This window comes from Salegentibacter sp. 24, assembly GCF_004362395.1.
Taxonomy (GTDB): Bacteria; Bacteroidota; Bacteroidia; order Flavobacteriales; family Flavobacteriaceae; genus Salegentibacter.
Genome location: NZ_SNWE01000016.1, coordinates 57672 through 101765 on the forward strand (window position 1 = coordinate 57672; position 44094 = coordinate 101765).

36 protein-coding genes and 1 tRNA gene are annotated in these 44094 nt (G+C 35.4%); 16 read left to right on the plus strand and 21 right to left on the minus strand.

Features of this window, described 5'->3' with window-relative positions; all coding sequences use genetic code 11:
• Positions 1-72: 72 nt before the first annotated feature.
• Both DET49_RS12305 and DET49_RS18490 read left to right on the plus strand, forming a co-directional pair.
• Positions 73-948: a hypothetical protein gene (locus DET49_RS12305; RefSeq protein ID WP_133548405.1), complete on the plus strand. Its 876-nt coding sequence runs from the start codon at positions 73-75 to the stop codon at positions 946-948.
• 62 nt (positions 949-1010) lie between these two features.
• Positions 1011-1166 carry a hypothetical protein gene (locus DET49_RS18490; RefSeq protein WP_166636575.1) on the plus strand — a complete coding sequence of 52 codons (156 nt, stop codon included), beginning with the start codon at positions 1011-1013 and terminating at the stop codon, positions 1164-1166.
• Positions 1167-1270: 104 nt separating this feature from the next.
• Here the strand turns inward: DET49_RS18490 and DET49_RS12310 are convergent, their stop codons facing one another.
• Complete coding sequence (locus tag DET49_RS12310; protein WP_079734003.1) at positions 1271-1915, minus strand: hypothetical protein; 645 nt, start codon at positions 1913-1915, stop codon at positions 1271-1273.
• Between the two features lie 151 nt (positions 1916-2066).
• On the opposite strand from DET49_RS12310, the gene DET49_RS12315 reads away from it, so the two are divergent.
• Complete coding sequence (locus DET49_RS12315) at positions 2067-3404, plus strand: aspartate kinase (RefSeq protein ID WP_133548406.1); 1338 nt, start codon at positions 2067-2069, stop codon at positions 3402-3404.
• A gap of 100 nt (positions 3405-3504) precedes the next feature.
• Here DET49_RS12315 and DET49_RS12320 read toward each other — a convergent pair whose 3' ends face one another.
• Together DET49_RS12320 and DET49_RS12325 are read right to left on the minus strand one after the other, a co-directional pair.
• Complete coding sequence (locus DET49_RS12320) at positions 3505-4755, minus strand: glycosyltransferase family 4 protein (protein WP_133548407.1); 1251 nt, start codon at positions 4753-4755, stop codon at positions 3505-3507.
• A 42-nt stretch (positions 4756-4797) separates the two neighbouring features.
• Positions 4798-6609: an SLC13 family permease gene (locus tag DET49_RS12325; RefSeq protein WP_133548408.1), complete on the minus strand. Its 1812-nt coding sequence runs from the start codon at positions 6607-6609 to the stop codon at positions 4798-4800.
• Positions 6610-6743: 134 nt separating this feature from the next.
• On the opposite strand from DET49_RS12325, the gene DET49_RS12330 reads away from it, so the two are divergent.
• Genes DET49_RS12330 through DET49_RS12340 form a run of 3 tightly spaced genes read left to right on the plus strand, consistent with a single transcriptional unit; the run spans position 6744 to position 10488 of the window.
• The gene (locus tag DET49_RS12330) at positions 6744-7238 is read left to right on the plus strand and encodes a GreA/GreB family elongation factor (protein WP_133548409.1); all 495 of its coding nucleotides are present in this window, start codon (positions 6744-6746) and stop codon (positions 7236-7238) included.
• Positions 7238-9142: an NADP-dependent phosphogluconate dehydrogenase gene (gene gndA, locus DET49_RS12335; RefSeq protein ID WP_133548410.1), complete on the plus strand. Its 1905-nt coding sequence runs from the start codon at positions 7238-7240 to the stop codon at positions 9140-9142. The genes DET49_RS12330 and gndA overlap by 1 nt, the downstream gene beginning before the upstream one ends.
• A complete protein-coding gene (locus tag DET49_RS12340; protein ID WP_133548411.1) occupies positions 9142-10488 on the plus strand; it encodes a GntP family permease in 1347 nt (448 codons plus the stop codon). The genes gndA and DET49_RS12340 overlap by 1 nt, the downstream gene beginning before the upstream one ends.
• A 1-nt stretch (position 10489) precedes the next feature.
• Here DET49_RS12340 and DET49_RS12345 read toward each other — a convergent pair whose 3' ends face one another.
• From DET49_RS12345 to DET49_RS12375, 7 genes are all read right to left on the minus strand, one after another.
• Positions 10490-13057: a hypothetical protein gene (locus DET49_RS12345; protein ID WP_133548412.1), complete on the minus strand. Its 2568-nt coding sequence runs from the start codon at positions 13055-13057 to the stop codon at positions 10490-10492.
• Positions 13058-13077: 20 nt separating this feature from the next.
• A complete protein-coding gene (locus DET49_RS12350; RefSeq protein ID WP_133548413.1) occupies positions 13078-13596 on the minus strand; it encodes a DUF4402 domain-containing protein in 519 nt (172 codons plus the stop codon).
• Between the two features lie 9 nt (positions 13597-13605).
• Positions 13606-17202, minus strand: a complete 3597-nt coding sequence (locus DET49_RS12355) for a hypothetical protein (RefSeq protein ID WP_133548414.1) — start codon at positions 17200-17202, stop codon at positions 13606-13608.
• A gap of 12 nt (positions 17203-17214) precedes the next feature.
• Positions 17215-18033: a molecular chaperone gene (locus DET49_RS12360; protein ID WP_133548415.1), complete on the minus strand. Its 819-nt coding sequence runs from the start codon at positions 18031-18033 to the stop codon at positions 17215-17217.
• Positions 18034-18113: 80 nt separating this feature from the next.
• On the minus strand, positions 18114-18608 hold the full coding sequence (locus DET49_RS12365) for a DUF4402 domain-containing protein (RefSeq protein ID WP_133548416.1): 495 nt from the start codon (positions 18606-18608) through the stop codon (positions 18114-18116).
• 91 nt (positions 18609-18699) lie between these two features.
• A complete protein-coding gene (locus tag DET49_RS12370; protein WP_133548417.1) occupies positions 18700-19206 on the minus strand; it encodes a DUF4402 domain-containing protein in 507 nt (168 codons plus the stop codon).
• Positions 19207-19381: 175 nt separating this feature from the next.
• Entirely contained in the window at positions 19382-19882 is a 501-nt protein-coding gene (locus DET49_RS12375) for a DUF4402 domain-containing protein (RefSeq protein ID WP_133548418.1), read from the minus strand.
• A gap of 261 nt (positions 19883-20143) precedes the next feature.
• Between DET49_RS12375 and DET49_RS12380 the strand changes: the two genes are divergently transcribed.
• Positions 20144-20563 (plus strand): DoxX family protein, encoded by a 420-nt coding sequence (locus DET49_RS12380; RefSeq protein WP_133548419.1) that lies wholly within the window; start codon positions 20144-20146, stop codon positions 20561-20563.
• A 68-nt stretch (positions 20564-20631) separates the two neighbouring features.
• Here DET49_RS12380 and DET49_RS12385 read toward each other — a convergent pair whose 3' ends face one another.
• Positions 20632-20928: a hypothetical protein gene (locus DET49_RS12385; RefSeq protein WP_133548420.1), complete on the minus strand. Its 297-nt coding sequence runs from the start codon at positions 20926-20928 to the stop codon at positions 20632-20634.
• A 128-nt stretch (positions 20929-21056) separates the two neighbouring features.
• Entirely contained in the window at positions 21057-21884 is an 828-nt protein-coding gene (locus DET49_RS12390; protein WP_133548421.1) for a flagellar motor protein MotB, read from the minus strand.
• A gap of 817 nt (positions 21885-22701) precedes the next feature.
• On the opposite strand from DET49_RS12390, the gene DET49_RS12395 reads away from it, so the two are divergent.
• From DET49_RS12395 to DET49_RS12410, 4 genes are all read left to right on the plus strand, one after another.
• Positions 22702-27690, plus strand: coding sequence for a translocation/assembly module TamB (locus tag DET49_RS12395; protein ID WP_133548422.1), 4989 nt, complete (start codon positions 22702-22704; stop codon positions 27688-27690).
• Complete coding sequence (locus DET49_RS12400; RefSeq protein WP_133548423.1) at positions 27691-29961, plus strand: BamA/TamA family outer membrane protein; 2271 nt, start codon at positions 27691-27693, stop codon at positions 29959-29961.
• 2 nt (positions 29962-29963) lie between these two features.
• Positions 29964-30536, plus strand: coding sequence for a Crp/Fnr family transcriptional regulator (locus DET49_RS12405; RefSeq protein ID WP_133548424.1), 573 nt, complete (start codon positions 29964-29966; stop codon positions 30534-30536).
• Positions 30537-30801: 265 nt separating this feature from the next.
• A complete protein-coding gene (locus DET49_RS12410; RefSeq protein WP_133548425.1) occupies positions 30802-31914 on the plus strand; it encodes an alkene reductase in 1113 nt (370 codons plus the stop codon).
• Between the two features lie 162 nt (positions 31915-32076).
• Here the strand turns inward: DET49_RS12410 and DET49_RS12415 are convergent, their stop codons facing one another.
• On the minus strand, positions 32077-33090 hold the full coding sequence (locus DET49_RS12415) for a zinc-binding alcohol dehydrogenase family protein (RefSeq protein ID WP_133548426.1): 1014 nt from the start codon (positions 33088-33090) through the stop codon (positions 32077-32079).
• A gap of 37 nt (positions 33091-33127) precedes the next feature.
• Positions 33128-33787, minus strand: coding sequence for a uracil phosphoribosyltransferase (upp, locus tag DET49_RS12420; protein ID WP_133548427.1), 660 nt, complete (start codon positions 33785-33787; stop codon positions 33128-33130).
• Positions 33788-33948: 161 nt separating this feature from the next.
• Between upp and DET49_RS12425 the strand changes: the two genes are divergently transcribed.
• A complete protein-coding gene (locus DET49_RS12425) occupies positions 33949-34563 on the plus strand; it encodes a hypothetical protein (protein ID WP_133548428.1) in 615 nt (204 codons plus the stop codon).
• Positions 34564-34665: 102 nt separating this feature from the next.
• A complete protein-coding gene (locus tag DET49_RS12430) occupies positions 34666-35127 on the plus strand; it encodes a universal stress protein (protein WP_133548429.1) in 462 nt (153 codons plus the stop codon).
• A gap of 54 nt (positions 35128-35181) precedes the next feature.
• On the opposite strand, the gene DET49_RS12435 is transcribed toward DET49_RS12430, so the two are convergent.
• Positions 35182-35255 (minus strand) — tRNA-Arg (locus DET49_RS12435).
• A gap of 464 nt (positions 35256-35719) precedes the next feature.
• On the opposite strand from DET49_RS12435, the gene DET49_RS12440 reads away from it, so the two are divergent.
• The 3 genes from DET49_RS12440 to DET49_RS12450 all read left to right on the plus strand — a co-directional run bounded on the left by DET49_RS12440 (position 35720) and on the right by DET49_RS12450 (position 39060).
• Positions 35720-36349 carry a lipid-A-disaccharide synthase N-terminal domain-containing protein gene (locus tag DET49_RS12440; protein ID WP_133548430.1) on the plus strand — a complete coding sequence of 210 codons (630 nt, stop codon included), beginning with the start codon at positions 35720-35722 and terminating at the stop codon, positions 36347-36349.
• Positions 36333-37958, plus strand: coding sequence for an ArnT family glycosyltransferase (locus tag DET49_RS12445; RefSeq protein WP_133548431.1), 1626 nt, complete (start codon positions 36333-36335; stop codon positions 37956-37958). The genes DET49_RS12440 and DET49_RS12445 overlap by 17 nt, the downstream gene beginning before the upstream one ends.
• A gap of 130 nt (positions 37959-38088) precedes the next feature.
• Complete coding sequence (locus tag DET49_RS12450) at positions 38089-39060, plus strand: type I phosphomannose isomerase catalytic subunit (RefSeq protein WP_133548432.1); 972 nt, start codon at positions 38089-38091, stop codon at positions 39058-39060.
• Positions 39061-39209: 149 nt separating this feature from the next.
• Here DET49_RS12450 and mgrA read toward each other — a convergent pair whose 3' ends face one another.
• From mgrA to DET49_RS12480, 6 genes are all read right to left on the minus strand, one after another.
• Complete coding sequence (gene mgrA, locus DET49_RS12455) at positions 39210-40208, minus strand: L-glyceraldehyde 3-phosphate reductase (protein WP_133548433.1); 999 nt, start codon at positions 40206-40208, stop codon at positions 39210-39212.
• 47 nt (positions 40209-40255) lie between these two features.
• Entirely contained in the window at positions 40256-41020 is a 765-nt protein-coding gene (locus DET49_RS12460; RefSeq protein WP_133548434.1) for a DUF1080 domain-containing protein, read from the minus strand.
• Between the two features lie 15 nt (positions 41021-41035).
• On the minus strand, positions 41036-41923 hold the full coding sequence (locus DET49_RS12465) for a serine hydrolase (protein WP_133548435.1): 888 nt from the start codon (positions 41921-41923) through the stop codon (positions 41036-41038).
• Between the two features lie 44 nt (positions 41924-41967).
• Positions 41968-42666 (minus strand): purine-nucleoside phosphorylase, encoded by a 699-nt coding sequence (gene deoD / locus DET49_RS12470; RefSeq protein WP_133548436.1) that lies wholly within the window; start codon positions 42664-42666, stop codon positions 41968-41970.
• Between the two features lie 10 nt (positions 42667-42676).
• Positions 42677-43318 carry a deoxyribose-phosphate aldolase gene (gene deoC / locus DET49_RS12475; protein ID WP_133548437.1) on the minus strand — a complete coding sequence of 214 codons (642 nt, stop codon included), beginning with the start codon at positions 43316-43318 and terminating at the stop codon, positions 42677-42679.
• A gap of 245 nt (positions 43319-43563) precedes the next feature.
• A partial coding sequence (locus tag DET49_RS12480; protein ID WP_133548438.1) for an IS3 family transposase occupies positions 43564-44094 on the minus strand: 531 nt, incomplete at its 5' end.

Below are 44094 nucleotides of genomic sequence, written 5' to 3' on the forward strand. Positions count from 1 at the left end.
CATTTCAGTAGAAAGCCTTAAAACAATACAACTTATGATTTTGTATCTTTATAAAAAACAAAATAAAATCTGATGAAAATATACACTCTCAAACTCGTTTTTATATGTTTAATTATTGGCAGCGGAGTTTATGCGCAAAGCACTTCAGCAACCTTAATTAAAAAAGTAGAAGGCTTTAGCCATCCAGAATCTGTAATTTTTAATGAAGATAAGAGCGAATATTATATCTCGAATATGGCAGATGGCGTAGAAGGAGATGGCTTTATTTCCAGGGTTTCTGCTGAAGGAGAAATTACCGAATTAAAGTGGATCGATGGTTTAAAAGACCCGAAGGGATTACTTATGGTTGGGGATAAACTGTATGTGACCAATAATACTGAACTTATTGAGATTAGTATTGAAGATTCTGAAATAACAAAGAGAATTGAAGTTGAGGATGCCAAGTCCTTAAACGATATTACCCTAGATGCTCATGGAAATATCTTTATTTCAGATTCAGGAAAAAGCGCTATTTATTTGATGCCCGGCGATAATCCCAATATGATGATTCCTGAAAATAAAAAAGGGGAGGTTTTTGAATATTTAAACAGTACCAATTTAGAATATGTAAACGGACTTTACGCACATAAAGATAATTTATATGTAGCGGCCTGGGGCGAAAATCAAGACGGGAATTTTATAAAAGTCAATATGGATACGCGCAAGATTGAAAAGCTATCAAAAGAAGGAATAGGGAACTTGGATGGCGTACAACCGGTTGGCGAAGATGCATTTTATCTTTCCGATTGGGCCACTGGTAAAATTTACTTGACAGGAAAAAACGGAAAGATAAAAGAAGTTTTAACTTCTGAAAAAAGCGCTGGAGATATTTTCTTTGACCCTGGAAAAAACCAGTTGGTTTTACCTATGAACCATCAAAATGCCGTTTGGTGGTATCAACTGAATTAAATTAGGATTAGTTTATTATTTTAATATTCTTTAAATCTTAAATTTAAAGAAAAATCAACCAAATGGAATTACAGGAAGACAAAAACGATAAAGAGTCGAAAGATTATATTTTAAAGGATAATAAGAAAACTAATTTTGGAATGGGATTTATCATCACTATCATAATAATTCTTATTATAGCAGTGGTGATTTCGGGTTTTTATTTTGAGTTTTGGTAAAATTTATACCAATATACTGAATGTATCTCTGGATCTTACTTAGTTGCAGGACAACTTAGGATGAATATATGCTTTTGATTAAATTGATTCAAAAGGAGATTACCCTACTTCTTAATCTCATTAATCAAAAGAAACGCCTGATTTACATATTCCTTTTCTAAAAAGAGCGCAAAATAGTTAGAGGTAGAGATCATTTCAAAAATAGGTATACCTTCGTAGGCAAGTAATTTAAAAAGATAGAAATACAACCCCACAAATTGCGAACTATTCTTAGGTAGAGCAATGGTTATAGAAGATAGTTCTTCTTTAATAGAGACCCGTCTTTCGTTTCTGAAGCAATCTTCCACAAGGTTGGTAAGACTGGAAGACACTAAAATATTGCTTTCCTGGTAATTACTAGAATAGTTAAGATAAACCCCGGTTTGATCCTTTACAGCATCAAGTAACCTTGCTTTATTGGCAATTATGGTATTCGAGTTTAGGAAGGTATATTCGGTAATTCCTGATCGAACTACAATATCGCCAAGTTCCCGGAGATGCTGCATATTTATTTTAGTCCGCCGGGGAGCGTATCTTCTTAAAGCCATTATTATAGAACCCTGTTTTACAGGTTTTCGCATTTCCTTTTCTACTTGAGGCTGAATATCTTCTGCCAACCCACTGAAATTTACAATATCTCGGGCAATGGCATCATCTAAAAAGGGTTGGTGTCTTATTATATCGTGAACGCAGGTAGTAATAGTTTTCATTGTTAAATATTGTACATTTTGTGCAAATGTATATAAATTGATAGATAATTTTTGTGACTGAATGCATAAATTCTAATTATGCATGTAATAATTCAGTGGACGAATTATATATTAAAAATTAAAACCTCAATTCGAGAGTAAATTATTAGCAATGAAAGTATTAAAGTTTGGCGGGACTTCTGTGGGATCTGTAGAAAGTATCCGAAATGTAAAAAATATTTTGGCTAAGGGGAGTGGAAAGAAAGTCCTGGTACTTTCGGCCATGGCCGGGGTAACCAATAAACTAGTTGAAATTACTGATTTTATTAAAGCTGAGAATTATTCCGCTATCAATTCTATTATTGCTGAGTTGAAAATTAAACACGAATCAACTATAGATGCGCTTATTGATCAACCTGTGTTAAATTCACAAGCTAAAGATTTTATAAATAATGTACTTCAAAACATACAAGACCTGAGCCATACAAAATATTCTGAAAGCCTGTATGCAGAGGTTGTGACAACTGGCGAAACCATGCTCACTTATATTTTCTCTAATTTTCTTACAAATTCCGGGTTCCAGAATAATTTTCTCAACGCGAAGGAATTTATGAAGGTTTCTAACCTGGAGAATCCCGATACAGATTTGGTAGGGAAGTTATTTGAAAAAAATATAGCTCATCTTGAACCGGCGGATATTTACATCACTCAGGGTTTTGTTAGAATAGATGGTCAAAATTCTATCAGTACCCTCAAGCGCGGTGGAAGTGATTATAGCGCCACCATTTTGGCAGCGGCAGTTCAGGCTGAAGAAGTACAAATATGGACCGATATTGATGGTTTCCATAATAATGATCCACGTTATGTTGAAAATACGCATGCTATTGCTGAATTAAGCTTTGAGGAAGCTGCTGAGCTAGCATATTTTGGAGCGAAGATCTTGCATCCGCAAACTATTTCCCCGGTCATAAAAAGACAAATTCCTTTATTTTTAAAAAACACTTTTACTCCTGAGCTTCCCGGAACTAAAATCTCAGCTGAAATACATTCTCGGGGGCTTAAAGCAATTTCTGCAAAAGATGGGATTACTGCCATTAAAATCAAATCTAACCGAATGTTGATGGCTCATGGTTTTCTCAAAAAAATCTTTGAAGTTTTCGATAAGTATGAGACCGCCATAGATATGATTACCACTTCAGAGATTGCGATATCTTTAACTATTGATGATGACCGTAATTTAAAAGAAATCCTGGAGGAATTGATCGCTTATGGGGAAATTACCGTTGAGAAAGAACATAGTATTATTTGTATTGTGGGCGAAGGCCTTATTGAGGATAAAAGCACTAGCCGATTATTTGAATTATTAAACGAAATTCCTGTACGAATGATTTCCTATGGAGGGAGTGATAACAACATTTCTTTATTAGTCGACACCAAAAACAAAATACAAACCCTACAGGGTTTAAACCGAAAATTGTTTGAAGACCGAGCAATACCTCAATTTGTTTGATTTCTGTTTGTGAACAGGTAAAACTGTTCCTTTTGTGTAGTGAAAACCGCTGGTAGGCTAATTTAAACCAGCGGTTTTCTATTTAAAAGCCTTCGATATTTTAATTTTGAAAATTAGATTTCTCTTTTTCTTCAATGAATTTGGCCATAAAATAGGTACTTCTATGCTGATGATGTCTTAGCATTTTTCCAACAAAATTCTGCTGTCTGTAAGTATATATGTTTTCTTTAAGATCAGATAATCTTTGCGATAACTTCCTCTGATGTTTTTGTCTACTGAACCTTGATTCAATAATTTTAAATCCATTTTCTACAGAAATATTCCAAAGTTCTTTTTCAGAATATAATTGAACAGCTTTATTTGCAAATTCCTTTGGATCGTTTGTGATAAATCTTTCCCAATGGACGTCCCCAGCTTCGGCAATTCCCTCGGCTCCAACTGAGGTGGTCACACAGGGCGTGCCACATTGCATTGCCTGTATGAGTTTTCCTTTTAATCCCGCTCCAAATCGTATCGGTGCCAGGCAAACTTTTGACTTGCGCATTACACTTTCAGCATCCTCAGCTCGCCCTTTTATCTTAAAACCTTCCTTTTCATCGTGTAGGTTCCAGACTTTCTGAGATGGATAGGCTCCATAAATATGAATTTCTGCCTCAGGAAGCTTCCGTTTTATTAAGGGCCAGATTTGTTCCTTTAAATATAAAACCGCATTCCAATTAGGCTCATGTAAAAAATTACCAATACTTATAAAATTTTCGCGTTGATCAAATTTAGGCAGCTTTGTCTTATTTTTCTCAGAAACAGCATCGAGGAGAAAGGGGAGATAATGTAAAAGGTTTCTGCTTATATTGAATTTCTTTTGAAGTATTTCCATTTCAACTTCAGAAATTATAAGGCTCAGGTCACAGCGGTATATACTCGCGATTTCCCTTTTTGTAATCTCGCTATCAAAATAAATATTTTCCGCGTGAATATTTTTTTTGAAAGCTTCGGTTCTTGTTTTTCTTAAGAAATGAAGATCTTCTGTATCTAAAATCTTTATTGCTCCCGGACAGGCTTCCTCTACTCTCCATCCAAATTGCTCTTCCGTTATAAACCGGTCAAAAAGAACCAGGTTTGGTTGAATTTTTTTTAGGATTTCATCAAAAGAAGCATGGTTCATTTTAACAACTTCCGAAGCGATATTTATCACTTTTAAATCTATAGCAAATTTGCTACGAGCAGCTGTGGTCACAAAATTTATTTCATAATTTTCAGAAAGAAAGAACTTTAATAATTGCAGCATTCGACTGCCGGCGGCAGAAGATTCAGGTTCTGGCCAAACACATCCAATAACAAGTAAGCGCTGCATATTTTTTTTTCAAAAATACCTGAAATTATAGCAGATTCCTAATTAAAAACTAGCTGAAAGTAGGAGAGAACCCGTTACCCAAAGTACCAGAGAGAGAATACCTCCAATGATAAAAAAATGCCTGAATCGGTAAATACCCATTCCGTAAATAATAGTGTTTGTTTGATAACCAACAGGGGTGAAAAAACTGAAGTTGGAAGCAAATAAAACCGATAGTATAAAAGGTTTGGGATCCATTTGCATACTTGCTGCAATACTTATGGCAATAGGAGTGATAATAATAGCAGTAGCATTATTAGAAATAAATCCGCTAAGGATCATTGTGACCAAAAACAAGATTCCGATAACAATCGTATCGGTCTGATTTTGAAAAATTAACATTAATTGATCTGAGATCCATTGATCGGCCCCGGTATTGCTCATCGCTACACCTAGGGGAATCATTCCGGCCAAAAGAAAAATAATTTGCCAGTTTACCTGGGAATAAATTTTTCCTAAATCTATACACTTGGTAAAAATCATTAAAAAGCAGCCAATAATAGCACTTTTTAAAATAGGAAAAATTGAAAATGCCGACAGTCCAATAACAACTAACAAAATAGCTAAAGAAAGATATCTCTTAGTTTTTGTAGTGACTTCAATATTTTTATGCTGCTGTAAAATAGTAACATTTTCAATCTTTTGAAGCTCGTCAAGGGCGCTTTGGCTAACCTCCACAAGCAGTCGGTCCCCAACCCTTAATTCAATTTCATCTGTACCTCGATTAAAAATTCGTCTTCTTGGATTTCTAAAATTTCTACGCTTTCTTATCGCTAATGGAACAGCGCCGTGAAGGTCATACCACCCCACGGTTTTAATACTTTTTCCAATTAAGGGAGAGTTTGGCAACATTAATATTTCCACTACCTGTATATTTTCTTCCAGGTCATCAGAATCAGTGATAGGATCAGTAAGTTTTTTATTGTCATTTTCCTTGATGACAGTAAAACCTTCAGCATCTTTTAGTTTTATTAAATTTTTAAGATTGCAACGTAACAGAAGTTGATCTCCTTCTTTGAGCGTTGTGAATTTACCCGGACGATCATTTATAATGCCGTTACGCTTTAGTCTTAAAACCTCAATATCCTGATTATCATATAAAAGGCTTTCACTAATGCTTTGTCCAATTACACTTGAATTTTTGGTTATGATAACCTTAGTGATATATTCATCGAGATTATAATCTTCACTGATTTGAGTTTTTTTAGTCCTGGGTAGCAATTTTACCATGGAACTTACTATTACTATGGTAATAACCATAAAAATTATACCATACCATGTAAATTCAAAAAAGCTAAAGCGTTCTATACCGCGTTCTACAGCAACGGCATTTACAATAAGGTTAGTTGAGGTTCCCATAAGGGTACAACTTCCCCCAATAATACCAGCAAAGGAGATAGGTAATAGTAATTTCGAATTAGGGATATCGTACTTGGCAGATAATTCTGTTATAATCTTGATAAAAACAATTACCACGGCAGTAGTATTGATAAATGCCGAGATGCTCCCGGCAATAAACATAAAAGCAGGAACCATAAGAAATACCGGGAGCACTCGTAAACTTTTGAGTCCGCTGGCAAGCCAGTCTATTACTCCATTTGTTTCTAAGCCAATGGCAATTATCATTAAAGCGAGAACCGTAATAGTTGCCGGACTTGAAAATCCAGAAATAGCTTCTTCCGGGCTAACAACATTCGTTAATAATAAAGATGCGAGAATAAAAAAGGCAATTTTATCTACCGGAAAAACTTCCAGTGCAAAAAGAACAATTACCACAATTATGATAAAAAACAATATGGCTATCTCCAGACTCATTATTTAAATTTATAAAATAAAAATAAGGGAATACACCTTTGCAAAATTCTTCTTCTGAAAGATTTATGATTTATTATTTCCTTATAATTTTCATCAAGCCATATTAATTCCTATTTTCAAAGTTAAAAAGAATTATGAGCAGAGGATTTGTAAAAGAGGACGATCAGGAAGAGGCGCCTATGATTCCGCCAAGAGCGGCTCTGCCTGCAGGAGAAACTAATTATGTAACTCCAATGGGTTTAAAGGAATTAAAGGAGGAAGAAGAAGAACTTATTAAAGAGAGAGCCGATCTCGATAAAGAAAATGATACCGAACGCAGAAGATCACAAGCTGTTATTGATGGTAACCTGAAATTATTAAGGGATCGAATTAATACCGCCAGAATCTTAAATCCTAAAGATCAGCCCACAGATGAAGTGAGATTTGGGGCTCTAGTTGAGTTGAAACAAGATGGGAATATTCAAAAATTTCAAATTGTAGGTGTGGATGAAGCCGATGTGAAAAAGCAAAAGATCGCCTTTGTAGCACCGATTGCAAAAGCCGTGACCGGGAAAAAACTCGGTGAGAAGGTCGACTTTAAATTAGGTGAGGAAACCCGAAAGCTGGAAATCCTTAAAATATCTTATTAATGGGCGTATACGTTGTGATGGGCGTTTCTGGTTCAGGTAAAACTACCATCGGAAAATTACTTTCTAAAGAATTAAACTTGCCATTTTATGATGCCGATGATTTCCATCCTGGCGAAAATGTGGTAAAGATGAAAAATGGGATTCCCCTGCAGGATGCCGACCGAGAGGGCTGGTTATCGGTTTTAGCTGATAATATTCAAGGGTGGGATAAAAGTGGTGGTGCTGTTTTAGCCTGTTCTGCTTTAAAAGAAAAATATAGAAAACAGTTGACTTCAATACCGGAAGATGATTTAAAATGGATTTTCCTTTGGGCTGATTTTGATGTGATTTTAAACAGGCTAAAAGTTCGAAAAGACCATTATTTCAAACCTGAGATGCTTGCTTCACAATTCGAAACATTGGAAGAGCCAAATTATGGATTACCAATAAATGTAAATACTTCTGAAGAAAATATTTTAAAGAATATTATGGCAAAAATCAAAACTCCTGAAGCTGAAATCGGACTTATTGGACTTGGTGTAATGGGAAAGAGTTTGGCTTTAAATATGCTTTCCAATAAAGTTAACCTTTCTGTCTTTAACCGGCATGTTCCCCGAAAGGAAGAAAATATTGCCAAAAGTTTTGTTGAAGAAAATTCTAAAAAATATTTTTTTAATGGTTTTGATGATGTCAAGGAATTTATTTCCTCATTAAAACGACCACGGAAAATTTTATTAATGGTAAATGCCGGTGCTGCTGTTGATGCTGTGATCGAAAGCATTATTCCTTTTTTAGAAAAAGGAGATACTATTACCGACGGTGGAAATTCACATTATAAAGACACTTTTCGAAGGGAGCAGCTATTAAAAAAAAAAGGGATTCATTTTATTGGTTCCGGAATTTCTGGAGGGGAAGAAGGAGCCTTATATGGACCTTCTATAATGCCCGGTGGTTCTGAAGAGGCCTATAAACAAATGGGACCGATATTGGAAAAAATCGCTGCTAAGGATAAAAATGGAAATCCTTGTTGTACACATATAGGTCCAGATGGGGCTGGCCATTTTGTGAAAATGTTGCATAATGGTATTGAATATGGTGAAATGCAACTAATAGCTGAAATTTATCATTTCCTTCGATTTTACACTAAGACAGCGCCAGGAACAATTGCAGATCTTTTTGATTCCTGGAATAAGGAATTAAAAAGTTATCTTCTGGAAATCTCCGTAAACATTCTTCGGAAAAAGGAAAATGAAGGGTTTCTTATCGATAAAATACTGGATACGGCAAAACAAAAAGGGACCGGAGGCTGGTCTACCTATGCGGCTTTGGAATTGGGTGTTTCATTAGATACAATTACCGCAGCGGTCTGGGCCAGAAATATTTCAGGAATGAAAGAAATTCGGGTAGACGCTTCAAATCTGTATGGGAACACGTATAGTCAGAAGGGAAATTTTAATGAACTAAAAAAGGAATTATTCCGCGCGTATAAAACAGCAAGTATTATTAATCATGCCATAGGTTATGATCTACTTCGGGCTGCTTCCTTGGAATTCAACTGGAATCTTAATTTATCTGAAATTTCTCGTATTTGGACCAATGGTTGTATTATTAGATCGCAGTTTATGGAAGATCTTGTGCGCATTTTTAAAGTTTCGGATAATCATTTATTAATGAATAATAACATTATTCCAGAAATAAAGAAAAATCATGCGGCATTAGCAAAAACGGTAGGAATTTCTATAGAAGCTGGCTATGCTGTTCCGGTTTTATCGGCCTCGATAAATTATTTGCTGAATTTTACATCTAGTCAAAATTCGGCAAATATGGTACAGGCCCAGCGAGATTATTTTGGGTCCCATACTTATGAAAGAACCGATAAACCCCGCGGAGAATTCTTTCACACGCTATGGAAAAACAATAGTTAATGGATTTACAATTACTCTTTGCCGTTTTCGCCGGAATTGCGCTTTTGCTTTTTCTTATTTTAAAATTGAAAATTCAGGCTTTTCTGGCCTTATTAATCGTTTGTATTGCTGTTGGAATTCTTGCCGGGATGCCTGCTGGGGAGATCCTGGAAACTGTAAAAGTTGGGATGGGCAGTACCCTAGGTTTTGTCGCTACAGTCGTGGGATTAGGGGCTTTATTTGGTGGAGTGCTGGAGCAATCTGGCGGAGCGCAACGCCTGGCTTCCTTCTTACTGAAAAAAACAGGCGATGAAAAAGCATCCTGGGCAATGATGGTTACCGGTTTTGTAGTGGCTATCCCTGTATTTTTTGATGTTGCTTTCATTATACTGGTACCAGTAACCTATGCTTTGAGCAAGCGTACTGGAAAATCACTTTTGCTTTATGCGTTGCCTTTGCTTGCCGGTTTGGCTATTACTCACGCATTTATTCCTCCTACTCCAGGACCCATTGCGGTTGCTGATATCCTGGGAGCAGATCTGGGGTGGGTCATTGTTTTTGGATTTTTAGCCGGAATTCCCGCAGCAATCATCAGTGGACCTATTTTTGCCAGATATATTTCAAAAAAAATACAGATTGAACCTAAAACTTTTACCGAGGAAATTGAATATGATGAAGCTAAAGCGCCTTCTCCTGCTCTTATAATTTCCATAATTTTAATCCCTATTTTTCTCATTGTAGCCAATACTTTAGTGGAAAGTCCTTTATTGGATGGGGTTTCAATACCTGAAGGTGTGTTATACGCAATAGAATTAGTGGGACATCCTTTTTCAGCACTGATCATTGCAAATCTTGTTGCCTGGTATTTCCTAGGAGTTAAGCGGGGAATGCAAAAAGAATTTTTATTGAAAGTAGCTACAAAATCCTTTCAAGCAGCAGGGATAATTATCTTGCTTACCGGCGCCGGAGGCGCTTTTAAACAGATCCTGATCAATACGGGTGCCGGAGAAATGATTGCTGATGCATTGAATAATGCCTGGTTCAATCCCTTGGTTTTTGGGTTTATTATTGCGGCCTTGGTTAGAATTTTACAAGGATCTTCTACCGTAGCCATGATAACCGCAGCCGGAATTACCGCCCCTGTCTTAACCGGGGGTGACTATTCTATGCCGCAAACTTCGCTAATAGTAATCGCTATTGCTTCTGGGGCATCAATTTTATCCCACGTCAACGATAGTGGGTTTTGGTTGGTAGGCCAATATTTGGGTTTAACCGAAAAACAAACTTTTAAATCCTGGACGGTAATGACCACTATTATTGCGATAGTTGGTCTTGCTGTCTCATTAGTTATATGGTATCTAATATAACCTATTGCCTTTCAATGGTGAATTCCAGTGTATCCACAATATCGCCATATTTATCAACCTGAATCTCAAATTCTATGGCTTGGCTAGCAGTATAATCAAGTTTCTGCATTTGTAAGGGGTCGATTTCGGCAATATAATTTCCGGGTTCTAAGCCGAGATAAGTAAAGTAACCATCGCTTTCAGTCAAAATTTGTTTTACAAGATTGTTATTCTCATCTAAAATATTTACTGTAATTCTTCCCTGGCCGCGCAGGCTGTTCCCACTTTTTAAGTAAACCATTCCGCCAGCTTCGCCCAAAACTTCTACCGGAACTTCTATTTCCTGAAACTGATTTGGAAGGGTGTGCACTTTTATTTTTTCGTTTTTCACCTTCCAGGCAATATTATCCAGGCTAGTAGGATCAATTTCAAGCAAAATATCTATATAGGGCTGAAGTTCAGAAATTCGTAAAACGGTTTCCTCTTCATTATAAGAAAATTGGCCATTAGTGTTTTTTAATTCCATTCCCTTTACAGCCGGCTCCATTGCATCCCGTTTACCATTAGTATTGTAATCTAAGAACGGAATAATACTTATCGCCGCCTTAGACATCGCAGTACGGTTATTTGCCATTACATAACCGGTGTTATCATCGAGGAATAAACTACCACGTGCCGATTGTACAAAAGAGTTATTGCGATTCCCTAATCTTGAAATCGCCGAAGTTTGGGCGAAATTTAAGGCATATCTTAAACCAACTTCAAAAATATGGGCATTCCTAAGTAAATTATTTTCATAGGCAATGTTAAGAAAGCCTTGATCAAAAACTGGGCGTTCTATTTCCAAAATAATATTATTGAATTGATGTCGGCTAAAATCATACTGCAGCTGAGGTGAAAAAAGAAACTTATACGGTAGGCGGTAATTTTGGGAAAGCGAGGTGTAAATAGTAGGTTGTTTTACACGATCGTTATAAATTCCATAGGTAGTTATGTTAGTACTAATGCCCATAATTGCCCCGGAAAGTAATAATTGCGCCGTTGTAAATTCTGTAGTCGGCATAATGATCTGGTTTACACTAAATCTACTGAATATCGAGAATTTATTTGTACGAATAGGAGCTGAAAAGCTTATTTTTCTTTCTTCCAGGTAATTAAAATTGATTGCCGCTTGATCCTTATCGTATTTAATGTAGTTAAGATCAACCTGTAAATTTCCAGGCGTGCGGTAACTTAAAAGTCCTTCCCCTTTTACACCGTGTATATATTCTCCTGAAAACAAAAAATTTGAAGCAAACCTGACAGAAGAATTAACAAACGGCATCACCTTTTTATCGATAACTCCACTGAAATATTCCGCACCAGCACCAATGGTTACTGAATTACTCAGACCGTAATTCAAATTAATCCGGGAAAAACGATGCATACTTTCATCTTCTACAACTCCTGCGCTAAGGGTATATTCCAATTCATTCTTCGGGACAAAATTGTAAGGAATATTAATGATTCGTTCTTCAATACGCTCCTGCCCATAAGGACCGTAATATTTCAACCTCACTGCGGTGTTACCGTACATCAGCGGTACATCAAAAGCAAAAAATCCTGAGGCATCAGCCTGGGTAAATTCAACCAGAACGTTATTTACATAGAGTTCCACCGTCCACCGTGGATTGGTGTAATCGCTTAACAGGTAGGTCCCAAAAGAACGCCTGTTTTGAAACGGACTGTTACTAATTTGTACTCCACTTACGGGCGCGAATAGGGAAGAGGTAGCTCTTGTGAAAATTCTACCCACGGTTATCTGTTTAAACAATCGGCTTTCACTATTTATGTGACGCCACTGATAAAATTGGTTGCGGGAATCGAATGCAACCCGCGTGGAATAATTTAGCATTAAATTGGTTTCTCCACCAAGAAACATCGTTCCCAATCCAAGCGTTAAACGATTATCGTCATCAAATTCACTCTGCTGGGTAGTGACAACTCCCCAATCTAGAGTTCCGCCCTTAAAGAATGGGTAGTTTCGGGTTATTGTGGTATCGGTTTGAATTACTCCTTTAATACGGTTCAAATTTTCGCGTAGTTTTGCTAAACGCATCTCCTTAATTACTGGTAACTCCTTATCTGTTTCTAAATTTACCGATAGGCTTCTGAAGGAAAAATTGGTGTTTAAATTAAATATCTCACCAAATAGATTTGATTTAAGGTAAAAAGTAGTGGGAGACTGGAGGTAATCATTTTCACTTAATTCAAACTCTTCATTTCTATACAGTATTTTATTTTCTGAGGAATTTATAACATAAGAAGAATCTGGGTTTATTATAAAGCCTTCTGTGCCCCAGCTTGTTTTTTGATTCTTAATCTTTAAGAAATCAAAAAGCTCCTTTACCGGAAGGTAAGCATCCTGTCCTTTGATCGCGATAGGAATATCAATCGTACCAAGGTTTGGAACGTTCATTTCTACGCTTAATTCATCGTAGTCAGGTAAATCTTCCTGAGTCATCGCTGAAAAGGAAGTAAGTACTAAAAGAATTACAAGGAAGAGTTTTTTATAAACCTCAATAGAAAAAGCGCGAAGTAGGGTTTGCATTAAGCTTAGCGTTCTTACTATTATTGATGAATAAAATTGATGGTAAAAGTACCATTGTATCTACCCGGAAGCGTTCCGGAATTATCTGGGGGAATTTGTAAAGTACCACCTACAAAAACTTCATTGGGGATTTGAGTGTTTGGTGCCTGGGTCACAAAAACACGTTGACCCGTACTAAAATTATTTATCAGAAGCTGAATCTGTAATCCCGTCTCCTGATTTTCTAAAATAAATGGGCCTACAGATTGAATCTGAATTATGGTTCCTGGATTGGCATAGACATCAAAAAGAGCAGCTGAAACAGGCTCTCCAAAATTAAGTTCATAAATATCCCCATCTACTGTGCGCTGACCATCATAACCAACCGTGACATTTCCTCCGGAATTACCAGCAGTAAATGATCCGAAATTAAGATTTCTGGAAGTTCTTACTTCTACGGCTATCGGAACTGGTGGATTTTCTTGAGCTCTAATTTCAATTATTGAAAACATAAGCAGAAAAAACCAAAAAGCAGTTTTATAAAAGCGTCTATTTTGCATAGTTTTCGTTTATTTTTTAATTAATACCTTTTTTGCGTATTCTGCTTTTCCCCGCTGTAGATTGATGATATAAACACCGTCACTGGTAATTCCATCAAAAATCACCTTTTCTTTTCCGCTGGCTTCTTTTATTTGAATGATTTGTCCAGTTATTGTGCTTGCTCTTAAAATTCCTTTCTGATGTTCTTCCAGATTAAGACTTATTACCACATCACCATCTTGAACCTTAACATCAAAGGGTTCATTAAAGGCAATTGCCGGATTTGTAATTTCCTCTTCTGAAAACATCAATTCAAACCTCGAATTTTGTTTACCTGATTTGATATTAAAAAAATATTCAGCATTTTTTCTTAAGTTTTGACCTATTCCTTTTTCGTGATCTATTAGATAAATTTTTAAACTAGGACTTAAATTTTTTACTGAAGCCAGGTTTATCATCATTTTCCCTCCTTGGTCAGATTTTATACCCAACGGAATCTTTATATAACCTCGGTTTTGTGGATAATCAATAGCATTAATAGCCAATTCCTTATTACTTTCGGTGATATTATAAAAATTAGGAACGGCCGGGTCGGTATTCATAAGTTTATGCGCATCCATTTCTTTTTCAAAATTTTGTGTGGCATAAGGAGAAAAATAGATTACTAAAGCATCTCTTGTACTAGCATCATAACCAGCTTCTAAACGGATTAAAGATTTTAAATCTGCAACCTGAGATCTGAAGAAGTTCTGCTCAAAATTGTTAACCCGTACCTTATTATTCATTCCAAAACTTCCTGATACTACATCTTCAGTATCAGAATCGCTCACTTTAATGAAAAAGCCCTGCATAGAAGGAATTATGTTGGATGACCTACTATCGGCTAATGGCTCTGCTGTAGAAATATCATTTACATACGCAGTATAAGTGCCTGTATACTGGTTAGTCTCACTGGCTGTAAAAAAATAAATACTGTTATCAATATTATTTCTAGTCCAGCCAGATTCAGCCTCCCAGTCAATTGGGGATGGGTAAGGATTGCCTACCAAATGAAAACCTTTGGTATATGCACGATGATGGTTTAATAATTCCTGTGTTGGAATTGGACCGTTAGTAACCGTACCTGTTATTTCTATGGTTTCTGGTGTGGTAGAGGTGCCAAAATTTAACGCATAACCTTTCGCAATATCCAAACTATTTCCAGCATCGGTATAAACTTCCCAACCTGTAGCGTCTAGGTTAAGGCTATCTACTCTTCTGTTTTCGTTGTAGCGGTAAAAATGCGGAAAACCGGTGGCGGGATCCACAAAATTCAGATATGGATCAAAATCATTTACAACCGAATTCTGAAAGGGTGAACTAAAATATTTATACCCAAAAGTATTATCAAGATAACGCTGCATCGTTACTAAGCCAATAATTTCGCCGTTCCCGCTGCCATCGATAAGTGCAGTTTGAATTTCATTTGAAACTAAACTTAGTTTATTTCCAGTATTAAAATCTCCGTTTTCTACATTTAAAGTTCCGGTAATTTCAATTGTTGACTGGGAAGCTACTCCAAAAACATTGTTAATTCTTAGATTTTCAATTCGATTATTTTCAAAAGCATTATTAGGAATGCTTTGGGCTTCAGTTCCTTGAAAAGAAATACTGCCATTTACAGTATTTAGAATTCCGTTATTAGTAAGATTTCCCGCAATACGTAGCCAATTATTGTTCACTTCAACTGAAGCATTATTTTCAATAACAAGATTTTTAGTATAGGCATTAACTCCGCTGCTTATCTCAGGATAATTCCCTGAATTTAAATCTTCTGGAATTAAAACATCGGTTTCCACCGTAGGTAAAGTATTACAATTCCAGTTTGCTATATTGTTCCAGTTGGTATTTTCGATTCCTGTCCAGGTAATCTGGTTTTCACATTGATTTTGTACCACATTTAAAAAAGCTACTTCCGAAATAGAGACACAACCATTTTCATTGGTTACTAACAGTCTATAGCGAGAACCATCTACTGGCCAGTATCCCACTGTTATAAGCTCTAATTGTTTGGTTTTTGTACCACTATAATTTTCATCATTATTGATATCATACCAGTTTGAACTATAAGTCTGCCATTGATAGGTTAAATTGTTTCCAGTAACCTCAGCTTCCATCATGGCATTTTCTCCAAAGGCGACAAAGGCATCATGAGGTTGTCGGGTAATGGGGTCCGGATCTACCCTTAGCAAGGCGGGATCAGAATATATAGCGCAATTTTCATTATATATTTTTGCTCGGTAAAGATTATCATTAAAAATTATAGGAGCTTCTATAATCTTTAAATTACTACCTGATACATTATTATAATTATCATTATTTTGCAAATCATTCCAATTCTCCCCTTCATCTAAACTCACCTGCCACTGAATACTTTCTCCAGAGGAATTAACCGAAAAATTAGAATTGGCGCCCTCGCACACAACAGCATCAATAGGAGAACTCCAAATTCCTCCAGGAGTTTGATTTACCTGAAAATTAACAATATTAGAAAATGTTTTATTTCCTTGCGAATTTGTGATTTCAACCCTAAAATCCTGATTGTCCATCCAACTTTTAGAAGCAACGGTTATTATTGCTGTATTTGTACCTGAATAACTTCCGTTTTCATTGATCGGAAAAAAATTGCCCCCGCCATCCCTTCTGTACCAAGCATACTCATAATCATCTTTTTCTTCTACTGAAAACTGAATAGTTTCTCCTGCACATACTATTTCTGGACTCTCATTTTCTATTTGTGGAATTGGATTTACCTCAAGCATGGCACCTCTGGAAATCGAGATTTTGCAATCGCTACTATTTCCCCGGACAATAACACGATATTGTTTACCAGAATCTTCTAATTGCGGGCTAAAAATTTCAAGTTCAAATTGATTTTCCTCGTCAATATTTGTCCATTTTCCTCCTTCATTTTTAGTTTGCCATTGATAAGAATCTACATTTTCAAGCCTGGCATCTGAAGCAGTAAATATTGCATTATTTCCTAAGAAAATTCTTTGATCACTTACCTTTAGATCATAGCAATTAAGTTGTTCTAATAAATCACTAGGAAATTGATTTTCGTTCTCTTCAAAATCATCTTCAGTTCCATATTCACAATCTTGATTATTAATTTCATTGGTATTTCCGGTATAATCCCCACAGGTAGTAAATTCGTCTCCCCAATTTTCTACCTCCCCATATATATATATATTACCACTTTCTACATTTAGATCCCCTTGATTAGAGGAACCTCCCTTTTTAAAATCCCCCTGAATAATTAAATAACTTGAAATTGATAATTCAACTTTATTAGAAGCCTGGAAATTGCCAAAAACTATAAGCCTTGCATTAGCACCCATTATTAATTGAGATGTGTTTCCATTCATAATAAGATCACCATCAATGACTAAAGTGCCGTTCACAGTCAAAATGGAACTATTTGAGGTTAAGGTCACATTATCGTATCTCTCGAAACCATTAATCGTATATGAATTGGTTATGTTTAAATTATCTTGGGCAAAATTTGAAGTGGAGAAAAATAGAAAAACTAGCAGCAATAATCCCGGTTTAAAGCATGAAGAAATTTTAGGGTAGTTTTTTTTCATACTGGTTAAAACCTATAGGTTTATTTTGGTAGTAGCTAGAAGTTCTCCTTGATCTTTTGAATAGCTTAATTCTAAAACACCTTTACTTAGATCTACTTCAGCAGAATTTCTTAGTTCAAAACTGAAAAGCCTTTTGGAATTAGGTGTATAGACGGAAATGCCTTTTACCAAACCTACTTGATTTTCTGTACCATCAGGAGCAATATGAGTTGCAGTTAAATTTCCGTAGACAGACATATTTCCAGTGCGATTAATTACTAATGAAAGTTTGGCTACTTCATCTACAGTATTTAAAACCAGATCCGAAAGGTTTATATCTGTAGTGGAAGTTCCTTCTCTGATTATAATAGGTATACTAATTCCAAAAACAGTTTTTATATTTATGGAAATACGTTCGGTTTGTTCGGTATCTTCTTGCCCAAGAGCAGTTTGTTCTTCTACCGCTCTGAAATACATATGCGAACGATATTCGCCCTGCTGAAGATCCCCTGTTTTGGTCAATTGTACTCGAATAGTTTGAGATTCATTTGGGGCTAGTGTCACTCTTCTTGGGAAATATCTTAAGAAACCGGTTGCAAAGCGCTGACCCTCTTTGGGCTCATCGATCTGTTCAAAATTACCTTCTTCAGTCATACTATAATTCATAAAAGAAATTGCATACACGGCAGTATCGCTACCGGTATTGGCAAGGTTTATCTCTTGTGAACGTTCAGAACCATCGAATACCAAACGTTTGGGCATGATCATAAGATCACCCTGGGCATAGGTTACAATTCCGGAAAAAATAAAAATATAAAATAGGAGTAGGGGGTGAAGTAATTTTTTTATCATATCCGTGGGGCGGGATTTAGGTTATTTCGTTGGTTTCAAAGATAATAAATATGAATCTACCTGTTAAGGAAATCTAAAATTTAATTGTAGGAAACCGTTACATTGAATCCTGAGGAATTGGTATAAAATCCAGAACCCTGGTTTGCCTCTAAATTTAGGGTAGCACCAATTTTTATAATATCGGTTATATTGCCTTCCTGGGGCTCAAGCGTAAACCTATCAATTATTAAAACCTGGTTGGGGTTTTCCTGATTGTATAATGTGAAGTGTTCTGGCAAAGTGATAGCATAATTGTTATTACCATGGGTAACTACTGCTTCTGCAGGATTTACCGTCCCAGGAATAGAGTTTGAAATTTGGACACCGTATGCAACTCGGGATCCATCAGGTGACAAGATTACTTGACCAGGATTGTAAGCACTTATTATATTGCCAAAATCCAGATCTACCGTTTTATCAATTCTGATTGGATCAATAACCGTTGCCCTGCTATTTACAGTAGCTGAAGCTGAATTTTGCGCCGAAACGCATAAACCAAAAAAACTTAAAAATAAGATGGAAATAAAATTTTTCATTGGTTTTCAAAAACGGTTTAAATAAAACTGATGTTAATTGAAAAACGCCGCCAATAAGGGCGGCGTTTTAATCTATTTTAAAATATTTTTTTTATTCGTAAGCTACAGTTACGGTAACCTCTCCTTCATAAGAACCAGCACTTTGCCCTGAAGCTACGGTAAGAAGACCTCCGACTTTTAAGGTTTGTTCGATTCCCGTACCAGTTGCTGTCCCGTCAGTTTGTCCTTCTAAATCCTGAGTGAAACTAACAGGCATATCTGTTCCAGTTGTTCCAGTAAGTACAGTTGAAGGAATAGCAATATTATAAGAATAATCCGTTGCTGCTATCACTTTAAAAGAAGCAGCGGTTACTGCCTCAGCGGAAATCACTTCCATATTAGTATTTGAGAAAGTTCTAGTACCTTCAGTGTTCACTCTAACCTTACCACCTTCAGCAGCTACAATACTTCCAAAATTCATTGCTGTTCCATTATCGATTGATATCGGTGTAACTATTTCTGCGAAAACATCAGCTGTACCTTTAGCTTCATTTGCACTTTGTGCAAAACCGGATGCTGAAATAAGGCTTAAAAGTAGGATAAACGTAATTTTTTTCATGATGTGTATTTTAATTTTTGATTTGGGTTCAAAAGTTTAATACTGCAAATATGGGGGTAAACCCTTATACGAATGAAACTTATTCGATAACCAAAATAAAATACTCGTTGAAACGCACGTTTGGATAAACTTATATTAGAATAAATACGATATAGTGGAATTTATTGAAGATTTTTTAATTATAGTTAACAGTAACTTGTAGTTCAGAAGTCGTTTTATAATCTCCAGGTTGTTGATTTGGATTTACTATTAAACTAGCCCCTATTCGAACGGTTTTCTTATCTCTTGCTAAGTTACCCCCTTTGTAATCTGTGGTAAAATCCTGAAGAAGCAAACTTTCACTACCGTTTGTCAACCGATGGCTTCCATTGGGTAAGCTTATTCCGAAGGTGTAGCCTTTTTGTCCGGTAATCTCAAAAGAAGCTGCGGAAACAGTTCCCCCTTCAACCAAATGCAAATCACCATTAGAAATCCTGGTATTTTCTGGAGTTAAAATAACAACGCCTCCATTTTTAGCGTCAATGTTGGCGAATTGCATATTGGTCGTGGTGGTAATTCCAATAGGTTGGATGATAGTGGCAGAAGCAGTAAAAGTAGCTGTGGCAGAAGCCTGGGAAAAAATTGGGCTAATTCCTAATAGAAAAGTAAAACATAATAGGGTTAATTTTTTTTTCATTGTTTAACTACTTCTGCGATGTTATCATACTATAAATGTACAAAAAATGATTCGATAAAAAGCATATAAAATCGACGAAATGCATATTTAATTTTAATGTTATTTTTTTATGATTTGTAGTATCTTCTATTACCAACATAGTAACCAACTTAAATTTAAGAGGATATAAAGAATATATTTTATTTCACCCCTTATTAATAGGATGAATTCAAAAGAATAAACTTAATTTGGAAACTGAACTTATTAAATGAAATTGTATTTATGAAAAATTCCTACACTACCAGCCTGAACCTTCAGAATACCGACTTTGGCCTTCTACTGTTTCGATTATTTATAGCTAGCTTAATGCTTACCCATGGGATACCAAAACTCATAACTTTCTTTGGAAGTGAAGAAATAGTCTTTGCAGATCCAGTAGGATTTGGGGAAACCGTTACTTTTACATTCGCAGTTTTTGCGGAATTTGTTTGTGCAATACTTATTTTACTAGGTTGGGGTACAAGGTTTGCAGCAATTCCATTAGTTATTACAATGGCGGTAGCCGCAATTATTGTGCACTGGACCGATGGTTTTGCTCGCCAGGAATTACCATTATTATATATGGGTGGTTTTTTGCTGCTTTTCTTTACCGGTGCTGGTAAGTTTTCTCTTGACTATTATCTATTGAAGAAGGAAAAATAAATTCAATATAAAATCCTCCTGAGATTTTTAATAATTTCAGGAGGATTGAAAGCTGTAGTTTATGTAATCTAGTTGTCTTTTTTAGTATCAGGATCAGGTAGGTCCTCTAAATTCCTGTTTTCTTTGGAAATTCCTTTCCTATTGAATCGATAATTCTCTTCATCTACAAGTTTTTCTTTATCGTCTTTTGAGGTTTGATTACTTCCTGGGATATCCAGATTTTCAGCGGTAAAGTCAACTGGATTTTCCCTATCTAAATCTTTATCCTGACCTTTGTTCATACTCCTGCCTTTTTGATTTAAGGCTTCCTTGTCTTCTTTAGTAATATCAGAGTTGTACTTTTTCTTATTTTCTTGTGTATTCATAATTTTAATTTTCTTTAAAATATGAAATAGCTTATTACTCAAAGAAAAATTGGGGTTAAATTCGGGTTAAAAAAAAGGCCTAAGAAGAAATTAATCTTTTAGGCCTACATATGATTTTAATTCCATTGTTATTCCGATTCTAACATCGCAAAGAATTTATCCAGGTTAGGAATAATTACAATTCTGGTTCTTCTGTTTTTTGCACGATTTTCTTTACTGGTATTGTCTACTAAAGGTTGGTAACTGCTTCTACCTGCAGCGATAAGTTTTTCTGGTGCAACATCATATTTATTTTGAAGTAAGCGAACAATTGCAGTCGCCCTTCTTACACTAAGATCCCAGTTATCTTTTAGGTAAGATTCTTCAACCATAGTGCGATCATCGGTGTGACCTTCTATCATCACTTCCATAGCAGGCTCGGAATTAATTACCTCAGCAAGCTTCTTTAGTAATGGCTGAGCATCCTTACTTACTCTATAGCTTCCGCTACCAAATAATAATTTATCAGATACATTGATCATTACAACAGTTTCGTCCACTGTAATATCGATATCTTCATCATCTGCTCCTTCAGAAATATTATTTTTAAGGTTATAGGAAATTGCAAGATTAATTGAATCTTCTAAAGTTTTTGCGCCTGCCACTTTTTCCTGATCCATTTTTGAGATGGTAGCCCGCATTTTCTCTTTATTGTTATTAGACATTACCGTAAGATCGTTCATTTCCATCTTACTATCATTTTCAGCGCGAAGGGAATTGATCTTTGCGTTGTAGTCTGCTACACGCTCTTCAATACGCGCATATTTGGCTTCAATTTCTTCTTTTTCTACCTGTGTTTTTTGCAGGGTACTTCTCGTATCGCTTAGTTCGTCTTCTAATGCCACATATTTTTTCTTTGAAACACATGAACTTAGCATTGTTGCTGCTAAAACAGTTACGGCGATTGTTCTTTTCATATTTAAATCTTTTAAGTTAGGCCTTTCTAATTTTTCGATTCAGGATTTAAAAGGCTCTTTCTAAATTGGCGAGAATTATACCAAATGCATACAGGAGACAGTTCCTTAAATCAATTTGTATTCAGATTTAAATATTAACCTCTCATATTGTGTTATTTACCGCAATTTCCCAAGCCAGGAAACAATTTTATAAGTTAATTATTCAAAATAATGCTTATTGCGATTATTGTGGATATCAATAAATAACTGTGGTAATATTGCACACTTTTATAAAATTAAGAAGAATTGGATTTAATAGAGGTAAAAGAATTACAAATTAGATTCATAATTAGCTATTCTTAATTATTTAAAAAGTGGTTTGGAAGATGTTTTAACGCTCTTTCCGGAATGTTGTTTTTCATTTAAAACATTAAAATAATATTGATAAGGGTAATGACCCCCAACCATTTCTAGAATATCCAATGAAAACGATAAAATTTCTGAAACTGGTCATTCCTCTTTGCAATGTGCAATTTGGTGGTGCAGGCTGGTTTGTCTTAAAAAAAATCCAAACTAATGGAATGAAACTGATTTTTCATCAAATGGTGCCCGAATTTTCTTGAATTCGCATTCGAAAATTTTGGAAGTTGAAGCAATGGAGCTTAATCTCTTAGGAACCTGAAATTTCTTCAGGTACTGAGGTTACGGTTTCACATGCAGGTATTCCGGATATTTATAGAGGTCCAGTACAGTAAGCTTAATTAACTAAATCTTAGGTTTAAAAACTTTATATTATTCTAAGAATGCAATAAATTTGAAAATCTAGCGATAAAAGGATTTGGAGAAGAAAGAAAAGAAAGAGAAAAGTAGATACCGCATTTTAAAGATCCTCGCAAAATTCTTTGCGGGGCTCTTTATTTTTATAATTCTATTGCTGCTTTTTATAAGAAGTCCGTGGGGGCAGGAAATTATAAAAAACCAGATTATCCAAAATATTTCCAGTAAAACCAATACCGAAATTGATCTTGATAAACTCTTTATTACTTTCACGGGGAACATTCAAATGAATGGTCTTTATCTCGAAGATAAACAAGGAGACACATTATTGTACTCAAAATCCCTTGAAGCCGATATTCCAATTTGGCCAATTATTCAAGGAAATGCTATTAGTATAGAAGAATTGGATTGGAAAGGGGTTAAGGCTAATATCATAAGAAAGGATTCTATTTCAGGTTTTAATTATGAATTTCTAATGGAAACCTTGACAACACAAACTGCTCCCTCAACCACTAGTCAAGATACTGCTACTGCCCAACAAATTACGATTGGAAATCTTAACTTTAAAAATTTCAATGTCACCTATAAAGATGAAGTGATGGGTATTAACACACAACTTTCCCTGGGTGAATTTAAGCTTGAAATGAAAAATACTGATTTGGAAAAAATGATTTTTCAAGCAGATAATGGAAGTTTGATGAATACCGAAATAAATTACGTCCAAACTAAGCCTTTTCCAGAAGTACAAAATGAGGAACCTGTTCCATTGCCATATCTCGCGGTAGATAATCTAAATTTAGATGATGTGAATATGTCTTATAACTCGATTCCTGACGGAATTAAAATTAATGCCGATATCAAGACATTTTTAGCAGAAGTTCCTTTATTGGACCTTAAAAAACAGAGAGTAAAAATAAATAGACTGGTCCTCAAAAACTCGGAGGTAATTGTTAAAACGGAAACTTTAAACAAAATACCTGACAGTAGTACAACAACTTCTGCACCTTTTACCTGGCCAAGGTGGGATATTGTTGTAGATAAAATTAAATTTTCTGAAAATCAGTTCAGCTATTTAGCAGATGGCGCAGAACCAGTTGAAGGTGTATTTAAGGCCAAGGCCTTGGTAATTGATTCTCTTAATTTTCAAGCGAATAATTTATTTTTAAAAAATAAAAAAGCAGGGGCAGAGGTGACAACCTTAAATTTCGAGGAAGCTTCAGGACTTGATTTAAACCGATTTAATTTTAATTTCAGTCTGGATGAAAACCAGATGAAGCTTTCAGATCTGTCGGTGGCTTTTGACGGGAATACATTGGCAGGTAAAGCCAGTTTGAAATATAATTCAGTTCAGGAGTTAATTAATGATTATGAAGGCGTTGAATTTTCCTTAAGCCTCCCACAAATTTTGCTTGATGTAAATGATATATTTAAATTTCAGCCAGGTTTAAAATCCAATCCTTATTTGGCAGAATTAAGTGAAGATAAGATTTCAGGGAATCTTGAAGCCTCGGGTAAACTTTCAGAAATCGCTATTAATAAAGCTAATTTTAATTGGAGAAACACTTCCGTTTCTGCAAATGGAAATATATACAACGCTACAGATCCAGAAAATATTCGATTTTCCATTCCAAGATTTTTCACAGAATCCCATAAAACTGACATTACTAATTTTATCAGCGAAAAAGAACTCGGGATTAGTCTTCCAAAGAATATCAAGCTTAGCGGAAGCTTCTCAGGAAGTCCCCAGGATTTCTCTACTAAAGCCTTATTGACCACCTCTGAAGGTAAGATTAGGGTAGATGGTAGCTTTGCCAATCGGCAACAGCTTGCCTTTAAAGGTAAAATTACTTCTGAAAAACTGCAGGTAGGTAGTATATTACAAAATAAAAGTTTTGGCGCTTTAGACCTTAAACTTGAAACGTCAGGACACGGAAGTACCGTGAATTCTCTAGATGCTACGCTGGATGCGACGGTGAATTCATTTTCCTATAATAATTATATAATAGAGGACCTTAATATTTCAGGTGAATTTGAAAATGGAAGAGGGACTATCGTTTCCAATTACAAGGATGATAATTTAGAATTTGTGCTGAATTCTAAAGTTGAATTAGATTCAGTTAAACCAGAAGCCAGTCTTAATTTAGATTTAAAAGGGGCCAGGTTACAGGAACTGGGTCTTGCAGCTCGGGACATCCGTTTAGCCTTTAATTTGGATGCCCAATTTGAGGGAAACGCTGAAACTTATGAAACCTTTGCTGATTTTACCCAAGCCGTTGTAATTTATGATAATAACACTTATCTTCCTGGGGATCTGAACGCACACGCTTTCGTGAGAACCGATTCTACATCTTTGCAGATTAAAAATAAAATTTTGGATCTGGATTTAAAATCGAACGCCGATCCTAACGATTTTATAAAAGCTTTAAACCGGCATTACGAATCTTACTTTACCGAAGTAGACGCATTGGATTCTTTACATAAGCCTGTAAATTTAAAGCTTCGGGGGACTATACTTGATGCTCCGGTATTAAATGAAGTTTTTCTACCCAATCTTGTGCAGTTAGACACCATAAATTTAAAAGCCGATTTCAACGAAAAAGAACGAAAACTTGATGCTTTAGTAAGTTTGCCATATATAAATTATGCAGGGAACAAAATTGACAGCCTAGAATTCAGGTTAAATTCAGATCCTGATAACTTTGATTTCAATCTTGGTTTTAATGAAATAAATTCTGGACCAATTGCTATCCAACAAACGGATTTTAAAGGTAGTCTTACAGCCGATAAACTTTTTCTTGATTTCACTTCTATGCATGAGGGAGAACGATTATACCACGTGGCTTCTGAAATTGCAAAACCTGGGGATAGCCTTGAATTTCATATAAATCCGCAGGATTTAGTTCTAAATAAAGATTCCTGGAATATACCTGCCGAAAATGAAATTATAGTGTACGATCAGGAAATAACGGCGAATAATTTTAGGCTAAGTCATAATAACCAGGAAATGCTGGTAAGCAGCGAGCTTTCCTTTTCAGATAAAGATCATATTGGCTTAAAATTCAGCAATTTTAATTTAAAAGCGCTTTTAAATTATATAAACCCAAATAAAAAATTAGCTACAGGGGAGGTTAACGGTCAGTTAATTTTTGAAGATCCATTGCAAAAAATTGGGATACTGGCTGATGTAAAGATTAATCAGTTAAGCATTTTGGAGGTAGAGCTGGGGACCTTAAGTTTACAATCTACACCGAAAGAAGATTTCTTATATGATGTTGGATTTGCGATAAATGGGGAAAATGTTGATTTAAATATGACCGGAGATTTCCAGGCAAAAGATACAGCAACCGTACTAGATTTTAAAATGGATATTAACAAAATTAGTATGGAAACTATTGCTGGACTTTCGGCTGGTGGCATTACCAATGGAGACGGAAGCCTCTCTGGGACTTTGAACCTGGAAGGTACTATAGCTGATCCTGAATACAGCGGAAATATTAAATTCAATCAGGCACAATTTAGTGTGGCATTACTGGATGCACCTTTTATAATCCCTTCTGAAACTTTAGAGTTTGACAATCAGGGGATATATTTTGATGAATTTCAGGTAGAAGACAAAGATTCTAATTCTTTTGTGATTAATGGAGAAGTTATTACTGAGGAAATTCTAAATCCGGCATTCGACCTAACCTTTAGGGCGAGGAATTTCCAGGTTTTAAGTGCTCCCAAAGAAGATAATAAACTTTTTTATGGTACCGCCACTTTTGATGCCGATGCAAGTCTCACTGGTAATCTTAACATCCCCGTACTGGATGCAGAGATAACAATAGGCTCAAATACCGATTTCACTTATGTTTTGCCGGAAGAAGAATTGATTATGCAGGAACGAGAAGGGATAGTGGTATTTACAAATCGGGAAAATCCCAATGATATTTTAACCGGAAACATTGAAGAGGAGAAATCGGCTACACTAACCGGATTTAATATTGACGCCTTAATAAATATCAATGAAAACGCTGCCTTTAATATTTTAATTGATGAAGAAACGGGTGATAACCTTAGAGTAAAAGGGGAAGGAGAATTAGATTTTAGTATTTCACCAAACGGAAGAATGGCACTTGCCGGTCGTTATGTTATGAGTGGTGGCCATTACGAGATGAGCTTGTATAATTTGGTTAAACGGAGGTTTGAAATAGTTGAAGGTAGTCGTATTACGTGGGCAGGGGACCCTTTTGACGCTACCTTAGACGTAAGCGCCATTTATAAGGTGGAAGCTTCACCATCTGCTCTTATGGCCACTACACCTGGTACAGGGGATGAATTTAGAAGGGATTTACCATTTTTAGTTTACCTTCATGTTGATGGAGAACTTATGGAGCCTGAATTATCTTTTGGCCTGCAAATGCCCGAAGATGCCCAGGGCACCTTTGGTGGTCAGGTATATGGTAGGTTGCAACAACTTAACAGTCAGGAAGCCGAGCTAAATAAGCAGGTTTTTTCTTTACTGGTCCTGAACCGGTTTTATCCAACTTCGGTTAGTTCGGGAGACAGTGGTGGTAACCTCTCGATTGCAAGGGATAATTTAACCGATGCACTATCGGATCAGCTGAATATGTTTTCAGATAAATTATTAGGAGATACTGGGATTGATCTTAATTTTGGAGTAGACAGTTATACTGATTATCAAGGTAATACGGCTACTCAGCGTACACAGGTAGATATTGAAGCTCAGAAAAGCTTACTAAACGATCGTTTAATTGTAAGTGTGGGGAGCGAAGTAGCGGTTCAAGGTGGCAATCGCCCGGGAGAGGAAGCAAGTCCTGTAATTGGCAACGTAAGTATAGAATATTTACTTACCGAAAATGGTCGTTTCCGATTAAAAGGCTTCCGAAGAAATGAATTTGAAAATGTAATAGACGGTCAGCTTATTATTAGTGGAATAGCATTTATTTTTACCAGGGAGTTTAATGAATTTCAGGAATTATGGGATAACTTTTTTCTAAAAGAGGAAGAAGAAGGATCTACTGAAAATAAAACCGAAGAAAAGAAATAAATGAAAATTTACTTAAAAAATATTATCCTTTACTGTTTGATAGTTATTCTATTACAGGCTTGTAATGTGAAAAAATTTATTCCTGAAGGAAAATTACTTTATACAGGTTCCAGTGTTTCTTTAAATACTGACACTACTATTAAAAGACGGGCTCAGTTAAAGAATGAATTACAGGCTGTTTTACTGCCTGAGCCCAATAATAAAATTCTGGGGATGCGCCCATCTTTATATTTTTATTATAAAGCTCAGCGAGAAAATCCAGGTTTCATAAATAAATTTCTTAATAAAAAAATAGGAGAGGAGCCGGTATATGGAAGTGATGTAGATCCTTTGCGCGTAGAAGATTTAATTAAAAATAGGCTTGAAAATCGTGGTTTTTTTTATAGTACAGTGATTTCTACAGTTAACCGAAATGAAAAAAATAAAACGATGAATGTTGACTATACGGCAGAAATTCCAGAACCATATATTTTAGAAAAATATATGTTAGATACAGATACCCTTCAAATTTATAAAGAAATAAATACTAATTTAAAGAACTCTCCTCTTAGTGAAGGAATGCGTTTTGATCTTTCTGCGTTGAAACTGGAAAGGGAAAGAATTGATCAGAACCTAAAGGCGAAAGGATATTATAATTTTAACCCTGGGTATTTAATTTTCGAGGCGGATACCAATCAATATCAAAAAAAGAAATTTGGTCTTTATCTAAGATTGAAAAAGGATATTCCCAGGAAAAGTATAATTCCTTATAAAATAGGTAGTGTTAATGTTTATCCCAATTATGAAGTTGGGAGCGATAGCGCTACAACAAAAACGCGTTATGCTGAAAAGAATGTTTTTCAAAATGAGATATTTTTTAAACCCAAACGATTAGATCCTTACATCCTTATTGAAGAAGGAAAATTATACGAACCTGAAACTTCCCGAAATACAGCCAGAAGATTGAGTAATATTGGAGCCTATAAATATGTAAATATTAATTATAGAGTAGTAGATAGTATTACTACGGATAGTTTAGGTGTTTTGGAAGCAAATATTTATCTTTCGCCATTAAGTAAACGCTCTTTAAGTGCAGAAATACGAGCAGTCACAAAATCTAATGGTTTTGCAGGACCTAGTTTAGCTTTGGGGTATACCAATAGAAACCTTTTTCATGGTGGTGAAATTCTAAATCTTACTGGGAAATTTGGATACGAAGTGCAAATGGGCGGTGGGGCCCAAGCGGGTTTAAATAGTATACAGCTAGGTGTCGAAGGGGATATTATTTTTCCAAGACTTTTATTTCCCATAAATTTTGATAAAAACTTTTTTTCGTACGCTATACCTAAAACTAAAGCGAGTTTAGGCTTAGATTACCTAAGTCGAAGTAAATTGTTTACTTTGGGTTCTATTTCTACAAGATTTGGATATTTATGGAATGCAAATCGATTTGTAACCCACGAATTTAACCCTATTTCTTTAAATTATGTAAACCTCTCAAATACGAGCCAGGAATTTCAGGATATTTTGGATGATAATCCGTTTTTGCAAAGTAGTTTTAATCAAGAATTTATTGCTGGTTTAACATATTCATTCACCTATAATGGACTTGTAGACCAAAGTACCAGGCATCAGTTTTTTGTGAACACGACCTTAGATCTTGCAGGTAATTTAATTGATGCTATTAGTGGAAACAGCCAGGAAGATCCACAAACTTTTTTAAACCTTAGATATGCACAATACGCAAAGGCCGATGTAGATTTCAGATATCATTTTAAAACAGGGGAAGATTCAAAAATAGCAAGTAGACTTTTTGCTGGTTATGGTAAACCTTATGGAAATTCTGATGTTTTGGCGTTTACTAAGCAATATTACACTGGAGGCCCTTATAGTGTTAGAGCTTTTAATACAAGGTCTTTAGGCCCTGGTACCTACACTCCTCCAAGTCAAGACGATGCTTATTTTGATCAAGCTGGAAATATTAGATTAGAAGCCAACGTGGAATATCGTTTTCCACTCTTTCCATATCTGTACGGGGCTGTTTTTGCTGATGCAGGAAATGTTTGGAATACAGAAGAAAATGGGAACCTGGAGGGAGGGGAGTTTAGTTCAAATTTCATCAATGAACTTGGGATTGGCACTGGATTTGGTCTAAGGATAGATGTTCAGAGCTTTGTGATTCGGATAGATCTGGCGGCACCAATTCACGATCCGGCTTTGCCCGAGGGTCAAAGATGGGAATTTGATTATGCTAATCCCGTATTGAACTTTGCCATTGGATATCCTTTCTAATTATGTATAAGGAAATTCTAAAACATGTCACTTCAAAGATCGAACTCACTGAAGATGAGCAACTAGAATTCATTGGAATTCTTTCTGAACAACGCATTGCAAAAAGGCAATTTTTGATTGAACCCGGACAAACTGTAGATTGTGAATATTATGTAGTGAAGGGTTGTTTGAAAGCCTATTATTTAGATGAGGGTGGTAATAAACATATTATTCAGTTTGCGGTAGAAGATTGGTGGATAAGTGACTTTGAAGCTTTCTTCGGAAATTTGCCCGCTCAATTATATGTTGAAGCTATAGAAGATTCAGTGCTTCTGGGGATTAATCGCGATACGCTCGAAACTTTATATAAGCGAATTTCTAAATTTGAACGTTTCTTTAGGATCAAAACTACCAATGCTTTCGTGGCCCTTAGAGGTCGAATTCTTTCTTCTCTACAAAAGAGTAATAAAGAGAGATATTTGGAGTTTTGCCAAACTTATCCAGAAATTGAAAAACGTGTACCGAATTATCATATAGCCAATTACCTGGGCATAAAACCAGAGAGTTTAAGCCGACTTAGAAAAGAGATGTTTTAGCTTAACATTTTTTAACAGCCACAACTAACATATATCAAGTAATTCCGGGTATGTATATCCTAATTTTGAAACATCTTAAGAGAAACTCGAGATCAATTAAGAAGCACGAATAATTTTTTATATCTGGTCGTTTTTTTAGCCAGCAATTGGGTGGATGAAATGAAGTCACATAGACCAAACTTGAATTTTTACTTATTGGTTAGATTTCTTAAATGATCTTAGAGATTGATAAGCATCATCAAATTAAATTAAATCAAATTACATTATGAGTAGCGAACAAAATTTATTAAAACCATACAATTTAAATGGACTTTCACTTCTAAATAGAGTGGTGATGGCACCAATGACCAGAAGTAGAGCCGATAATCCTGAAAATAAACCAACCGAAGGTTTACATGATGTTTATTATACTCAACGGGCATCAGCAGGACTTATTATTACCGAAGGCTCACAGGTTTCTAAACAGGCCGTGGGTTATGTTAATACACCTGGTATTTACAGCAAAGAACAGGTTGAGGCATGGAAATTGGTAAATAAAAAGGTCCATAATAACAATGGAAAAATATTCATTCAGCTTTGGCATGTGGGAAGAATGTCCCATCCTGATTTTCATAATGGGGAATTACCTTTGTCATCTTCAGCAATTAATCCTGAAGCGCAATCGTATACTCCGGAAGGTTTTAAAGATACGGTAACGCCAAAAGAAATGACCATTGAAGATATTGAAAGAACTATTCAGGATTTTAAAAAAGCGGCTAAAAATTCTATGGAAGCTGATTTTGATGGAATTGAAATTCATTCTTCCAATGGTTATTTGTTTCATCAGTTTTTTAATGGAACTTCCAATAAAAGAAAAGACCAGTATGGTGGAAGCATAGAAAATCGTGCAAGAATTTTATTCGAAACTATAGATGCGATTAAAGAAGTAATGCCGGAGCAAAAAATTGGATTAAGATTGAATCCTTCACTTCATGGTATTTTTGGAATGACTCTGGACAAGGAAACAATACCAACTTTTGATTATATCATTAAGAAGCTAAACGATTATGATCTTGCTTACTTGCATTTATCTGAACCCTTCAATGATGTTTCCAACATACCACACGCTGTAACTGAAATTGCAAAAAGATACCGACCTATTTATCATGGTACTCTAATGATTAATGCAGGTTTTGATAAGGAATCAGGAAATAAAGTAATTAGAGATGGCCAGGCTGATTTGGTGGCATTTGGTAAGCCTTATATTTCTAATCCAGATTTGGTGGAACGTTTTGCAGAGAATATTCCGCTTTCAGACTGGGATACAGCTACATTTTATACCCAAGGAAAGGAGGGTTATATTGATTATGAAGCTAAAGCCAGAAAACAGGAAGCATAAAGATTCTGTTTAAATTTAATTTTTAAAAGGTTGTCGGGAATAATTTTAATTATCATTCTGAACTGGTTTGGATATAAATAGGTTTCACTCATCAACAATTTAATCTGAAATAAATACCAGATTGACGAATTGATTTAATTCCAAACAACCTTTTATTTTAGCTTAAAATAAAATCACATTTTTACCTATAGATTTTCCTGATTCCTGTAAACTATGAACTTCTTTAAAGGTTTCTGGCATAAGTCCTATGAAGGTTCTATAGTGTGTAGTTTGTATTATTTCTTCCTCTAGAAGTTCGGAAATCCTTTCTAGTATTTCATGCTGTTTGTGCATATCCGGTGTTTGGTATTTTGCCCGCGTAAACATCAGTTCCCAATGAAAAGATGCACTTTTATTTTTAAGTTTATTAAGATCCACAGGATTTTTGGTCTCCACAATAGAGCAAATATTTCCCTGCGGCTTTATGAGTTCCGCCATGGAATCCCAGTGCAAATCAGTATCAGAAAAATTTAGAATATAATCTACCTCTTCGTAACCTTTAGACTTCATTTCATCTTGCAAGTTTTTATGGTTTACAATGACATCGGCACCCATATTTCTACACCATTCCTCAGTTTCATTTCTTGAGGCCGTGGCTATCACGTTAAATCTGGTAAGCTTCTTTAAAAGCTGTGTCCCAATAGAACCAACGCCACCTGCACCACCAATGACAAGAATATTTTGATTTTCACCTGAATTTTCTTCGATCTTTAAACGTTCAAAAATACATTCCCAGGCAGTCAGCGATGTTAAGGGCATTGCAGCAGCTTCTGCAAAGGAAAGATTTTTAGGTTTGTGGCCTACAATATTTTCATTTACCAACTGAAATTCCGCATTACTACCGGGACGGTCTATTTCTCCGGAATAATATACTTTTTCCCCTTGCTTGAATTTTGTCACTTGATTTCCAACTTGTTCGACAATTCCGGCAGCATCCCATCCCAGAATTTTAGGTTCGTCGAGCTCCTTATCAATTGCAGCCTGCTGTCTTACTTTATAATCTACAGGGTTTACGGAAATAGCCTTAATACGAACCAAAAGATCTGAACTGCCGGGTTTAGGCTCCGTGGTATTGAATTCAATAAAACTTTCTGAATGATTTATTGGGAGTGATTTTTTTATTCCAACCGCTTTCATAATTTGATTTTTAGTATTTATAGGATATTTAGAAAAATTAATGTTGAAGTTTACCTCCATAACAAAGATCACCGGCATCTCCAAGGCCGGGTAAAATATAACCACGACTGTCTAATTCTTTATCTATGGTTGCAATCCATAGTGTAGTGTCTTCTGGAAATTCTTCTTTTAGATGAACAATTCCTTCTTCTGCACCGATAACGGCTACCAAATGAATTTCTTTGGGTTCCCCCATTTGCTTTAAAGCTTTCATTACATTTACAAAGGAACCACCGGTGGCCAACATAGGATCGGCCAGGATAAGTGTTTTACCTTCCAGCGAGGGAGAGGCCAGGTATTCTACAATAATTTCAAAATTTTCATTATTGTCAGGATGGTGACGATAGGCAGATATAAAAGAATTTTCGGCATCGTCGAAGTAATTCAGTAAGCCGTTATGTAATGGAAGTCCAGCACGTAAAATAGAGCAAACAACAATTTCGTTATCAGGTAATTGAACCTTAGCATGTCCTAAAGGGGTGATAATTTTTTTCTCTGAAAATTTTAGTTTCTTACTCAGTTCATAGCCTAAAATTTCACCTAAACGCTCAATATTTCTGCGAAAACGCATTCTGTCTTTTTGGATTTCAGTATCCCTTAGTTGCGCCACAAATTTTCCGGCGATTGAATTGACTTCTAGGAGATGATTTACCTGCATATTAGTTTTTAAATTTTAAACTCACTTATTGAGTAAATATAAGTAAATGTTTTGCCAATGCCATGGGAGTTAAAACGACATTTAGGTTTTGTCCATATAAGATTTTTCTATATGATAATTTGGCTGTATTTTTGATATAAATGGCTTAAAGAATTCAGCTTATGAAGTTTATATATACTTTTCTGTTCCTTAGTTTTTCGTGCTTAGGATATGGACAAATAGATCTACCTGCTACAAGTAATACCGGTGGGATTCTCAAAGCAGAACCCCAAGCAGGATCTTCTGGTTTTCCTATTCTTCGTGCTGAAACTAAAGATGAAAGCAAATACCTGCGCGAAGAACCAAAGAAGATAGATTACAGGGAGACACCTCACAATATGAAAACGGCAGGAGATGTGGTAAAAGAAAATTGGACCAAAGATAAAGAAGCACTGGATATATACAGTGAAGATCAATATTTAGGAGATTTTAAAACTACCGGAAAATTTGTTGAGCTTTTTAGTCGCGATCATCAATTCGTTGATGGCGATCAGGTAAATATTTATGTAAATGGCAAGTTCTTGCAGCGTGTAGTACTTGGGGGTGGTTATCGCCCCGTCTTGGTTACCCTTGAAAGCGGGTTTAATAATATCGAATTTGAAGCTATAAATCAAGGTTCTTCTGGCCCGAACACTGCTCAGTTAAAAGTTTTAGAAGAGAATGGCAATTTAGTAGCTTCCAAAGAGTGGAACTTACTGACAGGTGCCAAAGCCAGTTTAATAGTGGTTAAAGAATAAAAATCTATCTTTTAAGCGATAAAGATCCTTTTTATGGCGATTCATACTTAAAAATTCTACATTTTAAATTTCATTTAATAACTTTATAAGAAATCTTATCTTATGAAGCGTATATTAATTGCTATAGATTATCATCCAGTTTCAGAAAAAGTGGCTGAAGCCGGCTACAACCTGGCTAAACAATTAGATGCTAAAGTTTGTTTACTTCATGTAATGGCCAATGTTAGTTATTATGGAATAGATTACCCAACTTTTATGGGGTATTCCGGCTATGATGAGATGGCCGTTAACCTTGATATTGCCCAGGAAATGCGAGAAGTAGTGGGAGATTTTCTAAACACAGCGGCTAAACATCTTAATGATGAAAAAGTTGAGACACATTTAGCTGATGGTGATGCGGCCAGAGCAATTTTGGAATATTCTAAAACCTGGAACGCAGATTTAGTTGTAATGGGAACGCATAGCCATTCAGTTCTGGAAAAATTGTTAATGGGAACGGTAGCTTCAAATGTTTTGGAAAAGACTGATGTTCCGGTATTTATGGTTCCAATAAAGAAGGAATAATCATACCTTAAAAAGGTATAAACGAAAAAGTCTTCCGTAGTGGAAGACTTTTTGTGATCGCGCCAGGATTCGAACCTGGGACCGCCTGCTTAGAAGGCAGGTGCTCTATCCAGCTGAGCTACGCGACCGTTTTTGCGGTTGCAAATATAAGCCTCTTTGGAAATAAAACAACCTTTTTTACTGAAAAATATATTTTTTATTTGCGTATTTCTTCTTCTTTTTTCGGTAAGAATTTAACTTAGTTTATGATTTGATTTTTTTTCTCAATTATATCCTTAGTTTTGTTGCGCAATTTCTTAAGAAATTCCATTGATTAATGATCATGATATTATACTTGAGACTTTCATTGTTATACGCCAAGAGGTTGATATAGTATCCCGAAATCTTAATAAGACACTTTTTTATGGTTGTTTATTTCATTTTTTTCTAGTGATGATCTTAGCCCTGAGAGAATTAATTAGAGGTAATCACCATAGACTTGAAATTGCATTAAAATATTATCTTAAGAATAGGCTTTTTAATACTGTTCCTGGTGGTCTTGTCTTCTTATGGAATAAAAAATCAGTTATAAAACCTAAGGTAAAAGCTATACATGGATAATTCTCTGATTATTTATGTGATTGGATTTACCGCCCAAATTCTGTTTTCTTCCAGAATGGTTATGCAGTGGTTACTTTCTGAAAAAAGAAAAAAAGTTCTAACACCCATTCTTTTTTGGGAATTGAGTTTTTTGGGTTCCTTTTTACTATTTATCTATGGATATGCTCGAGATGATTTTGCCATTATGCTGGGACAAAGCCTTACTTATTTTATCTATATAAGAAACTTATACTGGCAGGGGCAGTGGAGTAAACTTCCTTATTTAATTCGAATTTTAATTCTTGCTTTTCCAATAATTGTAGTTGTGTACAGCTTTTTTAATAATGAATATAACCTTGTTCAACTATTCCACAACGAAGCAATTCCGTTCTGGTTACTTTTTTTTGGCATTACAGGGCAGGTAATTTTCACGTTCCGATTTTTATATCAATGGCTTTATTCTGAAAAAAAGAATAAATCTACCTTACCAATTGGATTTTGGTGGTTAAGCCTTATTGGTTCCGTTTTAATTTTATGCTATGCAATTATCCGGAAAGACCCGGTCTTGCTTCTAGGTCATTTGTTTGGAGCTTTGATGTACATTAGAAATATAATAATTCATAAAAATGAAATTAGAGAATAAATACCTGCTATTACTGATTTGTGTGGCATTAGCAGTATTTTTTGTTAATCTGGATGCTATTTATATTAACATTATGGAGGCACGTAATTTTATTACTGCACGGGAAATGCTGAATGAAAATAACTGGATTTTCACGACTATGAATGCCGAACCGCGTTATGAAAAACCGCCTTTGCCCACATGGTTAACAGCAGTATCTATGGCTATTTTTGGAATGGAAGGTCTTTTCGGTTTACGACTTCCTTCAGCGATTATGGGGTTAATACTAGTGGTGTTTGTTTATAAATTTCTGCTTAAGATTTCCAAGAATATTGAATTATCATTTTTAGGTGGTCTTATAGCCTCTACTTCGTTTTATATCATTTTTTCCAGTAGGGACGGGCAATGGGATATTTATACGCATAGTTTTATGATGCTCGGTATCTTTGCATTATATAAATTATATAATTCCTCAAAAAACTGGTATTACTTTGCCACCACTAGTGGTTTATTTATTGGCTGCTCCATCTTGAGTAAAGGCCCCGTTTCCTTATATGCTTTATTTCTTCCTTTTTTAATTTCCTACGGAGTAATTTATAAGTTTGATGGAACTAGAGTGCGCTGGAAAGCTTTAGTACTTTTAACAATAGTAGCTTTAATTTTCGGTGGGTGGTGGAATTTGTATGTGTATATCTTTGATACCCAAGCGGTGGCAGAAATTGCGAGTCAGGAAACCGGAAGATGGCTGAATTATAATGTACGACCGATTTACTATTACTGGAGTTTTTTTATACAAAGTGGATTATGGACAATTCCATCTTTTGTAGCGCTTTTTTATCCTTATTTAAAAGATCGGGTTAGTAACAAAAAAGCTTATAAATTTACACTTCTATGGACTCTGGCTTCAGTTCTTTTACTTTCTATAATTCCGGAAAAAAAATCTAGATACCTGCTTCCGGTGTTAATTCCAATGGCCATGAATACTTCATTCTATATAGAGTATCTTTTTAATTATTTCCGAAGTCTAAAAACTAAAGAACTTGTCCCAGTTTATATCCATTTTGGAATCTTTGCAATTGTGGGTTGCATATTTCCAATTGCATCATTTTTTTATTTTGAACCATATCTAAAGGACATATTAATTTGGTATGTTTTAAGTTCATTAAGCCTATTTATTATCGGGTTGCTTATGTTTCGCTTCTTAATTTTGAAAAAAATAAAACCATTATTTTATTTAAGTATTTTCTTTCTATTGAGTGTAGTGTGGTTTGGTTTACCAATGGCTGATAAAATTAATGTTAACAGAGATTATAACAGCATTGTAAATATTGAAAAGCATATAAAAAATTATGATGTCCCACTTTATGAATTTCAAAGTTTTACGCCAGAAATTATCTGGGAATATGGAAAACCAATCCAGGTATTAGCCAGACCAAATCAAATTAAAATTCCCCCGGAAAATAAATTTTTACTTTTAACAGAAACTTTCAACCGCGATAGTTTAAAGCAGATCTTTTATAATTACAAGACCACCAAAATTGATAGTGTAGATATGAATCCGGTAAGTACAAAACATAAGCAAAGGTTATATCGGGAATTATATTTAATTGAAAAGACCAAAATTCGCTAACTGTCTTAGAAAATATTGAAAGATTGAAGCATGTTTATAAATAATCAAAAATTTGCTATCCCAGGGAATCATCTATTTTTTAACACGCGAATAATTGAGTATATTTAGACGATTTTAAACTAACCAAATAATGTTCGATTATCCCATAAAATTTAATCCCATTTTAAAAGAAAAAATCTGGGGTGGTAAGAAGCTAAACAAAATTCTAAACAAAGAAACAAGCCGGGGTGACCTTGGAGAAAGTTGGGAAATATCTGGTGTAAAAGGAGATATTTCTATAGTTGCCAACGGTAAACTCAAAGGTTTTTCTTTAAAAGATCTTTTGGAAGAATATAAAGATAAAATTTTAGGCAAGAAAATATATGCAGAATTTGATGCTGATTTTCCACTGCTGATAAAATTTATAGATGCCAACACCGAACTCTCGGTACAATTACATCCAAACGACGAACTAGCACAGCAACGTCATAATTCTTTCGGGAAAACTGAAATGTGGTATATTATGCAGGCTGATAAAGGTGCCAAAATCAATATTGGATTTAAAGATAGCATTTCAAAGGAAGAATATATAAGTCGTTTAGAGGAAGGTAAAATTGTAGAATTACTCAATTTTGAAGAAGTAAAGAAAGGTGATAGTTTCTTTATAAATACTGGCAAAGTACACGCAATAGGAGCAGGAGTGCTTTTGGCTGAAATTCAGCAAACATCTGATGTTACCTATCGAATTTATGATTGGGACCGAACCGATGATGAGGGAAATTCAAGAGAACTGCATACAGCATTAGCAATTGATGCAATAGATTTTGAAAAGAAGAATGATTTTAAACTGAATTATGAAAAAATAAAGAATACTTCCTCTAAAGTCGCTAGCTGCAAGTATTTTACAACTAATTATCTTCCAATTAAAGGAGAAATTCAGAAGGATTACAGCAATTTAGATTCGTTTGTAATCTATATGTGTGTTGGAGGAAACGGGATAGTTTCTATAAACGGGAATTCTGAAAAAATCACGATGGGTGAAACACTTTTAATTCCTGCCGAAAACAAAGAAGTTCTAATTTCAGCTGAAAACTGTGAACTTTTAGAGGTTTATATAGAATAAACGAGGCTTTACGACACAAGTTAAACATATTCACGGGTCGATCTAGCTTTGGACAAAATATGATTGGGAATTATCCCTCATTTTGAAATGAATTCAGAATGAGGGTATAATAATTTTTAAAATGGTCTACTTTTTACAAAGTATCATGACTATTTGTTTTGCAGAATCTCTTCGATTTTTTCTAATTCGTTTTTGTTAAAATTAAGGTTTTGAATGGTTTTAATATTATCTTCTAACTGAGAAACTTTGCTTACCCCAACTAAAACAGAAGTTACTCGCTTGTCTTTTAGTAACCAAGCTACTGCCATTTGTGCCAAACTTTGATTTCTAGATTGTGCAATTTCATTTAATCTTCGCACTTTAGTGATAACTTCAGGTGTGATTTGAGTCTCGTCCAAATAACTCCCCTTTGTTGCCGCGCGACTATCGCCGGGGATTCCATTTAAATATTTATCGGTTAAAATTCCCTGTTCCAACGGGGAAAAAACAATGCTGCCTATTCCCTCGTGATCTAAAGTATTCAATAAACCATCCTCCACCCAGCGATCCATCATATTATATCGTGGTTGATGGATTAAAAATGGTGTCTTTTGTTCTCTAAGGATCGAAGCAGCCTTGGCTGTATCTTTAGCCGAATATTGGGAAATTCCCACATAAAGAGCTTTTCCTTGTTTTACAATATGGTCCAAAGCACCCATAGTTTCCTCTAAGGATGTTTCAGGATCCGGTCGGTGGTGGTAAAAAATATCAACATAATCTAGCCCCATTCTTTTTAAAGACTGGTCTAGACTGGCAATAAGGTATTTCCTAGAGCCAAAATTACCATAGGGACCAGGCCACATATCCCAGCCGGCTTTGGTAGAAATAATTAATTCATCGCGATATTGTTTGAAATCTTCAGCAAATATCTTTCCAAAATTCCTTTCAGCAGAACCATAAGGTGGCCCATAATTATTGGCGAGATCAAAATGTGTAATACCGTTGTTAAAAGCTGTTTTTAAAATATTTCTAGCATTTTCAAAATCATCTTTATCACCGAAATTATGCCATAAACCCAATGAAAGTAATGGAAGTTTAATCCCGCTTTTTCCACAGCGGCGGTACTGCATTTTTTCGTATCGATCTTCTGAAGCCTTATATTTGCTCATAAAGTTTAATTATCTATTAATTAATTGATTACAATTGTTAAATAAAATCACTCAAGTTCTCTTACCCATATATTACGGAAACTCACGGGATTCCCGTGGTCTTGAATATGTATTGGTAATTTCTCAGCATGTTTGCTATAATTGGGAATTCTAGTATATTCGGTTGGACCTCTTAATTCGAAATTATTTTGTACCACCACACCGTTATGAAGTACTGTAAGTTTCGCTGGTTTGAGCAACATTCCATCTTCATTAAATTTTGGAGCTGTAAAAATGATATCATAAGTATTCCATTTTCCGGGCGCTTTAGTAGCGTTTACTAAAGGAGGAGATTGTTTATAAATACTGGCGGCCTGTCCATTGGTATAGGTTTCATTCTCGTAGGAATCCAGGATTTGGACTTCGTAGTTTTCCATAATGATAACTCCACTGTTTCCGCGTCCCTGGCCTTCTCCTTTAATTTCTATAGGTGCACGCCATTCTAAATGCAATTGCATATCCCCAAAATTTTCTTTTGTTTTTATCCCGCCGGTTCCTGGGTTTATGGTGAGGATATTTCCTTCTATAGTCCAGGTTGGCTGAGCGCCATTTCTTTCATTTATCCAGGCAGAAAGATCTGAACCATCAAACAATATCTTTGCATCTGAAGGTGGCGTCGTTATGGATTCACCTGCTTCAATTTTTGGAGGTACGGGTTCATAAAATTCGGTTGCTTCTGGGGGTAAATCAGCGTTTTTTTCTTGAGAGAAGACCGTGATTGAACTCAGTACACAAATACTTATTATTAAAATTGATTTTATAGAAATTTTCATTGGAAAAATTTTTAATTAATTAGAGTTAACGTGATCATAAATCATTTTAGAAATTTCTGAAAGCATTTTAGTTCCGGCCTGCATATTTTCCATATTTTTAGATAATAGCACCAAAACGTACTGTTTTCCATCTGGCAATTCGACTAAAGCTGAATCGTGATGGACCCCAGTGATCCATCCAGTTTTATTGGCAATTTTTAAATTTTCAGGAAGTAAAGCTGGAATAACATCAGTATGTTTTTGTCTATATAAAATATCCAGCATTTTCTGATCGCATACAGGACTCACTGCAATACCTTTTGCCAAGGCTTCAAAAATTAGCATCAAATCATATGCGGTTGTCGTATTGCTTAAACCTGCCTCATAAGCTTTTATATCTTCTACACCGCGTAATACATTTATGTTTGTGGCTCCGAGGTTTTTCATTGTTTTATTTACATTTTTTGCATCAACAAGCTCAATTAAAATATTAGTAGCAAGGTTGCTGCTGTTAATTATCATATCCACAGTTAGGTTTTCAATGCTTCTTTTATTTCCTATTAGCGCATAGAGATGTTCACCACTGTCGCGACCAAGTTCCAGGGAATAAGAACTTCCATCTAAGATGCTTATGAATTCATTTTTGATTGTAAGAGAATCCTGAAGTGAAAATTTTCCTTCGGAAGCCTGTTTAAAAACTTCGATCATTACGGGCGTTTTCATCGTACTTGCCGCGTGAAAATCCTTTTTTTCCTGAATTAGAATGCTATCATTTTTTTTCGAAAGATTCTTAAAAGCAATAGCAAATTCACCCTGATTCCTCTTAAAAATATTAGTGATTTGCTCCTGAAGTTCTTCTGTAGAGCTCTGTGCATGGGAAATTAGACCATAAAAAAGAAATAAGAATATCGCAAAGATTTTCATTGTAAGGATTTACCTCGAATTTAATGAAATTTAGGTAAACAAGCTTACATACTGCCTAGAGCAATTTCGACCATTCGGCTAAAACTCTGTTCCCTGGCTTTGGATGGAAGATGTTCGCCGGTAACCATAGAATCTGAAATAGTTAAAACCGAAAGTGCCTGGACCTTATATTTTGCAGCTACGGTATAAAGGCCAGCGGTTTCCATCTCTACACATAACACTCCATATTCCGCCCACTTTTCGTAGTTTAGGGTATTTTCTTCATAGAAAATATCAGATGATAATACATTTCCGGCTCGTATTGGTATCTGATTATTTTTAGAGAAATTAACCGCATTTATAAATAATTCATAATTTACAGTAGGAGCGTAATCTGCATGTTGAAATTTAGCTTTGTTAAACCCTGAATTTGAGGAAGCTGACATAGCTAAAACAACGTCATTGACCTTTATCTCTTTTTGATAGGAACCGGCAGAACCAACTCGAATAAGTTTTTTAGCACCGAATTCTGTAATCAATTCCGTACAGTATATCAATGCTGAAGGAATGCCCATTCCGGTTGATTGAACTGAAACTTTTTTCCCTTTATTAAAACCAGTAAACCCCAGCATTCCGCGAACATCGTTATAACAAATTGCGTTCTCAAGGAAATTCTCAGCAATCCATTTTGCTCTTAACGGATCTCCGGGAAGTAACACGTTTTCTGCGATATCCCCTTTTTTAGCTTGTATATGTACACTCATATTAATTTTATTACCTTGTTACCAGTTTAATGCCTGAAGATGTTCCTAACCTGGAAACACCTAATTCTATATATTTAATTGCACTTACACGGTCTTTAATACCCCCGGATGCTTTAATTTGCAACATATTGCCTACTATTTTTTTTATTAATTTTATATCCTCAAAAGTGGCTCCAGAAGGTCCAAAGCCCGTAGAAGTCTTTACAAAATCGGCTTTAGCGTTTAATGCCGCCAGGCAGGCGGCTTCTTTTTCACTATCAGTTAAATAGCAGGTTTCAATAATAACCTTTAGTACTTTTGAATCAATCGTCCTCTTAATTTTAGTAATTTCTTTTTCAACATAATCGGTTTCCCAGGATTTCAATTTACCAATATTAAGAACCATATCTATTTCATCTGCCCCTTTAGCTACAGCATCTTTAGCTTCAAAAACCTTAGCCTCGGTGCTCATACTCCCCAGGGGAAAACCTATTACTGTCGCTATTTTTACATCAGAATCTCGTAAAACTGATTTTGCGACCGGTAAATATGATGGGGGGATGCAAACGGCATAAAATCTATGTTTGATTGCCTCTTGGCATAATTCTTCGAAATCTGCCAAAGTAGCCGTTGGGTGTAATAAGGTGTGGTCTATATATTTATTGAGATGCATTACTTCTTTTTGATAGCCACAAAGCTAAAACTTTCTAATAGATTTATTTTATGATTGTTCTCAGCTTTGTCATACTATATTTCTATTTCTTATATAATCATACGTATGTCCGGTATATACACAGTTTAATATATTTATTGAATTAAGAGCTTAATTACGACCGTATATTTAAAGTTAAAAATTTGTGAAGAACCCCCATTTGTTAGGACAGCTTAGCTGCTAAATTAAGTTCTATTTTTCATTTTTTAAGCAGCATTTCTTTCTTGTTTTAAATATCGGTTGATGGGTATTTCATTTTCTATTCCCTGGTGCCTTCTTCTATGGTTGTAAAAATCAAAGTAGTCTCGGAGTTGCCTGTATAAACCTACCCCGGATTCCGGAGGATTGAGATAGATGTTTTCGTATTTCACACTTCTCCATAAGCGTTCTATAAAAACATTATCGATAGCTCTTCCTTTACCATCCATACTTAATTTAATATCCCGAGAGAGTATGCTACCAGTAAAGATCTCTGAGGTAAATTGGCTGCCCTGGTCGGTATTAAAGATCTCCGGTTTTCCATGAATACGGATGGCTTCTTCCACAGTTTCTTTGCACCAATGGGCATCCATGGAATTGGATACTGACCAGTTTAATACATAGCGGCTATGTAGATCGATAACGGCAATTAAGTACATAAAACCTTTTCGCATTGGAATGTAAGTGATGTCAGTTGCCCAAACCTGATTGGGACGTTCTACTTTGAGATTTCTTAAGAGATAGGGATATACCTTATG

Coding starts and splice junctions, on each gene's coding strand:
- DET49_RS12305 (WP_133548405.1), top strand. CDS start 73: ATGAAAATATACACTCTCAAACTCGTTTTTATATGTTTAATTATTGGC.
- DET49_RS18490 (WP_166636575.1), top strand. CDS start 1,011: ATGGAATTACAGGAAGACAAAAACGATAAAGAGTCGAAAGATTATATT.
- DET49_RS12310 (WP_079734003.1), bottom strand. CDS start 1,915: ATGAAAACTATTACTACCTGCGTTCACGATATAATAAGACACCAACCC.
- DET49_RS12315 (WP_133548406.1), top strand. CDS start 2,067: ATGAAAGTATTAAAGTTTGGCGGGACTTCTGTGGGATCTGTAGAAAGT.
- DET49_RS12320 (WP_133548407.1), bottom strand. CDS start 4,755: ATGCAGCGCTTACTTGTTATTGGATGTGTTTGGCCAGAACCTGAATCT.
- DET49_RS12325 (WP_133548408.1), bottom strand. CDS start 6,609: ATGAGTCTGGAGATAGCCATATTGTTTTTTATCATAATTGTGGTAATT.
- DET49_RS12330 (WP_133548409.1), top strand. CDS start 6,744: ATGAGCAGAGGATTTGTAAAAGAGGACGATCAGGAAGAGGCGCCTATG.
- gndA (WP_133548410.1), top strand. CDS start 7,238: ATGGGCGTATACGTTGTGATGGGCGTTTCTGGTTCAGGTAAAACTACC.
- DET49_RS12340 (WP_133548411.1), top strand. CDS start 9,142: ATGGATTTACAATTACTCTTTGCCGTTTTCGCCGGAATTGCGCTTTTG.
- DET49_RS12345 (WP_133548412.1), bottom strand. CDS start 13,057: ATGCAAACCCTACTTCGCGCTTTTTCTATTGAGGTTTATAAAAAACTC.
- DET49_RS12350 (WP_133548413.1), bottom strand. CDS start 13,596: ATGCAAAATAGACGCTTTTATAAAACTGCTTTTTGGTTTTTTCTGCTT.
- DET49_RS12355 (WP_133548414.1), bottom strand. CDS start 17,202: ATGAAAAAAAACTACCCTAAAATTTCTTCATGCTTTAAACCGGGATTA.
- DET49_RS12360 (WP_133548415.1), bottom strand. CDS start 18,033: ATGATAAAAAAATTACTTCACCCCCTACTCCTATTTTATATTTTTATT.
- DET49_RS12365 (WP_133548416.1), bottom strand. CDS start 18,608: ATGAAAAATTTTATTTCCATCTTATTTTTAAGTTTTTTTGGTTTATGC.
- DET49_RS12370 (WP_133548417.1), bottom strand. CDS start 19,206: ATGAAAAAAATTACGTTTATCCTACTTTTAAGCCTTATTTCAGCATCC.
- DET49_RS12375 (WP_133548418.1), bottom strand. CDS start 19,882: ATGAAAAAAAAATTAACCCTATTATGTTTTACTTTTCTATTAGGAATT.
- DET49_RS12380 (WP_133548419.1), top strand. CDS start 20,144: ATGAAAAATTCCTACACTACCAGCCTGAACCTTCAGAATACCGACTTT.
- DET49_RS12385 (WP_133548420.1), bottom strand. CDS start 20,928: ATGAATACACAAGAAAATAAGAAAAAGTACAACTCTGATATTACTAAA.
- DET49_RS12390 (WP_133548421.1), bottom strand. CDS start 21,884: ATGAAAAGAACAATCGCCGTAACTGTTTTAGCAGCAACAATGCTAAGT.
- DET49_RS12400 (WP_133548423.1), top strand. CDS start 27,691: ATGAAAATTTACTTAAAAAATATTATCCTTTACTGTTTGATAGTTATT.
- DET49_RS12405 (WP_133548424.1), top strand. CDS start 29,964: ATGTATAAGGAAATTCTAAAACATGTCACTTCAAAGATCGAACTCACT.
- DET49_RS12410 (WP_133548425.1), top strand. CDS start 30,802: ATGAGTAGCGAACAAAATTTATTAAAACCATACAATTTAAATGGACTT.
- DET49_RS12415 (WP_133548426.1), bottom strand. CDS start 33,090: ATGAAAGCGGTTGGAATAAAAAAATCACTCCCAATAAATCATTCAGAA.
- upp (WP_133548427.1), bottom strand. CDS start 33,787: ATGCAGGTAAATCATCTCCTAGAAGTCAATTCAATCGCCGGAAAATTT.
- DET49_RS12425 (WP_133548428.1), top strand. CDS start 33,949: ATGAAGTTTATATATACTTTTCTGTTCCTTAGTTTTTCGTGCTTAGGA.
- DET49_RS12430 (WP_133548429.1), top strand. CDS start 34,666: ATGAAGCGTATATTAATTGCTATAGATTATCATCCAGTTTCAGAAAAA.
- DET49_RS12440 (WP_133548430.1), top strand. CDS start 35,720: ATGGATAATTCTCTGATTATTTATGTGATTGGATTTACCGCCCAAATT.
- DET49_RS12445 (WP_133548431.1), top strand. CDS start 36,333: ATGAAATTAGAGAATAAATACCTGCTATTACTGATTTGTGTGGCATTA.
- DET49_RS12450 (WP_133548432.1), top strand. CDS start 38,089: ATGTTCGATTATCCCATAAAATTTAATCCCATTTTAAAAGAAAAAATC.
- mgrA (WP_133548433.1), bottom strand. CDS start 40,208: ATGAGCAAATATAAGGCTTCAGAAGATCGATACGAAAAAATGCAGTAC.
- DET49_RS12460 (WP_133548434.1), bottom strand. CDS start 41,020: ATGAAAATTTCTATAAAATCAATTTTAATAATAAGTATTTGTGTACTG.
- DET49_RS12465 (WP_133548435.1), bottom strand. CDS start 41,923: ATGAAAATCTTTGCGATATTCTTATTTCTTTTTTATGGTCTAATTTCC.
- deoD (WP_133548436.1), bottom strand. CDS start 42,666: ATGAGTGTACATATACAAGCTAAAAAAGGGGATATCGCAGAAAACGTG.
- deoC (WP_133548437.1), bottom strand. CDS start 43,318: ATGCATCTCAATAAATATATAGACCACACCTTATTACACCCAACGGCT.